The following is a 56,570-nucleotide window of genomic DNA, read 5'->3' on the forward strand; positions in this document are numbered from 1 at the left end:
TCCACCTGCTCGGCCTTCACTCCGCTGGCGGCCAGGGCTGCCCGGATGGCGTGGGCGCCGAGCTCCACCGCCGTGAAGCTGGCGAGCTGGCCGTTGAGGCGGCCCTGCGGAGTGCGGGCGGCGGCGAGGATGACAACATCATTGTTGTCTGCAGAGTTGCTCATGGTTATCTCTTCCGATCTTTGACGATGTACTGCAAGGTTATCGTGACCCCTGTCACGGAGCCATTTGGCGCCTGTTGCGTTGGCAGACCTGCTGCGGCACCTGCTGCCTCGCGGCCGCGGTATCCCCGCGCCGTATACCCGATCCGGGAGTCATGCCCACTGCTTGCAATCCCGGGCGAAGTGGGGTAGACAAGTAGGTTGCTTTGCCGTATCGTAGATATTTGCGTCTTCCCTGTTTACCTTCAGCCTTCATATAGCGGTGGGCTTAGCCTGGCTGCTGCGCCATCAATGTGCCGTCAACAACGGCACCATCATGGTCAGCCGCGGGTCCCGGGTCATATAGCGGAACCGGACTGGTAGCACTGCGGAGTCACTTTCGCAGGGTGCATAGCGGGGGAGATCTGACAACGCCTGAAGGTCTGTGGAAGGATCCCTCTTGGTCGCCTCGAGCACCTCTAATGTAAACAACGCTACCGCTATCAATGCCGACAGCACCGACGGTGCAACCCGCCGGCTCTCATTCGCAAAGATTCACGAACCGCTTGACGTTCCGAATCTGCTTGCCCTGCAAACCGACAGCTTTGACTGGCTGGTCGGTAACGAACGCTGGCAGGCACGCGTAGCCAAGGCCGTCGAAGAAGGCGACCTCAGCGTCGCCACCTCCTCGGGTCTGTCCGACATCTTTGAAGAGATCTCCCCGATCGAGGATTTCCAGGGCACCATGTCCCTGAGCTTCTCCGAGCCGGAGTTCGCTGATCCGAAGTACACCATGGCTGAGTGCAAGGACCGGGACGCAACGTACTCGGCTCCGCTGTACGTCAAGGCCGAATTCATGAACAACAACACGGGCGAAATAAAGCAGCAGACCGTGTTTATGGGTGACTTCCCGCTGATGACCGAGAAGGGCACCTTCGTCGTCAACGGCACCGAGCGTGTCGTTGTCTCCCAGCTGGTCCGCTCCCCGGGCGCCTACTTTGAGCGCACCGCCGACAAGACCAGCGACAAGGACATCTTCACCGCGAAGATCATCCCGTCCCGCGGCGCTTGGTTCGAACTCGAAATCGACAAGCGCGACCAGGTCGGCGTTCGCCTCGACCGCAAGCGCAAGCAGTCCGTCACGGTGCTGCTGAAGGCCCTCGGCTGGACCGAAGGCCAGATCCTCGAAGAGTTCGGCCAGTACGACTCCATGCGCGCAACGCTGGAGAAGGACGCCACCGAAACCCGCGAAGACGCCTTGCTGGACATCTACCGGAAGCTGCGACCGGGCGAGCCGCCCACGGTCGAGGCTGCCCAGTCCCTGCTGGACAACCTGTACTTCAACTCCAAGCGCTACGATCTGGCCAAGGTTGGCCGCTACAAGATCAACCGCAAGCTCGGCATCGACCGCTCCCTTGGCGACAAGGAAGCGTCTGTCCTGCACGTTGAAGACATCGTCGCCATGATCAAGTTCCTGGTTGCCCTGCACGCCGGTGAGAAGACCCTCACGGGCAAGCGCGACGGCCAGGACCACGAGCTGCGCGTTGAGATCGATGACATCGACCACTTCGGCAACCGCCGCATCCGCGCCGTCGGCGAGCTCATCGAGAACCAGGTCCGCACCGGCCTGTCCCGCATGGAGCGCGTTGTCCGCGAGCGTATGACGACCCAGGACGTCGAGGCCATCACGCCGCAGACACTGATCAACATCCGCCCCGTCGTGGCAGCCATCAAGGAGTTCTTCGGAACCTCCCAGCTGTCCCAGTTCATGGACCAGAACAACCCGCTGTCGGGTCTGACCCACAAGCGCCGTCTGTCGGCGCTTGGCCCGGGTGGTCTGTCCCGTGACCGTGCAGGCATGGAAGTCCGAGACGTCCACCCGTCCCACTACGGACGTATGTGCCCCATCGAAACTCCTGAAGGCCCGAACATTGGTCTGATCGGTTCGCTGGCTTCCTACGGACGCATCAACCCGTTCGGCTTCATCGAGACCCCATACCGCCTCGTGGCCGAGGGTGTTGTCTCCGATGAGGTCCAGTACCTCACCGCCGACGACGAGGCAGAGGTCCTGATTGCTCAGGCCAACGCTCCGCTCGACGCGAACAAGAAGTTCGCCGAAGAGACCGTCCTCGTCCGTGCCCGCGGTGGTGGAGGCGAGCCCGTGCTGGTTCCCGCCGCCGACGTCGAGTTCATGGACGTTTCCCCGCGCCAGATGGTGTCCGTGGCTACGGCCCTGATCCCGTTCCTCGAGCATGACGATGCAAACCGCGCACTCATGGGTGCCAACATGCAGCGCCAGGCCGTGCCGCTGGTCCGTTCCGAGGCGCCGTTCGTCGGCACCGGCATGGAGCGCGCCGCTGCAGTCGACGCCGGTGACGTTGTCATCGCGAAGAAGGCAGGTGTGGTCACCGAGGTCTCCGCTGAGCTGGTCATCATGCTCAACGACGACGGTACGGAAACCAACTACCGGATCAACAAGTTCGCCCGCTCCAACCAGGGCAACTGCTACAACCACCGCGTTCTGGTGAGCGAAGGCCAGCGCCTGGAAGTTGGCGGCATCATCGCTGACGGCCCGGCAACGGACCAGGGCGAACTGGCCCTCGGCAAGAACCTGCTCGTGGCATTCATGTCATGGGAAGGCCATAACTTCGAGGATGCCATCATCCTGTCCCAGCGCATTGTGGCTGAGGACGTTCTTTCCTCCATCCACATCGAGGAGCACGAGATCGATGCCCGCGACACCAAGCTTGGTGCCGAGGAAATCACCCGTGACATCCCGAACGTGTCGGAGGAAGTCCTGGCAGGCCTGGACGAGCGCGGCATCATCCACATCGGTGCCGAGGTTGAAGCCGGCGACATCCTGGTCGGAAAGGTCACGCCCAAGGGCGAGACCGAGCTGACCCCGGAAGAGCGCCTGCTGCGCGCCATCTTCGGTGAGAAGTCCCGCGAAGTGCGCGACACGTCCCTGAAGGTTCCGCACGGCGAGTCCGGCACCGTCATCGGCGTCCGCGTCTTCGACCGTGACAACGACGACGAGCTGCCCCCGGGCGTCAACCAGCTGGTCCGCGTCTACGTCGCCGCCAAGCGCAAGATCACCGACGGCGACAAGCTCGCCGGCCGTCACGGCAACAAGGGCGTCATCTCCAAGATCCTCCCGATCGAGGACATGCCCTTCCTTGCCGACGGTACCCCCGTTGATATCGTCCTGAACCCGCTGGGTGTCCCGGGCCGTATGAACGTCGGCCAGGTGCTGGAAACGCACCTCGGCTGGGTTGCCAAGACCGGCTGGAAGATCGAAGGCGAGCCCGAGTGGGTCAAGCAGCTGCCGAACCTGCCGCGCGAGAGTGGCTCGACCACTGTTGCAACGCCGGTCTTCGACGGTGCGCGTGAAGAGGAAATCACTGGTCTCCTCGACTCCACCAACGTCACCCGCGACGGCGTCCGCCTGATCAACTCCTCAGGCAAGACCCGTCTGTTCGACGGCCGCTCCGGCGAGCCGTTCCCGGATCCGATCTCGGTCGGCTACATGTACATCCTGAAGCTCCACCACCTGGTGGACGACAAGATCCACGCGCGCTCCACCGGCCCGTACTCCATGATCACGCAGCAGCCGCTGGGTGGTAAGGCACAGTTCGGTGGCCAGCGCTTCGGTGAAATGGAAGTGTGGGCGCTCGAAGCTTACGGCGCCGCCTACACGCTCCAGGAGCTCCTCACGATCAAGTCGGATGACATCCATGGTCGTGTGAAGGTCTACGAAGCCATCGTCAAGGGCGAGAACATCCCGGAGCCGGGCGTTCCTGAGTCCTTCAAGGTCTTGATCAAGGAAATGCAGTCGCTGTGCCTGAACGTGGAAGTTCTTTCCACGGACGGAACCACAATTGAAATGCGTGACTCTGATGACGCAGTCTTCACGGCTGCGGAAGAACTGGGCATCGATCTGTCTCGTGCAGAGCCCAGTTCCGTAGAAGAGGTCTAGCAGAGCGCCCGGAGAAAAGCAGTCGGCCCCGCCGCGCTGACTTTTCTCTGGGCCTCTCGACCCCTTCCCGTAACCCAAGACTTCAGAATTTAGAGAACAAGAGAGAACAGGGACCATATGTCCAGCGAATCCTCCTTCGGCCTCATGCAGATCGGCCTCGCCACCGCGGAAGACATCCGTGGCTGGTCTTACGGCGAGGTTAAGAAGCCGGAAACCATCAACTACCGCACGCTCAAGCCCGAGAAGGACGGCCTCTTCTGCGAGAAGATCTTCGGCCCGTCCCGCGACTGGGAATGCTACTGCGGCAAGTACAAGCGCGTGCGCTTCAAGGGCATCATCTGCGAGCGGTGTGGCGTTGAGGTCACCCGCGCAAAGGTCCGCCGTGAGCGCATGGGCCACATCGAGCTGGCCGCCCCGGTCACGCACATCTGGTACTTCAAGGGTGTTCCGTCCCGCCTGGGCTACCTCCTTGACCTGGCACCGAAGGACCTCGAAAAGGTCATCTACTTCGCCGCCTACATGATCACGAGCGTCGACGCCGACAGCCGCCACGAAGAACTGCCCAACCTCCAGGTTGAGCACGATATCGAGAAGAAGCAGCTGATCGACAACCGCGACTCGGACATCGCCACGATCGCCCGCGACCTTGAGAACGAGCTTGCCCGTCTCGAAGGCGAAGGCGCCAAGGCTGCCGACAAGAAGAAGGCCCGCGACTCCGCTGACCGCCAGATGGCCAACGTCCGCAAGCGCGCGGATGCTGAGATCGAGCGCCTCGAGCAGGTCTGGGACCGCTTCAAGAACCTCAAGGTCGCTGACCTCGAAGGTGACGAAGGCCTGTACCGCGAACTGCGCGACCGCTACGGCATGTACTTCGAAGGCTCCATGGGTGCCGAGGCCATCAAGAAGCGTCTTGAGAACTTCGACATGCAGGCCGAATCGGACATGCTCCGCGACATCATCGCCAACGGCAAGGGCCAGCGCAAGACCCGCGCCCTGAAGCGGCTCAAGGTGGTCAACGCGTTCCTGACCACCAACAACAGCCCGCTCGGCATGGTGCTGGACGCCGTCCCGGTGATCCCGCCGGAACTGCGCCCGATGGTCCAGCTGGACGGTGGCCGCTTCGCGACCTCCGACCTCAACGACCTCTACCGCCGCGTGATCAACCGCAACAACCGCCTCAAGCGCCTGCTTGATCTCGGTGCTCCGGAGATCATCGTCAACAACGAGAAGCGCATGCTTCAGGAAGCTGTTGACAGCCTCTTCGACAACGGCCGCCGCGGCCGTCCGGTCACCGGACCGGGCAACCGTCCGCTGAAGTCCCTGAGCGACATGCTCAAGGGCAAGCAGGGCCGTTTCCGCCAGAACCTTCTGGGTAAGCGCGTTGACTACTCCGGCCGTTCGGTTATCGTCGTCGGCCCGCAGCTGAAGCTGCACCAGTGTGGCCTGCCGAAGCAGATGGCGCTGGAGCTCTTCAAGCCGTTCGTGATGAAGCGCCTGGTTGACCTCAACCACGCGCAGAACATCAAGTCGGCCAAGCGTATGGTCGAGCGCTACCGCCCGCAGGTCTGGGATGTTCTCGAAGAGATCATCACCGAGCACCCCGTGCTGCTGAACCGTGCACCTACCCTGCACCGTCTCGGCATCCAGGCGTTCGAACCGCAGCTTGTTGAAGGCAAGGCAATCCAGCTTCACCCGCTGGTTTGTGGCGCCTTCAACGCCGACTTCGACGGCGACCAGATGGCAGTTCACCTGCCGCTGAGCCCCGAAGCCCAGGCTGAAGCCCGCATCCTGATGCTGTCCTCGAACAACATCCTGAAGCCGTCTGACGGCCGCCCGGTGACGCTGCCTTCGCAGGATATGATCATCGGCCTCTACCACCTGACCACCAAGCGTGTCGGTTCAGCTGGCGAGGGCCGGATCTTCTCCTCCGTCTCGGAAGCCATCATGGCGTACGACCTGCACGAGCTGCACCTGAACTCCCAGGTCAAGATCCGTCTTGAGGGCTTTGTCCCTTACGCCGGCTGGGAAGCTCCGGAAGGCTGGGAGCCGGGTCAGACCGTGCTCGTCCAGACCTCCCTGGGCCAGGTCCTCTTCAACGAGACCCTGCCCGAGGACTACCCGTGGGTTGAGGATGTTGCTGACAAGGGCGAACTGTCCCGGATCGTCAACGACCTCGCCGAGCGCTACCCGAAGGTGGTCACGGCGGCGACGCTGGACAACCTGAAGGATGCCGGTTTCTACTGGGCCACCCGGTCCGGCGTCACCGTCGCCATCTCCGACATCGAGGTGCCCCAGGACAAGCCGCGGATCCTCGCCGGCTACGAGACCATGGCTGCCAAGATCCAGGGCCAGTACGACAAGGGCCTGATCGACGACGACGAGCGTCGCCAGGAACTGATCGAAATCTGGAACAAGGCTACGAACGAAATCGCCCAGGCGATGCGTGACAGCCTCTCCCCGATGAACACCATCAACCGCATGGTGTCCTCCGGTGCACGTGGTAACTGGATGCAGGTCCGCCAGATTGCGGGTATCCGTGGCCTGGTGGCCAACCCTAAGGGTGAGATCATCCCGCGTCCGATCAAGTCCTCCTACCGCGAGGGCCTGTCGGTGCTGGAATACTTCATCGCCACGCACGGTGCCCGTAAGGGTCTTGCTGACACCGCGCTGCGTACCGCCAACTCGGGTTACCTGACCCGTCGCCTGGTGGACGTGTCGCAGGACGTCATCGTCCGCGAAGAGGACTGCGGCACCGAGCGCGGTCTCATGACCGCCATCGCCGTCGCAGACTCCAACGGCGAGCTGGTCCTGGACGAGAACGTCGAGAACAGCGCGTACGCCCGTACCCTGGCCGTGGATGTCGTTGACGCCAAGGGCAAGGTCCTGGCAGCAGGCGGCACCGACTGCGGCGACGTCGTCATTGCCGAACTGTTCGCGGCCGGCATCACCGAGGTCAAGGTCCGCTCCGTACTCACCTGTGAGTCCAGCGTCGGCACCTGCGCCCTGTGCTACGGCCGTTCGCTGGCCACGGGCAAGACCGTCGACATCGGTGAGGCAGTCGGCATCATCGCCGCACAGTCCATCGGTGAGCCGGGTACCCAGCTGACCATGCGTACGTTCCACACCGGTGGTGCTGTTTCCTCCAGCGGTGGCGACGACATCACCCAGGGTCTGCCCCGTATCCAGGAGCTCTTCGAAGCCCGTACTCCGAAGGGTGTCGCACCGATTGCTGAAGCAGCCGGCCGCATCACCATCGAAGAGTCCGAGCGCCAGATGCGCCTGGTCATCACCCCGGATGACGGATCCGAAGAGATCGCTTACCCGGTCCTGCGCCGTTCACGTCTTCTCATTGAAGACGGCGAGCACGTCAGCGTCGGCCAGAAGCTCATCAACGGCCCGGTCGACCCCAAGCAGGTTCTGCGCATCATGGGCCCCCGTGCCGCGCAGAAGTTCCTGGTGGACGAGGTCCAGGGCGTGTACCGCAGCCAGGGAATCGGTATCCACGACAAGCACGTCGAGGTTATCGTCCGCCAGATGCTGCGCCGCGTCACGGTCATCGAGTCCGGCGAATCGGACCTGCTGCCCGGCGAGCTCGCCGAGCGCAGCCGCTTCGAAGATGCCAACCGCCGTGTTGTGTCCGAGGGCAAGACGCCGGCTTCCGGCCGTCCCGAGCTCATGGGCATCACGAAGGCGTCCCTGGCGACCGAGTCCTGGCTGTCCGCAGCTTCCTTCCAGGAGACCACCCGCGTCCTGACGCAGGCGGCCATGGAAGGCAAGAGCGATCCGCTGCTCGGCCTCAAGGAAAACGTCATCATCGGTAAGCTCATCCCGGCCGGCACGGGTCTCCCGCGCTACACCGAGGTCACCGTGGAGCCCACTGAAGAAGCAAAGGCCAACCTGTTCACCGGCCCCAGCGCGTTCAGTGACTTCTCCTACGATTCCCTGGGCGGCGACGGAGCTCCTGAGTTCCACGCCATCCCGCTGGATGACTACGACCTGGGCAGCGACTTCCGCTAACGGATAGCTCTCCAAAGGGATGGTCCCCCACCGCAAGGTGGGGGACCATCCCCGTTTAACCCCTCGACCGCTCCCACGCCCCAAACGGCGTTGGGCCGGTGGGGAGCAATCGATGGGGGAGGAGGGGCTTGGTTCCGCTCCGATTAAGGGCTGGGACCCGTCCGTGTTAGACTTGAGACTAATTGTTATTGTGGCAGTGGATGAGTGCGCCGGTTGTAGCCAATAGGTTCAACCAGGACGACGTTTCCGGTTTGCAGGGTTTCTGTGCAACGTATGCCACATTTTCGCATGCCTAGGGGCAATTCAGGATGGAAGTCCGCGGATCCCGGCGTGCGGTCCGACTATTAAGGCTTCGCCTCAGCTGCTCTGGAGAGAACTTCAAAGCTCGAGCGGCGGGGCGCAGCGACAAGAGAGCGGCTGCCAACGGCCGCTCCGGATAAAACGGAGAACACGAGAGTGCCTACGATTAACCAGCTGGTCCGCAAGGGCCGCACGCCTAAGGTCAAGAAGACCAAGGCTCCCGCGCTTAACGGCAGCCCGATGCGCCGCGGTGTTTGCACCCGCGTGTACACGACGACCCCGAAGAAGCCGAACTCGGCTCTGCGTAAGGTTGCACGCGTGCGCCTCAACGGTGGCGTTGAAGTCACCGCTTACATCCCCGGTGTAGGCCACAACCTGCAGGAGCACTCCATTGTGCTCGTCCGTGGCGGCCGCGTTAAGGACCTTCCGGGTGTCCGCTACAAGATCGTCCGTGGCGCCCTCGATACCCAGGGTGTCAAGAACCGTAAGCAGGCTCGTAGCCGCTACGGCGCAAAGATGGAGAAGAAGTAATATGCCTCGCAAGGGTCCGGCCCCCAAGCGGCCGCTAGTTCTAGATCCCGTTTACGGCTCCCCGCTGGTCACCCAGCTGATCAACAAGGTGCTCGTTGACGGCAAGAAGTCCACCGCCGAGCGCATCGTCTACGGTGCACTCGAAGGTGCTCGTGCCAAGTCCGGCGGCGACCCGGTTGCAGCCCTCAAGAAGGCCATGGAGAACGTCAAGCCTTCCCTCGAGGTCCGCTCCCGCCGCGTCGGTGGCGCCACCTACCAGGTTCCGGTTGAGGTCAAGCCGGGTCGCTCCACTGCCCTCGCTCTGCGCTGGCTGGTTGGCTACTCCAAGGCCCGCCGCGAGAAGACCATGACCGAGCGCCTCCAGAACGAAATTCTGGATGCCTCCAACGGTCTCGGTGCCGCTGTGAAGCGTCGCGAAGACACCCACAAGATGGCCGAGTCCAACAAGGCCTTCGCACACTACCGCTGGTAATACTTCCCGGACGCCGCCGGCTCAACAGAGCCGGCGGCGAACGTGCAGTCCATCCGAAAGGGAGACACCGTGGCACAGGACGTGCTTACCGACCTTAGCAAGGTCCGCAATATCGGCATCATGGCCCACATTGATGCCGGCAAGACCACTACTACCGAGCGCATCCTGTTCTACACGGGTGTGAACCACAAGATCGGCGAAACGCACGACGGCGCTTCGACGACTGACTGGATGGAACAGGAAAAGGAACGCGGCATCACCATCACGTCTGCCGCCGTGACCTGCTTCTGGGAAAACAACCAGATCAACATCATTGACACCCCCGGCCACGTGGACTTCACGGTTGAGGTTGAGCGCTCCCTGCGCGTCCTCGACGGTGCAGTTGCCGTGTTCGATGGCAAGGAAGGCGTGGAGCCGCAGTCTGAGACTGTTTGGCGCCAGGCCGACAAGTACAACGTCCCGCGCATCTGCTTCGTCAACAAGATGGACAAGCTCGGCGCTGACTTCTACTTCACCGTCGACACCATCATCAGCCGCCTCGGTGCCAAGCCGCTCGTCATGCAGCTGCCGATCGGCGCCGAGAACGACTTCATCGGCGTCGTCGACCTGCTCTACATGCGTGCACTGGTCTGGCCCGGCGACTCCAAGGGTGACGTCACCATGGGTGCCAAGTACGAAATCCAGGAGATCCCGGCTGACCTCAAGGAAAAGGCTGAAGAGTACCGCGCAACGCTCGTTGAGACCGTTGCCGAGTCCTCCGAAGAGCTCATGGAGAAGTACCTCGAAGGCGAAGAAATCTCCGAGGACGAGCTCAAGGCCGGCATCCGCAAGATGACGATCAACTCCGAGCTCTACCCGGTCTTCTGTGGCTCCGCGTTCAAGAACCGCGGCGTTCAGCCGATGCTTGACGCCGTCGTGGACTACCTGCCGAACCCGCTCGACGTCCCCCCGATGATCGGTCACGATCCCCGCGACGAAGAGAAGGAACTGACGCGCAAGCCGTCTTCCGAAGAGCCGTTCTCGGCCCTGGCGTTCAAGATTGCCACGCACCCGTTCTTCGGTCAGCTCACCTTCATCCGCGTGTACTCCGGTCACGTGGAAGCAGGCGCGCAGGTGGTCAACTCCACCAAGGGCAAGAAGGAGCGCATCGGCAAGCTGTTCCAGATGCACGCCAACAAGGAAATGCCGGTTGACGGCGCTACCGCCGGCCACATCTACGCAGCGATCGGTCTGAAGGATACGACCACGGGTGACACCCTGTGCGACTCCAGCAACCAGATCGTCCTCGAGTCCATGAGCTTCCCGGAGCCCGTGATCTCTGTTGCGATCGAGCCGAACACCAAGGGTGACCAGGAGAAGCTCTCCACGGCCATCCAGAAGCTCTCCGCTGAGGACCCGACCTTCCAGGTCTCCCTCAACGAAGACACCGGCCAGACGATCATCGCCGGCATGGGCGAGCTCCACCTGGACATCCTGGTGGACCGCATGCGCCGCGAATTCAAGGTCGAGGCAAACGTGGGCAAGCCCCAGGTTGCGTACCGCGAAACCATCAAGCGTGCTGTAGAGCGTCACGACTACACGCACAAGAAGCAGACCGGTGGTTCCGGCCAGTTCGCAAAGATCCAGATTGCGATCGAGCCGCTGGACACGTCCGATGGCGAGATGTACGAGTTCTCGAACAAGGTCACCGGTGGACGTATTCCGCGCGAATACATCCCGTCGGTTGACGCCGGTATCCAGGATGCGCTGAACGACGGCGTCCTGGCTGGCTACCCGGTTGTCGGCATCAAGGCCACGCTGATTGACGGCGCGTACCACGATGTTGACTCCTCGGAAATGGCGTTCAAGATCGCCGGCCGTATGGCTTTCAAGGAAGCCGCACGCAAGGCGAACCCTGTCCTGCTCGAACCGCTGATGGATGTCGAGGTCCGCACCCCTGAGGAATACATGGGTGAAGTTATCGGTGACCTCAACTCCCGCCGTGGCCAGATGCAGTCCATGGAAGATGCACAGGGCGTCAAGGTCATCCGTGCGCACGTCCCGCTGTCCGGCATGTTCGGCTACATCGGTGACCTGCGTTCCAAGACCCAGGGCCGCGCTGTGTACTCCATGACTTTCCACAGCTACGCCGAGGTCCCGAAGGCGTACGCCGACGAGATCATCCAGAAGAACCGCGGCGAGTAGTCTCCACGACTGTCGCAGCAACAAACTCGGGTGCTTCTCCGACATCGGAGACTCACCTGGTGCAGGTGGCCGGTTCCGGCCTCGCCTTTCGGTCAAGCCTGGACCGGCCATCTGCACCGACAGACTCGAGGGACTAGTATTAGTTCCTGAATCTGCAATTTCATCAATCCAAAGCCCCCCAAGTAGACTTACTGAAGTTTCGCCGCGACAAGCGCGGTCGAAGGGTAAGTCATTTGAAAACGTTCTAGGAGGAACCTGTGGCAAAGGCAAAGTTCGAGCGGACTAAGCCGCACGTTAACATCGGCACCATTGGTCACGTTGACCACGGTAAGACGACGTTGACGGCCGCGATTTCCAAGGTGCTGTACGACAAGTACCCGACACTCAACGAGCAGCGCGACTTCGCGTCCATTGACTCTGCTCCCGAAGAGCGTCAGCGCGGCATTACCATCAACATCTCCCACGTTGAGTACCAGACCGAGAAGCGCCACTACGCACACGTAGACGCCCCGGGTCACGCTGACTACATCAAGAACATGATCACCGGTGCTGCACAGATGGACGGTGCAATCCTCGTGGTTGCCGCCACTGACGGCCCGATGGCTCAGACCCGCGAGCACGTCCTGCTCGCCCGCCAGGTTGGTGTCCCCTACCTGCTGGTCGCACTGAACAAGTCGGACATGGTCGACGACGAAGAGCTCCTCGACCTCGTCGAAATGGAAGTTCGCGAGCTGCTTTCGGCTCAGGGCTTCGATGGCGATGAAGCTCCGGTTGTCCGCGTCTCCGGTCTGAAGGCTCTCGAAGGCGACCCGGTTTGGGTCAAGTCCGTCGAGGACCTCATGGAAGCTGTCGACGAGTCCGTTCCGGACCCCGTACGTGACCGTGACAAGCCGTTCCTGATGCCGATCGAAGATGTCTTCACGATCACCGGCCGTGGCACCGTTGTTACGGGCCGCGCCGAGCGTGGAACCCTCGCCATCAACTCCGAGGTCGAGATCGTCGGCATCCGCCCGGTCCAGAAGACCACGGTTACCGGTATCGAGATGTTCCACAAGCAGCTCGACGAAGCATGGGCCGGCGAGAACTGTGGCCTCCTGCTCCGCGGTCTGAAGCGCGACGATGTCGAGCGTGGCCAGGTTGTCGTCAAGCCGGGTTCCATCACCCCGCACACCGACTTCGAGGCTAACGTCTACATCCTCTCCAAGGACGAAGGCGGGCGTCACAACCCGTTCTACTCCAACTACCGCCCGCAGTTCTACTTCCGCACCACGGACGTAACCGGCGTTATCACCCTGCCGGAAGGCACGGAAATGGTTATGCCTGGCGACAACACTGAGATGACCGTTGCGCTCATCCAGCCCATCGCCATGGAAGAGGGCCTCGGCTTCGCTATCCGCGAAGGCGGCCGCACCGTTGGTTCGGGACGCGTTACCAAGATCCTCAAGTAGTACTTGCTGGTCTTTGTTAGATCTCTGATCGGGTTGGCCGTCTGACGGCCCCCGTGACGTAGGAACAGCCCCGCTGCACTCGCAGCGGGGCTGTTCTTTTTTGTCTGTCCTGCACATCCGCGGGCCTCGGGACCAACGCCCCTTACCTGCCCCCGCCACAGGTTCCACGATGGTGTGATGAACGTGTCGGTCACGACGACCCAGGGGGAACTGCAGGGCAGCTTCGCCAATGGGGTGCACACCTTCCTCGGGGTCCCGTATGCAGCGCCGCCGATCGGCGCCAACCGTCTCCGGCCGCCACAGCCTGCGTTGGGTTGGTCCGGTGTCCGGAACGCCACGAGGCTTGGGCCGGAGCCCCCGCAGGTGGCGCCGCCATCCATGGGCGGTCCGTCCACGGGGGCTTCAGAGGACTGGTCGGAAGTAGTCAATGCCTTTGCGGAAGTGGAGCGCGCCGCTCCGTCCGGGGAGTGCCTGAACCTCAACATCTGGACGCCGGAGCCCGGCGGGGCCAACTTGCCGGTGATGGTGTGGGTCCAGGGCGGAATGTTTGAGATCAGCTCGACGGCGGCCTACGACGGGAGCCGCTTCGCCCGGGACGGGGTGGTCTGCGTCGTCGTCAACTGGCGTCCGGGCGCGGAGGGGTTCCTGTATCTCGGCGACGGAATCGCGAACCTCGGCCTGCTCGACCAAGTGGCTGCGCTGCAGTGGGTGCGGGAGAACATCTCTGCCTTCGGCGGGGACCCCGGCAACGTGACAGTCTTCGGCGAGTCCGCAGGGGCGATGAGCATCGGCATGCTGCTCTCGATGCCCCGCGCCGAAGGCTTGTTCCAGCGGGCGATCCTGCAGAGCGGCGCAGCCCATCAGGTAACGCCGGCCGCGGACGCGCTGCGCATCGCCGGGTACCTGGCCGGAAAGCTGGGGGTGGCAGCTACGCGTGAGGCGATCGCCGGCGTCGGGGTCCAGCGTCTGCTGGCGGCGCAGGCGGAGCTGAAGGGCGAGCTGCTCGCCGACCCGGACCCGGAACGATGGGGCAAGGCCGTGGTGGCGAGCGTTATGCCGTGGCAGCCGGTGATCGACGGCGACGTCCTGCCCGGCCCGCCGATCGAGCGGATCGCCGCCGGATCCGGGAGGCAGGTGGACGTCATCGTCGGCACGAATACCGACGACTGGCGGCTGTTTCTGTTCGTTAGCGGCGCGCTGGCAGGCATTACGGACGAGATGCTGTCCGGTCCGGTCCGCGTCTACGGCTATCAGTCCCTGGCGGCCTACGGGCTGACGGCCGGGCCGGCCCTGGCCGCCTACCGGGCGAGGTACCCCGGGGCGGTTCCCGGTGATCTGCTGGCCGCGGTGCAGACGGACTGGTGGATGCGGATCCCCGCCATACGCCTGGCCGACGCGCACGCGAACTCCACCACCACCTCGGGCACCTACATGTACGAGTTCGCCTGGGCCTCGCCGGGTCTCGGCGCAGTGCACGCGCTCGAGGTTCCGTTCGTCTTCGATACTGCTGCCACGGACGCGCCGCTCTTCGGTCCGCTGCTGGGAAACGACCCACCGCAGCAGCTTGCGCACACGATGCACGCCGCGTGGCTCGCTTTCGCTGCCACAGGAGACCCCGGCTGGCCCAGCTATGACCCCGACCGGAGGGCCACGATGCGATTCGACGCCGACTCCCGGGTTGTGGAGGATCCCCGGCCGTGGGAGCGGGCCCTGTGGAAAACCCTTCGCTGAGCCTCCGCTGGTGCTATATTTCATCTAGTCATTGGAGTTATTGAGGCTGGGCGGGTCCGGACAGCCGGCGACATGAAGGATCCCGCTATGCCGACGACCGTCCCCACCCTCCTGGTCCTTTTGCTGTTGGCAGGCGCATTCCTGGTGGGCATCCGCACGGGGAGTGCGCGGGAACGCCGTCGTAGTGCCGCGGTGAGCAGCGGGGCGTTCGCGGCCGGTTTCCGGGCGGGTCACCTCGAGGGGTGGAGGGACTGCCAGTCCGCCCGTGAGCTCGTGGCGAAGCCCCTCCTTCCCGCTCCTGGAACTCCCCAGCCGCTGCCGGGACCAAGCCTGCCGGCCCCGCCCGGATCCCCAGTCCAGGGGGAGGTCCAGCCGGGAGTCCCGCCCGCAGGCAAGTCTTCAGTCCAGCCGCGGCCCGGTGGTTCCCGCGACTACCACCCGGTACCGACGGCCGGGAACGCACCGCACGAACAGCTCCGGCCCCAGTCCGCGCCCCAGCGGCCCGCACACCCCGCCGTTCCGCAAGAGTCCGCCGCCCACCGGGCCGCCCGCAAGGAGAAACGGGACCGGCAGAACATCAACATCACCCTCTATGTCGCCAGCCTCCTGCTGGTGGCTGCCGGTGCCCTGTTCGTCGGCACATCCCTGCCGGAGGTCCTCCGCTTCGCCGGCGTCCTCGCCATCACGGCGCTGTTCTATGCCGGGGGACTGGTCCTGCACACGAGGGCCCCGCGGCTTAGGCCCGCGGCCGTTGCGTTCGCCGGAACCGGGCTGGCCCTGATCCCGGTGGCCGGCCTGGCCCTGTACAGCTTCCTCCTGCATGACGCCGCGGGCGCCTGGCTGGTCACATCGTTCATCGGGACCGTGGCCTATGTTGCCGCCGCCGTCAGGATGGACAGCAAGATCCTCGCCTACCTGTCGGCGACGTTCGTCGTGTCGACGGCGTGGTCCGGGATTTCGGTCCTCGGCGGGGCACTGGCCTGGTACTTCGCCTCCCTGATCGGCATCGCGGTCCTCTTGGCGCTGCTGGCACTGACGCGTCCGCGCTGGATGCCTGCCGTGTTCCTCAAACCGCTGATGAACCTGCACCCCTTTATGGTTCCCGCCGTCGCGGTGGCCGTCACCATCGTGCCGCTGCTGCTCGGCAAGGGCGAGTACGCGTTCATCATGTTCCTCTGTGGCGCCTACTTCGCGTTGATGGCCGCCGTTTCACAAAGCCGGTTCCGCATCGCCCAGTACTACGGGGCGCGGGTGAGCCTCACTGTGGCGGCCGCGGCCGGAACATGGGCTGCCAGTGAGAGCCTGCCGTGGGCGCTGCTGACCGGCGTCGCGCTGGCAGCCCTCCAGTCCGTGCTTCTGGCGTCGGGGCTGAATGTGGTCCCGCCCGCGCTGCTGGGGTCCGCTGAACGACAGCGGTCGGACGCCCTCGGCACGTTCGGGCTGCAGCTGCTCCTGACCCTGTTGTGGGGCGCGGCGACCCTGTTCCCTGCCGCCGTCGATCCGACCGTCGACGTGCCCGTATGGGTGCCGCTGGTCCTGGCGTTGCTCACCGGCATGGCCCTGGCAGTGGGACTGGGCGGGGTGGCGGAGTGGGCGCCGGTGCCCGCTCTGATGCTGGCTGCCGCGTTCGGCGACCGCGCCGGCAACTGGACCCCGGTCGGGTTGCTGCTGCTGGTCGCACTGTTCTGGGTTGTGCGCTCTTTGCCCCGGATGGAGCCCCTGCGGCCGCATTTCGTTCTCGCCGCCCGCATCGCGGTCACGGTGGCCGTGCCTGCGGTGGTGGCGGCCGTGACCGGCAGCGGTTCCGGCTCCGTGCCGGTGCTCTCCGCATTCCTGCTGGCACTGGTGCTGCAGCAACTCGCCACGGCAGGCCTTGTCCGGACGGGTGTTCCTTCGCTGGCCCCGGACGCGAGCCTGGCAGCATTTTCCCTCGCGGGGCTCCCCGCCCTCGCCGCACTGGCGTTCCAGGACGAGACGCCCGGGGGAACACTGGCCGGTGCCGCTGTGGTGCTCCAGCTCCTCACATCCCTTGGCATCGGCTGGGCCACCGCCGGGGAAGCCGCGGCAGGATCTGCGTGGCGGCCCAGCGTCCGTGAACTGCTGCCCCTGGGCATGGCGGCGGCGCTGGCCGGCCTGGCGTTTACCGCAGTCTCGCTCCGCAGCGGCAACATCAGCCTCGCCCTGACGCTGCTCTACCTCGTGGCAACGGCGCTGCGCCGCGGCCGGCGCCAGCAGCGCTGGGGCTACTGGTGGATGGCCCGGGGGACCGGCACCCTTCTGGCCCTGACCGGCTTCCACCAGCTCCGGCAGGAGAGCGGTCCGATGCTGCTCGGCGGCGAGGACATCACGGGCGCTTCGCTGGCCGTGCTGGTGCTGGGGCTGCAACTGGCTTTCCCCCTGCTGGCCGAGGCCAGGGGTCGGGCACCCCGCGGTGTCATCACCGACGCCGCCGGGGTGCTGGTGCTGCAGGGTGCCGCCCTGGCCGTCCTCACAGCGTCCGCCCTGGACCACCAGACGACCGAGGGCTGGCAGCTGACCGCCGTCGTGGTCGTCATGGCCGTCAGCGCAGCGGCGGCGGGGTTCGTGCTGCGGGCCCGTCCGCGGGCGGGGGTGTTCGCCCCGGTGGTGCTGGCGGTGCTCCTGCTGGCCAGGGCGGGCACCGCGCTCGATGTCGAGCTGGTGCTGGGCATCTTTGCCGGGTACAGCGCCGTGATGGTCGTGACCGCAGCCTCGGGCACCGCCAAGGGCGGCTATTTCGCTGCGGCCCGGGTGCTGACCCTGGCGCTGGTGCTCAGCTATGACGCGACCATCTCCGTCACCACGGTCTCGGTGACCTTCGGGCTGGTTCTCGCGGCACAGCACATGATCCGCTGGCTGATGCGGCACCGCCTGGTAGAGGTTCCGTTCCAGCAGGGAGCGGTGTGGATGACGCTCGCTGCCCAGTCGGTGCTTCCGCTCGGCTACCTGGCGGCGGACCCGGACGACGGCGGCCGCTGGGTCATCCTGCTGCACGTGGCGCTGCTGCTGGTCTCCGCCGTGCTGGCCAGCAGGGTCTTCGCGGCCCGCGGGGCGGCCTACCTGACGGTCTATGCCGCCGCCTTCGCCACGCTGGCTTTGGGGCCGCTGGCGCAGTTCAACAGCGGTTTCTCCGCCGGCGGCTTCCTTGACCGGCCCCTGCTGAGCCGGGACGGCGTCGTCGTGGTGCTGCTCGTGCTGTCGCTGGCTGCCACCGCCGCGGGCGTGCTGTTCCGGCGGAAGGCGCGGGCCGACGTCGAGCGCTGGCTCTGGCTGGCCGCGTGCGGCGCCTTTGTCGGAACCGCCCTCCTGCTGACACCCCCAGCGGCTGACTGGCTGGCCGGGGCAGCGGTCCTGGTGCTCGCAGTGGCCCTTTCTGCGGCGTCACACCTTGAACGCTGGCCAGTGCTCTACGTGCCGGCTGTCGCGGCGGTTCTGGCCGGGGCAACCCTCGAAGCCGCCGAACTGCTGGAAGCCGTGCCGGGCGCCTGGGGCAGTAACCTGCCGTGGCTGGCCGGCTCCGCTCCGGCCGCGGCGGCGCTCTATGCCGTCAGGTGGCTGCGCCGCGGCCCCCTCGGCACCGATCCGCTCCGGCGCTGGTCGCTGGCGGCTGCCGCGGTCCTGGGTCTGGGCCTCGCTGCGCTTTTCGGGCTGCGCTGGGACGCAACATCCTGGGCCGGCGCCGGGCTCGTGGCCATCACCGCCGCAGTGTGCTGCGCCGAAGTTCCGGGGGCAGCCCGCAGGGTGGCGGCGGAACTGGGACTGCTAGCCACGACGGCGGCCGTGCAGCGCGCTGTGTTGTTCACCGGACCCGGCTCCGGCTCCGCCTGGCCCGATTGGTTCTGGACGCTGCAGTGGTACGTGGTTCTCGCCGCGCTGCTGGGCGCGCTGCGCCTGGCGTCCGGAAACCGCCCGGCGGTCCGGGCGCTGTGGTCCGGGGCCGCCGGGCTGCTGACGCTGTCCGGGCTGGGGATCATCTTCGGCGGCGATCCCGGGAAGCAACTCTGGGTCCTGGCGCTCATGGCGGTGCTGCTGATGGCGGGGCTGGCGTTCGGTGAACGGCTGTTTGTCTGGTGGGGCGCGGCGGGAGTGGGCCTGTGCATCATGTGGGCCATGCGCCAGTACACCTTCGCCCTGCTCGCCCTGATCGCCACGGCCCTGATAGCACTGGCGGTCTGGCGGCTGAACCGCAGCAAGCCGGCCGCTGGCCAGCCGGCCCCGTACCGTGAGCCGGTGGACCATGGTTGACCGGAGCCGGGCGCTGATATCGTTGCTTCCAATGAAGGGAGCTCACAATGGGCTGGTTGATTTTCCTGTTGGTGGCCGTTGCCGTCGTCGTCGCTGTCGTCTGGGCCAAGAAGCACTTCCGCCACGAGATTGAACGCGCCAAGCGCATTACACGGGCCAACAAGAACAAATAGCCCGCAGGCTCAGCCTTTTCGGGCCCTGCTGAGCGCCTGATACCAGTAGTACGAATCCTTGGGCGTACGCTCCTGCGTGTCAAAATCCACGTGGACCAGGCCGAAGCGCTGGGAGTACCCGGCGGCCCACTCGAAGTTGTCCATCAGGGTCCAGACGTAGTAACCCAGCAGTTCGACGTCCTCGGCGATGCCCCCAGGGGACGTAGCGTCCAGGGCGTGGCCCAGGTGGGACGCGATGTAGCTGATCCGCTCCGCGTCGGCGATGGGGCCGGACACATGGTCGGGTTCGGGGAAGCTGGCCCCGCTTTCGGTGATGTACAGCGGCGGGAGCGCTCCGCCATACCTGTCCTTCAGCTCGCGGAGCAGCGGGCCCAGATGGTCCGGTGCCACCGGCCAGCCGAAACCCGTCGTCGTGTATTCCGGGAACGCCGCCATATGGAACGGCATCTTCGTCATCGCGTCCGTGTGCCCCGCGGGGCTTTCACCCGAGCCCCGTCCGGTGGCGACTTTCACGGGGTAGTAATAGTTCAGCCCGTAGAAGTCCAGGGGCTGCTGGATGGTCCGCAGATCGGCGTCGGAGATCTTCCCCAGCGAACGGAACCAGGGCCTGGCGATGCGCGGAATCTTCGGGTACCGGCCCAACAGGATCGGGTCCGCGTACACCCGGTTCAGGACCAGGTCGAAGATGTTGGCAAGGAACCTGTCCGTCACCAAGCGGGAAGCGGGACGTACCGGGGAATGCAGGTTGGTGACGCCCACGGCGCCCGAGACGGACTCCGCACGCAGCGCCTGCACGGCGAGCCCGTGGGCGAGGAGCTGGTGGTGGACCGCGGGCAAGGCATCGAAAAGCAGGTCATGGCCCGGGGCATGGACCCCTAGGGCATAGCCGTTAAGGGTCACTGATACCGGTTCGTTGAGCGTGACCCACTGGGCCACGCGGTCGCCGAAGCGCCGGCCGGCCGCCGCGCTGTACTCGGCGAAGCGCTCCGCAGTGGATCGGTTCAACCAGCCGCCGCGGTGCTCCAGCGGCAGCGGCGTGTCCCAGTGGTACAGGGTGGCCATCGGGGAGATGCCGGCCCCGAGCAGCCGGTCGATGAGCCGGTCGTAGAAGTCGAGCCCCTGGCTATTGAACGGTCCGGTGCCGTCCGGCTGGATCCGTGGCCAGGAGAGGGAGAAGCGGTAGGAGTCGATGCCGAGGGCGCGCATCAACTCGACGTCCTCGGGCGCGCGGTTGTAGTGGTCACAGGCGACGGCGGGGGAGTGACCGTCCTGGATGCTGCCCGGCTTCTCGACGAAGGCATCCCAGCCGGAGGGCCCCCGGCCGCCGGCCGCAAGGGAGCCTTCAATCTGGAAGGCGGCCGAGGCAACCCCCAGCTGGAACTCCGGGCTCAGGCGCGCGGCCAGGGCCTGGACTGCTACGGAATCCTGCACAGTCATGCCCCCATCATCCCCACGGCGCCCGCCGAAGGCAATGAGCGGACGCCCTGCCCCGGCGTCACCAGCGCCCCGGGCCGTGACGCAGGCCCGGCTTCCGGGGGGCCCGGCACGGCCGCTGATTCGCTTCTGCCCGTTAATTCCGGCATACTAGATGAGTTGTTCAAGCGCTCTTTCGCGTCCCGATCCGGATAATGCCGGGTGTCAGGGTCCAGGGAAGAGCCCAAACATAACCCACTCCCCAAGGAATTGCGGACGAGTACGCGTGCAAACCGCGACACGCCCGACCGCGGGGGTCGGTTGCGCCGGCAGGTTGAGGAACCCGGATTCATCCGGATTCAGCTTGTGCGGCGGGTGGTAGTTACGACTTCAAATGCTTCGGCAGCCGCACAACAGGTAAGTAAACAGAGCAGCATTTACTGAAAGAGAGTCAGGCGACATGGCGGGACAAAAAATCCGCATCCGGCTGAAGTCATACGACCACGAGGTCATTGACGTTTCAGCACGGAAGATCGTTGAGACGGTCACGCGCGCAGGCGCCACGGTAGTAGGCCCCGTGCCGCTGCCGACGGAGAAGAACGTTTACTGCGTAATCCGCTCTCCGCACAAGTACAAGGACAGCCGCGAGCACTTTGAAATGCGCACGCACAAGCGTCTTATCGACATCATCGATCCCACGCCCAAGGCTGTTGATTCGCTCATGCGTCTCGACCTGCCGGCCGACGTGAACATCGAAATCAAGCTGTAGGGAGGTGCTGAGAGACTATGACCGCAACCCGTAACGTAAAGGGCCTGCTGGGCACGAAGCTCGGCATGACCCAGGTCTGGGACGAGAACAACAAGCTCATCCCCGTCACTGTGGTCCAGGCTGACTCGAACGTCATCACGCAGCTGCGCAATGCAGACACTGATGGCTATGTCGCCGTTCAGATCGGCTACGGCCAGATCGATCCCCGCAAGGTCACCAAGCCGCTGGCTGGTCACTTTGAAAAGGCAGGCGTCACGCCTCGCCGCCACGTCGTAGAACTGCGCACTGCAGATGCTGACTCTTACGAGCTGGGCCAGGAGCTTTCTGTTGAGCTCTTCGAAGCCGGCCAGAAGATTGACGTCGTTGGCACCACCAAGGGTAAGGGCTTCGCCGGTGTTATGAAGCGTCACGGCTTCCACGGCGTTGGAGCTTCCCACGGTGCCCACAAGAACCACCGTAAGCCCGGTTCAATCGGTGGCGCATCCACCCCGAGCCGCGTCTTCAAGGGCATGAAAATGGCCGGCCGCATGGGCGCCGTTCGTCACACCACGCTGAACCTCACGGTCCACGCGGTTGACGTCGAGAAGTCGCTGCTCCTGATCAAGGGCGCCGTCCCCGGCGCCCGCGGCCAGGTCGTACTCGTACGCACCGCCGTGAAGGGAGCCTAGTTCAATGACTAGCACTGTCAAGGTTGACCTGCCTGCAGAGATCTTCGACGTACAGACCAACGTGCCGCTGCTGCACCAGGTCGTCGTTGCACAGCTCGCTGCTGCTCGCCAGGGTACCCACAAGACCAAGACCCGCGCCGAGGTTTCCGGTGCAGGTCGCAAGCCGTTCAAGCAGAAGGGCACCGGCCGCGCCCGTCAGGGTTCAATCCGTGCTCCTCACATGACCGGTGGTGGCGTTGTCCACGGCCCCACGCCGCGTGACTACAGCCAGCGCACCCCCAAGAAGATGATTGCTGCTGCACTGCGCGGCGCTCTCTCTGACCGCGCCCGCAACGGCCGCATCCACGTTGTCTCTGAACTGGTTGCCGGCACCAAGCCGTCCTCCAGCGCTGCACTGGCAACTCTGCGAGGTGTCTCCGAGCGCAAGAACCTGCTCGTCGTCATCGAGCGCGCCAACGATGTTGCTGCACTCTCCGTGCGCAACCTCACGGATGTTCACGTTCTGTACGCAGACCAGCTGAACACCTACGACGTTCTCGTTTCCGATGACGTTGTCTTCACCAAGGCTGCCTACGAAGCATTCGTTGCTGACCGGGCAGTGGCAAAGAACCAGGAGGATGCCAAGTGAGTGCAGCAACCCTCAAGGACCCGCGCGACGTCGTGCTTGCACCCGTCGTCTCGGAAAAGAGCTACGGCCTGATCGATGAGGGCAAGTACACCTTCCTGGTGGACCCCCGCTCGAACAAGACCGAGATCAAGCTGGCCGTGGAGAAAATCTTCTCCGTCAAGGTCGACTCGATCAACACCATCAACCGTGCCGGTAAGCGCAAGCGCACCAAATTCGGATGGGGTACCCGCAAGAACACCAAGCGTGCAATTGTGAGCCTCAAAGAAGGCACTATCGACATCTTCGGCGGTCCGCTCTCGTAGCGGAGACCACTTTAACGAGGAAATAAATTATGGGAATCCGTAAATATAAGCCGACTACCCCGGGCCGTCGCGGCTCGAGCGTAGCGGACTTCACTGAAATCACGCGGTCGACGCCGGAAAAGTCGTTGGTACGTCCCCTCCCGAAAAAGGGTGGCCGTAACAACACCGGTAAGATCACGACCCGTCACAAGGGTGGTGGCCACAAGCGCCAGTACCGTCTGATCGACTTCCGTCGCCACGACAAGGACGGCGTCAACGCCCGCGTTGCCGAAATCGAGTACGATCCGAACCGCACGGCTCGCATCGCCCTCCTGCACTACGTTGATGGCACCAAGCGTTACATCATCGCCCCCAACAAGCTCGGCCAGGGCGACATCGTGGAAGCAGGTGCCGACGCTGACATCAAGCCCGGCAACAACCTGCCGCTGCGCAACATCCCGGTCGGTACCGTAATCCACGCAGTTGAACTGCGCCCGGGTGGCGGCGCCAAGATGGGCCGCTCCGCCGGCGCATCGATCCAGCTCGTTGCAAAGGAAGGCCGTTTCGCCCAGCTGCGTCTGCCTTCCGGCGAAATCCGCAACGTTGACGTGCGCTGCCGCGCCACGATCGGCGAGGTCGGCAACGCCGAGCAGTCGAACATCAACTGGGGCAAGGCCGGCCGTATGCGGTGGAAGGGCGTTCGCCCGACCGTCCGTGGTGTCGCCATGAACCCGGTCGACCACCCCCACGGTGGTGGCGAGGGTAAGACGTCCGGTGGACGTCACCCCGTCAACCCGAACGGTAAGCGCGAAGGCCGCACCCGCCGTCCCAACAAAGAGAGCGACAAGCTTATTGTTCGTCGCCGTCGTACTGGCAAGAACAAGCGATAGGAGCCTGGACACATGCCACGCAGCCTGAAAAAAGGTCCTTTCGTTGACCAGCACCTCTTTGTAAAGGTAGCCAGGGAAAACGAAAAGGGCACCAAGAACGTCATCAAGACCTGGTCCCGCCGTTCGATGATCGTCCCCGACATGCTCGGCCACACGATTGCCGTACACGACGGACGCAAGCACATCCCCGTGTTTGTCACTGAGTCGATGGTCGGGCACAAGCTCGGCGAATTCGCTCCCACGCGGACATTCCGCGGCCATGTCAAGGACGACCGTAAGGGCAAGCGCCGCTAGGCGCCTGCACTTACGTCAAAGACGAGAGAAGGAAAGCAATGGAAGCCAAGGCAATTGCGCGTCACATCCGCGTAACGCCTATGAAGGCCCGGCGCGTCGTCAACCTTGTTCGTGGTAAGCAAGCGAATGAGGCTCTGGCAATTCTGAAGTTTGCCCCGCAGGCAGCTTCGGAGCCGGTATTCAAGGTAGTTCAGTCGGCAATCTCCAACGCCCGGGTCCTCGCGGACCGCGACGGCGTGGCGTTTGACGAAGGTGACCTCATCATCAGCGAAGCGTTTGTTGATGAAGGCCCGACCATGAAGCGGTTCCAGCCGCGAGCCCAGGGTCGTGCATTTCAGATCAAGAAGCGCACGAGCCACATCACCGTGGTAGTCGCTACCCCGGAGAAAGAGGAGGCTCGCTAAGTGGGACAGAAAGTTAACCCGCACGGGTTCCGACTCGGCATCACCACCGATCACGTATCGCACTGGTTTGCTGACAGCACCAAGGCCGGCCAGCGGTACAAGGACTTCGTTCGCGAAGACATCCGTATCCGCCAGCTCATGTCCACGGGCATGGAGCGCGCCGGCATCGCCAAGGTTGAAATCGAGCGCACCCGCGACCGCGTCCGTGTGGATATCCACACGGCACGTCCGGGCATCGTTATCGGCCGCCGCGGCGCAGAAGCAGACCGCATCCGCGGCGAGCTCGAGAAGCTCACCGGCAAGCAGGTTCAGCTGAACATCCTCGAGGTCAAGAACCCCGAGATGGAAGCACAGCTTGTTGCCCAGGGCGTTGCTGAGCAGCTGACTTCCCGCGTGGCGTTCCGCCGTGCGATGAAGAAGGCCATGCAGTCCGCACAGCGTGCAGGTGCCAAGGGCATCCGTATCGCTTGCTCGGGTCGACTGGGCGGCGCAGAAATGTCCCGCTCGGAGTTCTACCGTGAAGGCCGTGTGCCCCTGCACACCCTCCGCGCGAACATCGACTACGGCTTCTACGAGGCCAAGACCACCTTCGGCCGCATCGGCGTGAAGGTCTGGATCTACAAGGGTGACGTCACCGCCAAGGAACTGGCTCAGCAGGCAGCTGCTGCTCCGTCCCGCGGCCGTGGTGCCAGCGACCGCCCGGGCCGCCCGGGTGGCGCTGACCGTGGTGACCGTCGTCGTCGTAACGACCGCCCGGCCGAAGCAGCTCCGGCTGCCGAAGCTCCGGCGGCTGATGCAGCTTCTGCCGCACCGGCACAGGCAGCAGAAGGAGGACAGGCTTAAATGCTTATCCCACGTCGAGTCAAGCACCGTAAGCAGCACCACCCGGGTCGTTCCGGCGCTGCTACGGGCGGCACCAAGGTCTCCTTCGGTGAGTGGGGTATCCAGGCTCTGAGCCCGGCATACGTCACCAACCGTCAGATCGAATCTGCCCGTATCGCGATGACCCGCCACATCAAGCGTGGCGGCAAGGTCTGGATCAACATCTACCCGGACCGTCCGCTGACGAAGAAGCCGGCCGAAACCCGCATGGGTTCCGGTAAGGGTTCTCCGGAATGGTGGGTCTCAAACGTCAAGCCGGGCCGGGTTCTCTTCGAACTCTCCGGTGTCAGTGAAGAGGTAGCTCGCGAGGCCCTGCGCCTGGCAATCCACAAGCTGCCGTTGAAGGCACGCATTGTGCGTCGCGAAGGTGGTGAGTAGAAATGGCAGTAGGATCCAAGGAACTTGCATCCGCACAGCTGGACGGTTTCGACAACGAGCGTCTCGTTGAAGAACTCCGCAAGGCCAAGGAAGAGCTGTTCAACCTGCGTTTCCAGTCCGCCACCGGTCAGCTGGAGAACCACGGTCGTCTGCGCGCGGTAAAGAAGGACATCGCCCGCATCTACACCGTTCTCCGTGAGCGCGAGCTGGGCATTCGTGCCGAGGTTGCCGCCCCGGTTGTGGAAGCCAAGGAAGAAAAGAAGTCCAAGAAGTCCGCAGCCAAGGCTGAGAAGGCTGAAAAGCCGGCCGAGGCTGAGACCGAGGAGGACGCCAAGTGAGTGAAAAGGACGAGAACGTGACGGAAACTGTTTCCGGTGCAGCCACGGCTGACGAGCGCGGTTACCGTAAGACGAAGCGCGGCTACGTCGTCTCGGACAAGATGGAAAAGACCATCGTTGTCCAGGTCGAAGACCGCGTGAAGCACGCCCTCTACGGCAAGGTTATCCGCCGCAACACGAAGATCAAGGCTCACGACGAAGAGAACAGCGCCGGCATCGGCGACCTCGTTCTCCTCGCCGAGACCCGCCCGCTCTCCGCTACCAAGCGGTGGCGTCTGGTGGAGATCCTCGAGAAGGCCAAGTAACACCTGCAGCCTCGCTGTCAGTTCGAGAAGCCCCCGTTCCCTTCTGGGAACGGGGGCTTCTCCGCTGTCCGGGTACTTCGGGTTTTCCGGGCTTGCCAGGGGCCGCGGGCACGTCACGCGCTGCAGGCTTTCAGCAGGCGTACGACGCCGGCGGGCCGGGTTTCCGGGGGAGTGCGGGCCCCGGCGGGCCAAAAGTGTGCCGTGCGTGACGCCGTCGTCTGTGGTATTGGCCGATTCTGACCAGGGGCCCAAACGTGCTATGATTTTGAGTTTGTATGGCGCTATCTGTGCGCCGTCATCAACCTCGTAAACAATCGTGCCACGGCATAGTGCCCCCTAGCGCCCCGATCCGTCGGGTTCCGCCTGGGAAGCAAATGTTTTTGGCACGGGAGTTTAGGCCTGGTCTGGCAAAATCCAGGCAGGTCAAGAGACACCCCGATCAACCGTTCCGCAAGGCTCATTCCGTAGGAAAATTTTCGGTCTGAGAACCAGCGCGACGCAAGGAGTAAATAGTGATTCAGCAGGAGTCGCGACTCAAGGTCGCCGACAACACGGGTGCTAAGGAAATCCTTACCATTCGCGTTCTCGGTGGATCTGGCCGTCGCTACGCAGGCATTGGCGACGTCATCGTCGCTACCGTCAAGGACGCAATTCCGGGCGGCAACGTAAAGAAGGGCGACGTCGTCAAGGCTGTCATCGTCCGTACCAAGAAGGAACGCCGCCGTGCGGATGGTTCCTACATCAAGTTTGACGAGAACGCAGCTGTGATCCTGAAGAACGACGGTGACCCCCGCGGTACCCGTATCTTCGGACCGGTTGGTCGTGAACTTCGCGATAAGAAGTTCATGAAGATCGTTTCTCTGGCTCCGGAGGTGCTTTAGTCCATGGCTAAGATCAAGAAGGGTGACCTGGTTCAGGTCATCACTGGCGCCAAGGCTGAGCGCGGCGGCGACAAGGGCAAGCAGGGCAAGGTTCTGCGCGTGTACCCCGAGACCAACCGCGTGCTGGTCGAAGGTATCAACCGCGTAACCAAGCACACCAAGGTCGGTCAGTCGCAGCGCGGCACCAAGACCGGTGGCATCGAAGTCGTCGAGGCTACGATCCACATCTCCAACGTGGCTCTGGTTGACCCGTCCACCAAGAAGCCAACCCGCGTCGGTTTCCGCACCGAGACCGTTGAGCGCGATGGCGTGAAGCGTGAAGTGCGTGTCCGCGTGGCCAAGAGCTCAGGGAAGGACATCTAATGACTGAGACTCTCGAGACTCCGGCAAGCAAGATCGTTCCTCGTCTGAAGACCAAGTACGCGGATTCCATCAAGAGCACGCTCGTTGAGGAATTCAAGTACGAGAACGTCAACCAGGTTCCCCGTCTGGTCAAGGTCGTTGTGAACATGGGTGTTGGAGATGCCGCCAAGGACTCCAAGCTGATCGACGGCGCTGTCCGCGATCTGACCCTGATCACCGGCCAGAAGCCGCAGGTAACCAAGGCCCGCAAGTCGATCGCACAGTTCAAGCTGCGCGAAGGCATGCCGATCGGTGCACACGCAACTCTGCGTGGGGACCGCATGTGGGAATTCCTGGACCGTCTGGTCACGCTGGCTCTGCCGCGTATCCGCGACTTCCGGGGCCTCAGCGGCAAGCAGTTCGACGGCAACGGCAACTACACCTTCGGTCTGACCGAGCAGGTTATGTTCCACGAGATCGACCAGGATTCCATTGACCGCGTTCGCGGCATGGACATCACCGTCGTGACCACTGCCAAGACCGACGACGAAGGCCGCGCGCTGCTCAAGGCGCTTGGCTTCCCGTTCAAGACCGAAGATTAATCTAGCTACGTAAAAGGTCCGTCCGTGCCGGTTCCGAACTTTGTTCGGAAAGACTGCACGGCGGAAACCGTTATGAGGAAGGGCATGAGCCCACCATGACAATGACAGATCCCGTCGCAGACATGCTTACGCGTCTGCGCAACGCAAACTCGGCATACCACGATTCCGTGTCTATGCCGTACAGCAAGCTCAAGGCACGCGTTGCCGACATCCTGAAGGCCGAAGGTTACATCGCCTCCTGGAAAGAAGAAGACGCTGAGGTTGGCAAGAAGCTGACCCTCGAGCTCAAGTTCGGTCCGAACCGCGAGCGTTCCATCGCTGGCGTTCGTCGTATTTCCAAGCCGGGACTGCGCGTTTACGCAAAGTCCACCAACCTGCCGCACGTGCTCGGTGGCCTGGGTGTCGCAATCCTGTCCACCTCTTCCGGCCTCTTGACTGACAAGCAGGCCGGCAAGAAGGGCGTGGGCGGCGAAGTCCTCGCTTACGTCTGGTAACGGGAAAGGAAGAGAATAATGTCACGTATTGGACGTCTCCCCATCACCGTTCCTGCCGGCGTTGAGGTCAAGGTTGACGGCTCTGTCGTCAACGTCAAGGGTTCCAAAGGCGAGCTGAGCCACACTGTGCCCAGCCCGATCGAGGTTTCCCTGGAAGATGGCACCCTGACTGTCGCCCGCCCGAACGACGAGCGCGCCTCACGTTCGCTGCACGGCCTGACCCGCACCCTGATCGCCAACATGATCCAGGGTGTCACCGCAGGCTACGAGAAGAAGCTTGAAATCGTCGGTACCGGTTACCGCGTTCAGGCAAAGGGTGCTGACCTGGAGTTCGCTCTGGGCTACAGCCACCCGGTTAACATCACGGCACCGAACGGCATCACCTTTGCAGTAGAGACCCCGACCAAGCTCTCTGTTTCAGGTATCTCCAAGCAGCAGGTCGGCGAGGTTGCTGCCAACATTCGCAAGCTGCGGAAGCCGGACCCCTACAAGGGCAAGGGCATCCGTTACGCAGGCGAAGTCATCCGCCGCAAGGTCGGAAAGGCTGGTAAGTAACCATGGCGATCGCAATTAACAAGAAGCGTACGAACAAGAGCAAGTCTGCCCAGCGCAGCCGCCGCCAGCTTCGTATCCGCAAGCGCATCTCCGGCACGGCTGTACGTCCCCGTATGGTCGTCAACCGTTCCGCACGCCACGTATTCGTCCAGGTTGTCGATGACACCAAGGGCCTGACCGTAGCGAGCGGCTCCACTTTGGAAGCCGACCTTCGTGCATTCGACGGTGACAAGACTGCCAAGGCCAAGCGCGTTGGCGAGCTCGTCGCCGAGCGTGCCAAGGCTGCCGGTATCGAAGCAGTTGTCTTCGACCGCGGTGGTAACAAGTACCACGGCCGGATCGCCGCCGTCGCTGACGGCGCACGTGAAGGTGGGCTGGCACTGTGACCGAAAATAACGAAAAGGACATTCAGGTGACTGAAGCTGTAGCTGCTCCGGCAACTGAGACCGCTGCGCCTGCTACCACTGATGACCGCCGTGGTGGCGCTCGTCGTGGCGAGCGTGGCGACCGCGGCCAGGGCCGTGGCGACCGTGGTGGCCGTGGTGGCCGCGATGGTGGTCGCGAAGCCGAAAAGAGCCAGTTCGTAGAGCGCGTCGTAACCATCAACCGTGTTTCCAAGGTCGTCAAGGGTGGTCGTCGCTTCAGCTTCACCGCCCTCGTCGTCGTCGGTGACGGCAACGGTATGGTCGGCGTCGGCTACGGCAAGGCTAAGGAAGTTCCTGCCGCCATCGCGAAGGGCGTTGAAGAGGCCAAGAAGTCCTTCTTCCGCGTTCCCCGCATCGGCAGCACCATCCCGCACCGTGTTCAGGGTGAAGCCGCCGCAGGCGTCGTTATGCTGCGTCCGGCTTCCGCCGGTACCGGTGTTATCGCCGGCGGTCCGGTCCGTGCAGTACTGGAGTGCGTGGGCATCCACGACATCCTCTCCAAGTCGCTCGGTTCCTCCAATGCCATCAACATCGTGCACGCGACCGTTGACGCGCTGAAGCGCCTCGAAGAGCCGGCAGCAGTGGCAGCACGCCGCGGCCTCCCGCTCGACGAGATCGCCCCGCCGGCAATGGTGAAGGCGCTCCTGAACCAGAAGGCAGGTGTCTGAGTCATGGCTAAGAACGTGCTTGTCTCCGACGCAAAGTTGGAGATCACTCAGATTAAGTCCGCCATTGGCGGCAAGCAGAACCAGCGCGACACCCTGCGGTCCCTCGGCCTGAAGCGGATCGGACACACCGTTGTCCGCACCGCCGACGCCGTCACCGTCGGCATGGTCAACACGGTTCCGCACCTGATAAAGGTAGAGGAGGCGAAGTAAATGGCAGAGAAGAACACCGCCGAAAAGGCACAGGGCGCCACTGCTGAGAAGCAGAACGCACTGAAGGTTCACCACCTGCGTCCCGCCCCGGGTGCCAAGACCGCCAAGACCCGTGTTGGTCGTGGTGAAGGTTCCAAGGGTAAGACCGCCGGTCGCGGTACCAAGGGTACGAAGGCCCGCTACCAGATCAAGGCTGGCTTTGCCGGCGGCCAGCTGCCGCTGCACATGCGCCTCCCGAAGCTGCGCGGCTTCAAGAACCCGTTCCGGGTTGAGTTCCAGGTTGTAAACCTGGACAAGCTCAACGAGCTGTTCCCGGAAGGTGGCGCAGTCACCGTGGAGAACCTGGTCGAAAAGGGTGCCGTTCGCAAGAACCAGCCCGTCAAGGTGCTGGGCACCGGCGACATCACCGTCAAGGTTGACGTCACCGTCCACGCATTCTCGGCCAGCGCCGCAGAGAAGATTGCTGCAGCAGGCGGAAGCACCACCGCCCTCTAACGAGGCGGCGGGGCAGTTGCCCGTTGTGGAAACTCCCGGTACCAGGGGCTCAGGCCCCTAGGTGCCGGGAGTTTTTCTTTTTTTCCCGGCCCTGCGATTGTTCGCAGGACGCGAACACCCGTTAGACTCGGTTGTTGGGTTTATTTGACCTATCTCACACGACTTTACTTATTCATCAGGAGGACGCTTGCTTAGCGCATTTGGCCGGGCCTTTCGCACGCCTGATCTGCGACGCAAGTTGTTGTTCACGCTGGGAATCATCACAATCTTCCGCTTGGGTGCCTTCATCCCCTCGCCTGGTGTGAACTACCAGAATGTCCAGCAATGCTTGCAGACCGGTCAGACCTCGGGCGGTATCTACCAGCTCGTCAACCTGTTCAGCGGCGGTGCATTGCTGCAGGTGTCCGTCTTCGCCCTCGGTATCATGCCGTACATCACGGCCAGCATCATCGTCCAGCTGCTCCGGGTGGTCATTCCCCGGTTCCAGGAGCTCTACGAGGAGGGCGCCTCGGGCCAGTCGAAGCTGACGCAGTACACGCGTTACCTCACCATCGCCCTGGGCCTGCTGAACGCCACGACGCTGGTGTCGCTGGCGCGTTCCGGCCAGCTGCTGCCCAACTGCCAGCTGCCGATCATCCCGGATGACAGCATCGTCACCACGATCCTCATCATCATCACGCTGACGGCCGGTACCGGCCTCATCATGTGGATGGGCGAGCTTGTGACCGAAAAGGGTGTCGGCAACGGCATGTCGCTGCTCATCTTCACGTCCATCGTGTCCAGCTTCCCCGGCTCGCTCGGTGCCATCTGGACCTCGCAGGGCCCGGGAACGTTCTTTATGGTCCTGGTCATCGGCCTGCTGACCGTGGCCGCGGTGGTCTTCGTGGAACAGTCACAGCGCCGCATCCCGGTGCAGTACGCCAAGCGGATGATTGGCCGCCGAACCGTTGGCGGCACCAGCACCTACATCCCGATCAAGGTGAACATGGCCGGCGTCGTGCCCGTCATCTTCGCCTCCTCCATGCTGTACCTGCCGGGCCTGATCTCCCAGTTCAACCAGCCCAAGCCCGGCGAGGCCGTAGCGCCGTGGGTTGAGTGGATCAACAACAACCTCACCCGCGGCGACCACCCGATCTATATGGCCCTCTACTTCGCCATGATTGTGTTCTTTACGTACTTCTATGTTGCGATCACTTTCAACCCTGAAGAAGTTTCTGACAACATGAAGAAGTACGGCGGCTTCATTCCGGGTATCCGTGCCGGCAAGCCGACGGCGGACTACCTGCAGTATGTGCTTTCCAGGATCACCCTCCCCGGTGCCATTTACCTGGGATTCGTGGCACTGATTCCGCTCGTTGCCCTGGTCCTGATCAACGCCAACCAGAACTTCCCGTTCGGCGGCACCTCGATCCTGATCATGGTCGGCGTCGGTTTGGAGACCGTCAAGCAGATTGATGCGCAGCTACAGCAGCGTCACTACGAAGGGCTTTTGCGATGACGAGAATGTTGATTATCGGACCTCCCGGCTCCGGCAAGGGAACACAGGCGGAACGTATTTCGGAGCGCCTCGGCGTCGTCGCGATTTCCACCGGCGACATCTTCCGCGCCAACGTCAAGGGTGAGACTCCGCTTGGCATCGAAGCCAAGAAATACATGGATGCCGGCGACTTCGTCCCGGACAGCGTGACCAACAAGATGGTCCGCGACCGCCTCAGCGAGGGCGACGTGGAGAACGGCTTCCTGCTGGACGGCTACCCGCGCACCACCGCGCAGGTGGACTACCTCGACGGGATCCTCGCCGACGGCGACCAGAAGCTCGACGTCGTCCTGCAGCTCACGGCCGACGACGAGGAACTTGTCACCCGCCTGCTGGGCCGGGCCAAGGAAACCGGACGCACCGACGACAACGAAGCCGTCATCCGGCACCGCCTTGACCTGTACCACGGCCAGACGGAGGCCGTTGTCGCCAAGTATGCCGACCGCGGCATCCTGACCCGTGTAGACGGCATCGGCGGCATCGACGAGGTCACCGACCGCGTCATGCAGGCCATCAAAGAGGCCCAGTCGGCCTGATCGGCCACGGACCTTGAGGCCCCTCCCGGAACACCGGGAGGGGCCTCAGCCATTTGGCCGACCGCCCCAGGGCGGTACGGCCCCATCGAAAGGAAGTTGCGGATGGCATTCGGCCAGCCACGCATCGAGTACAAGACCAACGCCCAGATGCGCGCCATGCACGGGGCCGGGCTCGTCCTGAGCCGCGCCCTGGACGCCGCTGTTGCGGCCGCCGCACCGGGGAAAACCACCCAAGACCTCGACGCCGTGTTCGCGGCGGTGCTCAAGGATGCCGGCGCCACCTCCAATTTCCTTGGCTACCACGGCTTCCCCGCCACGATCTGCACCTCGGTCAACGAGGAGGTGGTCCACGGTATCCCCGGGGGCCGCGTCCTGCAGGACGGGGACATCCTCTCGATCGACGGCGGCGCGATCCTGGACGGCTGGCACTCCGACTCGGCCCGCACCCTGATCGTGGGCACCGCCGACCCCGAGGACCAGCGGCTCTCCGATGTCACCGAGGCCGCGATGTGGCACGGGATTGCCGCGCTGGCCACCGGAAAGTTCATCGGCGACATCGGCAACGCCGTGGACGACTACGTCTCCTCCGTGCCCGGCAAGGCGCTGGGCATCCTCGAGGACTACGTGGGCCACGGTATCGGCTCGGAGATGCACATGGCCCCGGATGTACCGAACTACCGCACTAACCACCGCGGGCCCAAAATCCGCCCGGGACTGTGCCTGGCCATCGAACCGATGCTGGTCCGCGGAAGCATCGACACCGCCGTTCTGGAGGACGACTGGACCGTGGTGACCACCGACGGCAAACGGTCCTGCCAGTGGGAGCATTCCGTGGCCGTCCACGAGAAGGGCATCTGGGTGCTCTCCGCACCCGACGGGGGAGCCGCGAAACTGGCCCCGCTCGGCGTCGTGCCCGTCCCGATTCCCTAGGCGCGGGACCCCGGCTGGCGGCGCCGGCGCCCCGCGTTGGCGCCGGCGAGGCGCGCCATTGCCCGTGACACAACGAATCCCTGGCGACGCCGGAATGCGGCAGCGCCAGGGATTCGTCGTATCGGGAGAACTTACCTGCGTCGTCAGCTCTTGAGCTTCGGCTTAACGTCCTTGGTGTAGATGCCTTCCAGGGTCGCCTTCAGCGCGGTCATGGTGGCCTTGACGTCGCCCTGCTGGGTGAGGATTGCCGCGGCCGCCTTGGCCATCTCCTGGTCCGCGCCCGGGAGGAACACACGGGCGTTGTCCTGGACGCGGGTGACGGCGAGCTGGTCCATGGCGGTCTTGATCTGCGGCGTCTTGGCCAGCACGGCAGTCATGTCGGCGGACGTGCGGGTGGGCATGTAGCCCGTGGCCGAGGAGAACTGCGCCGTGTTTTCCGGCTCCGTCATGAACTTCAGGAAGGTGGCGGCGGCGAGCTGGACCTCCTTGCTGACCCCGCTGGGGATGCCCAGGCCGGCGCCGCCGGTGGGGCACACCGGGCTTTCGCTCTTCGGGCCGCCCGGCAGGTAGCCGACGCCCACGTTGAACTTCGCGGACTTCAGGACCCCCAGGAGGGAACCCGTGGAGGAAATCGTGGACGAGGTGATGCCCGCCGCGAAGTCGTCGGCGGCTTCCTTGGATGAGACCCCCGCCCACTTGTCCTTGAAGATGGAGTCCTGCGCCCACTGCAGGGCGGCGACAGACTCGGCGGAATCGCAGTTGAATGCCCACTCGTTGGACCAGCTGCCGCCCCAGCCCCACAGGTTGTTCTGCAGGGTCCAGCCGGCGTAGCCTGCCAGGGCGGGGTAGATGTAGGCGTACTGCGCGCCGGAGCTGGCCTTGAGCTTGGGCGCCCACTCGCCGAACTCCTGCCAGGTCTTCGGGGCACGGTCCGGCAGCCCGGCGGCCTTGAAGTGGTCCTTGTTGTAGTAGAACAGCGGGGTTGACCGGCCGTAGGGCAGTGCCCACTGCTTGTCCGCGTACTGGTAGTCGGCGATGAGGGACTTCTGGAAATCGTCCACCTTGATGTCCAGCTGCTTGATCAGGCTGTTCAGCGGGATGATGTTGCCGTTGGTGTAGTAGCGGAACCACCACACGTCGGAGAGGACCACGAGGCCCGGCAGGCCGGACTTTGCCGCTTGCGACGTCTGGAACTTCTGCGCGATCTCCTCGTAGTTCGCCCCGGCGGTCACGAGGTTGACCTTGATGTCCGGGAACTTCGCGTGGAACTTCTCGATGATGGCTTTTTCCACATCCTGGGACTTGCCGGGGTGGCTGGTCCAGAAATCGATCGATGCGGCCGGCTTGACGCCGCTGAAGTCGATATCGGCGGCACCTGTTGCCGCCGCAGTGCCGCCGGTGGACGGCCCGCCGCAGGCGGCCAGCGCCGCGGCACCTGCCCCGGCGCCGGCCAGTCCCAGGAAATTTCTGCGGTCAAGATTCAATGCCATGGTGGATCCTCTCGGTGGTGCGACTGGATAGCTGTGATGACTGGATTGCGGTGGGTCTTGGGGGCTGGATCACCCGGTGACGCTGCCCTGGGTAAGGCCGGCCACGATGTAGCGCTGGAGCGCCGCGAAGACCAGCAGGATGGGCACGATCACCAGCACGGCGCCGGCCATCAGGATGCCCCAGCCGGAGCCGTTGCCCTCGGAGTTCTGCAGGAGCGTCAGGCCCACGGGCAGTGTCATGGTCTCGGGACGGTCCGTGATGATGAGCGGCCAGATGTAGTCGTTCCATTCGCTCACGACGACGACGAGCGCCACCGTAGCGATCGAGGGCCCGGAGACCGGGACCACGATCCGCCAGAGGCGGCGCCAGTGGCCGGCGCCGTCGATCTCGGCCGATTCCAGGATGGAGGCGGGCAGCGTCAGGAAGTGCTGGCGCAGCAGGAACGTCCCGAACGCCGTGCCAAGACCCGGGAGAATGATGCCCCACAGGGTGTTCTTGCCGCCCATCCCTGCGATCAGGATGTAGTTGGGCAGGATGGACACCTGCGGCGGGACCATCAGGGCCACAAGGATCAGCACGAAGATGACGTTCTTGTACGGGAAGCGGACAAACACCAGCGCGTAGGCGGTCAGGATGGCCAGGAGGACTTTGATGGTGGCCCCCACGCTGGTGACGATCAGGCTGTTCACGAAGAACTGGGCGAACGGCACGGTGGTCATGGCGACGTTGTAGTTTTCGAAGTTCAGGCTCTCCGGCAGGATCTTCAGGTCCATGGTGATGATCTCGCCGGGCTGCTTGAACGAACTCAGCACCATCCACAGCAGCGGCAGGAACACCACCAGCGTGGCGAGGACCAAGGGAAGGTAGCCGCCGGCAATCGTCTGGATCAGGTTGGCGCGGGAGAACGGCCGGTGGCGCTGCACCGGGATCCCGGGATCGGCGTCGGAAGGTGAGGCGGGGCCGGCGTTGGCGGCGGGGTCAGGGCTGACGGGGGAGAGCAGGCTCACGAGTAGTGCACCTTCCGTTCGACGAACCGCAACTGCAGCACGGTGATGATGAGCAGGATGGCGAACAGAATCACGGAGATCGCGGCCGAGTAGCCGGCCCGGTTGAACGCCCCGAAGGCCTGGAGGTAGGCCTCGTAGATCAGCGTGCTGGTGCCGTTGCCCAGCGGGGTCATGATGCGGATCAGGTCGAAGGCCTGCAGCGAGCTCAGCATGGTGGTGATGAGCAGGAAGAACGTGGTGGGGGATAGCAGCGGCAGGGCCATGCTCATGAAGCGCCGGAAGCCGTTGGCTCCGTCCAGCGACGCGGCCTCCATGACATCCTGCGGGAGCGACTGCAGCCCGGCCAGGTAGACGACGGCGCAGTAGCCGAGGTTCTTCCACACGTAAACGATGATGACCATGACCAGGGACAGTTGCGGGTCATTGATCCACTGCGGGCTCTGCTGGCCGATGCCGCGCAGCAGCCAGGCGAGCACCCCGTAGCCGGGATCGAAAATGAAGAGCCAGACGAGCCCGACGCCGACGCCGCTGAGCACGTAGGGGGCGAAGACGGCTGAGCGCGCGAACGTTGTGCCGCGGATCCTGGAGTTCAGGGCCAGTGCCACCAGCAGGCCCAGGACCATGGAGCCGCCGACCGTGACGAGCGTGAAAACCGCGGTGGTGCCGAGGACCTTGGTGGCGTCCGAACTCGTGAAGAAGGTGACGTAGTTTTCGAAGCCCACCACCGTGGCATTGGCCGAGCCCAGGGTCCAGTCCAGGGTGGAGTAATAGATGTTGTTGAAGAGCGGGAGGTAGGTGAACACCGCAATCAGGAGCAGGTTGGGGAGAGCCAACGCCAGGAAAACGAAGAAGTCCCGGCGGGTTCGGGCGGACCAGCGGGCACGCGGCGCCGGGGCCGGTTTGGCCTCGACGACGGCGCGCGGCCGGTCGGTCAATTGTCGCGTCATTCAGGTCTCTAACGGTTCCGTGCCTGCCGGTGGCAGGCGGATGGGCGGGGATACCTAGCTATCACTTCACCACATGGCTGGTGGGCAGAATCCCGCACAAGACCCCATTAGAGCTTTGTTGTCCAAGGCTTCGTTGCCCGTTCACGCTGTGTTGCATGCAGTATTACATAACGCTTGTTTGGACACCGGACATCAGCGCGCGATTCGTCAATTCGTTGGAGGCTCGGCGGGAGGCAGGGACCTTGCGCCAGAGCGCACAATAGAGCCATGACTGCGATTACGGACGTGCCCGGCCTGCGAGTGGGCCATGCCGGCAGGACAGGCGAAGGCTGGCTGAGCGGAGTGACGGTTGTGCTGCCTCCGCCGGGCACCGTTGGTTCCGTCGATGTCCGGGGCGGCGGGCCCGGGACGCATGAGACCGATGCCCTGGACCCAACAACCCTGACCCGGACCGTGGACGCCGTCGTGCTCACCGGGGGAAGCGCCTTCGGCCTCGTCGCGGCCCACGGCGCCCAGCGCTGGTGCGAGGAGAACGGCCGCGGCTTCCCGGTCACCGGCGGCGTGGTCCCCATCGTGCCGGCCGCGGCAATATTCGACCTCGGCCGCGGAGGAGACTTCACCGCCCGCCCGGACGCCGCCATGGGCTACGCGGCCACGAGGGACGCCGCCGCCCGCAACGAAGCCCACGACGTCGAACGCGGCAACGTAGGAGTCGGCACCGGAGCCCTCCTCGGCAGAGGACAGTACAAGGGCGGAATAGGAACAGCCTCGATCACCCTGGAAAACATCTCCCCAGACGGCCCGGTCGTCGTGGGGGCCATAGCGGTAGTCAACGCACTCGGGTTACCGTTTGGCACATCGAGCCAGCGGACGGAACCCGGCAGCGTGCGTCTAAGCGAGGAACGAGCGAGCACGCAGAGGGTTTCGGATTTGCCGCCCGCGCTCAACACGACCCTCGTCGTCGTCGCCACTAATGCCATCCTGGACAAGGCCGAGTGCAAACGCACCGCCTCGGCCGCCCATGCAGGACTGGCCCGGGCGCTGGACCCCAGCCACACCCTGGCGGACGGCGACACTGTTTTTTGCCTCGCCACCGGCGCGCTCGCTCTGGACCGCGGCAGCGAGTCCGCCCGGCAGGTGAGCCTCATTACCCTTCAGAGTGCGGCAGCCGATGTCGTGCGCCTCGCGATCCTCGATGGGATCGCCCGCGCGGAGCCTGTGAGCACGCCGGCGGGCGAATTTGGTGCATACGGGCGCTGAGTACGCTACGATTGCTGGATTTAACATTCGGGCCGTAATGGCGTAGTGTTGTCTGTTGGTTGTCTGCCCTGTTGTGCCCTTTTGTGGCCGGGAGGCATCAGCCAATCAATCAAAAACGTCCGCGGTCATTTCCGGTGCAAGCCGGAGGGCGGCGGCAAACAACAGTTAGCGGAGGGTATGGCCAAGAAGGACGGGGTCATTGAGATCGAGGGCGTTGTGACTGAGGCGCTGCCTAACGCGATGTTTCGTGTTGAGCTCACCAACAAGCACATCGTTCTGGCGCACATCTCTGGAAAGATGCGCCAGCACTACATCAGGATCCTCCCTGAGGACCGGGTAGTGGTGGAGCTGAGCCCGTACGACCTGACACGTGGTCGTATCGTCTACCGCTACAAGTAAACACTGGGCGGCCAGAGCAACAGCCGAAGGCCGGTCCAGCTGACCACTGCAACACGCAAAGGAACGCCATGAAGGTCAAGCCGAGCGTCAAGCAGATCTGCGAAAAGTGCAAAGTGATCCGCCGTAATGGCCGGGTCATGGTGATCTGCGAGAACCCGCGCCACAAGCAGCGCCAGGGCTAATTTCCCTCTTCGGGAAATCCTGGGTTGCTAACCCACGCAAGTAAATAAAAGGCAGCACAAGCTGATCTGGGACATATGGGCCCGTACAGCTAACCCCCGGTCGGAGGCTGGGGCCGCACGGAACGTGCGGGTGTACTGCCTACGACCTCCGGTTTATACAAGGAGCACTGCCTCTATGGCTCGTCTCGCTGGCGTAGACATTCCCCGCGAAAAGCGGTTGGAAATTGCGCTTACTTACATCTACGGCGTGGGCAAGACCCGTGCACACGAAACCCTGGCTGCCACCGGCATCAGCGCGGACGTTCGGGTCAAGGACCTGTCCGACGCCGAGCTCGTCCAGCTGCGTGATTACATTGAAGGCAACTACAAGGTTGAGGGTGACCTTCGCCGCGAAGTAGCAGCAGATATCCGCCGCAAGGTTGAAATCGGCAGCTACGAAGGTATTCGCCACCGCAAGGGCCTGCCAGTGCGCGGACAGCGTACGAAGACGAACGCACGTACCCGCAAGGGTCCGAAGCGCACCGTCGCAGGCAAGAAGAAGACCCGCTAAACCCCTCGGGATTAGCTCGTCTTCCCCCAATAACTTTCTGTAGGAGAAATAATGCCCCCGAAGACTCGTGGCGCGGTTCGCAAGCCGCGTAAGAAGGACAAAAAGAATATCGCGCTGGGCCAGGCGCACATCAAGAGCACCTTTAACAACACCATCGTGTCCATCACGGACCCGAACGGTGCTGTCATCTCCTGGGCTTCGTCCGGTGAGGTTGGCTTCAAGGGCTCACGTAAGTCCACCCCGTTCGCAGCCCAGATGGCCGCCGAAGCCGCCGCCAAGCGTGCGCAGGAGCACGGTATGCGCAAGGTTGACGTATTCGTCAAGGGCCCGGGTTCGGGTCGCGAAACGGCTATCCGTTCACTGCAGGCCGCTGGCCTTGAGGTTGGATCCATCCAGGATGTAACCCCCAGCGCCCACAACGGCTGCCGTCCGCCGAAGCGCCGCCGCGTCTAAGGCTTTCCAACGCACCGGTGCTTGCCCGGACCTTCGCGGGTCCGGGCAAGCCCGGCCGCGTTAAGTCTCAGACCGATCTTTCCACCACCTGTGTTGCGTCATATAGCGGATGCTCGCCGAAAGGAAACCTAAGTGCTCATTGCACAGCGCCCCACCCTCTCCGAAGAGGTCGTCTCCGACAACCGCTCCCGTTTCATCATTGAACCGCTGGAGCCCGGTTTCGGTTACACCCTCGGAAACTCCCTCCGCCGTACCCTGCTCTCCTCCATCCCCGGTGCCTCTGTCACGAGCATCCGGATCGATGGCGTGCTGCACGAGTTCACCACGGTTCCGGGTGTCAAGGAAGATGTCACTGAGATCATCCTGAACATCAAGAACCTGTCGGTTTCCTCCGAGCACGACGAGCCGGTTGTTGCCTACCTGCGCAAGCAGGGCCCGGGAGTCGTCACCGCCGCGGACATTGCTCCGCCGGCCGGCGTCGAATTCCACAACCCGGATCTGCACATTGCCACGCTGAACTCGAAGGGCAAGTTCGAACTCGAACTGACCATCGAGCGCGGCCGCGGCTACGTTTCGGCAGCTCAGAACAAGTCCGGCGACTCCGAGATCGGCCGCATTCCGGTCGACTCGATCTACTCGCCGGTCTTGAAGGTTACTTTCCGCGTGGAAGCTACCCGTGTTGAGCAGCGCACTGACTTCGACAAGCTCATTGTCGACGTCGAGACCAAGCAGGCCATCGCCCCGCGCGATGCCGTTGCTTCGGCAGGTACCACCCTGGTGGAACTGTTCGGTCTGGCCCGCGAGCTGAACACCGCAGCTGAAGGTATCGAGATTGGCCCGTCGCCGACGGATGCTGCCCTGGCAGCAGACATGGCCCTGCCGATCGAGGATCTGGACCTCACCGTCCGTTCCTACAACTGCCTCAAGCGTGAGGGCATCCACACCGTGGGTGAACTCGTGGCCCGCTCCGAGGCCGACCTCATGGACATCCGTAACTTCGGTGCGAAGTCCATCGATGAGGTCAAGGCAAAGCTGGTTGAACTGGGCCTGTCCCTCAAGGACTCGCCTCCCGGATTTGACCTCGCAGCACGCGCCGCAGCAATTGAAGAGGACGACGCCGCTTTCAGCGACGACGAGCTCTAACAAACAGATCTTGGCCCGCGGGCTGATGCACCAAGGTGTGCGCAGCCCAACGGCTTCCATATGAGGAGAAACTATTATGCCTACCCCCGCTAAGGGTCCGCGCCTCGGAGGCGGAGCGGCTCACGAGCGTCTTATGCTCGCGAACCTGTCCGCCGCACTGTTCGAGCACAAGCGGATCACCACCACGGTGACCAAGGCCAAGCGACTGAAGCCGTACGCCGAGCGCCTGGTGACTTTCGCCAAGCGTGGCGACCTGGCTTCCCGCCGCCGTGTACTCGGCTTGATCAGCGACAAGGGCATCGTCCACGAGCTGTTCACCGACATTGCACAGGCAGTGGAGAACCGCAACGGCGGCTACACCCGCATCACCAAGATCGGCAACCGCAAGGGCGACAACGCTCCCATGGCTGTCATCGAACTGGTTCTCGAGCCGGTTTCCGCCAAGCAGGCCGTCGTAGCCGAGGCTACGTCCGCCGCCAAGCGTGACGCTGACAAGAAGGACGCCGAGAAGGAAGAAGCCGCTCCGGTCGCCGAGACCGAAGCTGCCGAGACCGAAGAAGCTCCCGAAGCTGAAGCAGCTGAGACGGAAGCAGCAGCAACCGAAGAGGCTGCGGCCGCTGAGGAAGAAGCCGCTAAGTCCGAGAAGGACGCGAAGTAATTCGCTGATTTCTTCGCATAGACTTAAGTCTATGAACGACCAGAAACCCGCGGCCCCCGTTAGAGGGGGCGGCGGGTTTTTGCGTATCCGGCTTGATCTTGCGTACGACGGCGGACCGTTCAGCGGGTGGGCCGTCCAGCCTGGCCGGCGCACGGTCCAGGGCAAGCTCGAAGAAGCCCTGCAGTTGCTGATCCGCAGGCCCATCCGCGTTACGGTCGCCGGGCGGACCGACGCCGGCGTCCATGCCCGCGGCCAGGTGGTCCATCTGGACCTGAGTGAGGACGAATGGCTCGGCCTGAACCGCGGTGCCGAGCTGGATCCCGCGGTCGCGCTGCTGCGCCGGCTCCGCGGCGCCCTCAGCCGGGGGCTGGGCGATCTCGCCGGGGCCATCGAGGTCCACAAGGTGTCCATTGCTCTCGAGGGCTTCGACGCCCGCTTTTCTGCCCTCTGGCGCCGCTACAGCTACCGGATCGCGGACGGACCTGCCCTCTGGGACCCGCTGGGCCGCACTTCGACGCTGTGGCACAAACAGCAGCTGGACGTTGGGGTGCTGAACGAAGGCGCCTCACAGCTGCTGGGACTGCAGGATTTCCGGTCCTACTGCAAGCCAAGGGAAGGCGCCACCACCATCCGGGAACTCCAGCGCTTCGAATTTGCGCGGGGTGCCGACGGCGTCATCGTGGCCACAGTCCAGGCAGATGCCTTCTGCCACAACATGGTGCGGTCCCTTGTAGGTTCCGCCCTCTTTGTCGGGGAGGGCATCGAATCGCCCGGCTGGCTGCTGGAACGGCTGCTGTCACGGCAGCGGGACGCGAAATCCGTGCTGGCCGCCCCGCATCCCCTGGTGCTGGAGGAAGTGGCCTACCCCTCGGCCAGCGGGCTGCTGGCCCGGGCCGAGCTGACCCGCGCCCTGCGCCAGTAGCCGGACGCCCGGCCGGGGCCCTAGAAGGCCTGAGGTGCCGCTTCCACGGGAAGTTCCACGGTGAACGTGCTCCCGCAACCGGGACGCGACCTGCAGGAGATGCTGCCACCGTGCCGTTCCACGATCGCCTTGGTGATGGCCAGGCCAAGCCCGGCACCCGGAATCGAGCCCCCGCGCACGGCGGGGCTGCGGAAGAACCGGGTGAAGACCCGATCGGCGTCGGCAGCTGTCATCCCCATTCCGTCATCCTGCACGTGCAGCAGCACCCGGCCCCGCTCGTTGCTGGCGGAGACGTGGACGTTGCCGCCGTCGGGGGAGTACTTGATGGCGTTGGATACAAGGTTGTCGAGGGCCTGGCTGATCCGCAGCGGATCAACATGGGCCCAGAGCGGGGCCGGCAGCTCCATGGAAAGTGAGACCCGGGATGCGTGGGCGTGGGCCTGGGCCGAGCCGAGACTGGCTTCGACGAGACTGGCCAGATCGGTCCGGCGCGGATGGACGTGGACCGTGGAGTTGGCCGACATCAGCAGGTCCGAGACGAGGGCAAGCAGCCGTTCCGCGTTGCGTTGCGCAACCTCGATCCGGCGCACGGTGGCGGTGGAGAGGCCCGCAGAATCACCCAGGACCAGGTCGAGGTTGCCGATGATCGAGGTCAACGGGGTGCGGAACTCGTGCGAGACCGTGGAGACGACATCGTCCTTCGCGGCCAGGGCGTCGACGAGCCCGGTGACCTCGTTATAGACGACGACGGCGCCCCGGAAACCGCCGTCGTCGTCCTGCAGGGGACGCGCACCGGTGGACACGACGCGGCTGCCCGGGGCCTCACCGAACCGCACGAGGTAGTCCGCAAAGGACTCTCCCGATGCGGCCCGCCGAACCGGGCGGCGTTCGAGGGGGAGCGGGGTTTCCTGGTCCTGGCCGGTCAGCAACAGCTGCGCTTCGCCGGCACCCTGCGCAGCGCCTGCGGGCGCCGCGGAGCTTTCGAGAGCTGATTGCCAGCTGTTGGTCAACAGGCGGCGGCCCGCGGCGTCGAGAGCAACAATGCCGACGTCGACAGTGTCCAGGATGGTGGTGAGGAGGCGTTCGCGTTCCCGGCTGTCCGCGAGCAATGCCTGCAGCTCCGCTTCCGTGGCATCGCTCCGGCGTTGCGCCTGGCGCAGCCGCAGGCGTGCCAGGCTCAGGGCGAAGGACCCGGCAAGGGCCACAAGTGCAGCGAGCACCACAGCGGCGGTCATGCCGGGGGTGTCGAGGAGATCCGGCCACCATGCGGTGGCTGCCAGCACAGCGGCCCCCAGGACGAGCGCCAGTGAGAGGTGGCAGGCCACCACCGGCGCACGCGGGCCCACGGGTTTGTAGTACCGGTCCGCACTCCGGGCCAGACGCTGTTCACTCACTGAAGCCGCGCTCCTTCCTCACTGCTCCAGTTTTACACCAGTTGTCATACAAACTTGACACAAAGCTGGGTAATCTGGGGTCTGTTACTGCGCCGGAACCGGTTTTTTCCCCCAGCGTAGGTATTCTGACAATGCCGGTGGGGGCCGACGCGATCAGCACTGCCGGCGCGTCCGCGTTTGGAAGTGGAGCAGGAGCAGATGTGAGGGGGGCCATGACTGACCTAGGAGTCGCGGTCGTCGTTGAGGACGACGCCGACGTACGCAACCTTGTCGAAGCCGTGCTGAGCCAGGCGGGATTCGAAGTCCATTCGGCCGCAGACGGGCGCGAGGGGGTGGACGTCATCCGGCGTCTGGAAGCCGACGTGGTCACTTTGGACGTGGGGCTCCCGGACATCGACGGTTTCGAAGTCCTTCGCCGGGTCCGTCAGTTCAGCGATGCCTATGTGGTCATGCTGACGGCCCGAACGGAGGAACTGGACACGCTGACGGCACTGCACACCGGCGCCGACGACTTTATGACCAAGCCGTTCCGGCCGCGCGAACTCCGGGCCAGGGTGGCCGCCATGATGCGGCGGCCCCGGCAGGACACCATCAGTGAAACGCCCCAGCCGGCAGTTGCGGCGGCCCCGGCGCCGCAGGATTCCGTCCTCCGCCACAACGGGCTGGATCTCAATCCGGACAGCCGTACGGTCACCGTCGACGGTGCGGCCGTCAGCCTGACCCGCAGCGAGTTCGACCTATTGAATGCCCTGCTGAAGGGCGCTGGTGCCGTCCGGTCCAAGACTGACCTGGTCCGCGTGGTGCGGGGCGAGTATTACCGCGCGGATGCGTACATCGGCGAATCCGACGAACGGGCCGTCGAGGTGCATATCGGGAACCTGCGGCGGAAGCTGCGCGAGGATCCCCTGCATCCCCGCTGGCTTCAGACGGTCCGCGGTGTGGGGTACCGGCTCGCTCCAGAGCGGAACTAACTCTCCCAGAGAATGTAGCTGTACTGCAGTTCATCCACGGTTTCGCTGCCGCTCTCAGCGATCTCTGCCAGGAGTGAGCCGGCGCGGTCCATGTCGCCGCCGCGCACCGCTTCCTCCAGCTCTCCAGCGAGCCCGGCGAGCTGGACTCCGCCCACCATGGCCGAGGACGTCTTCAGGCTCAGTGCGGCCTCCAGCGAGCCTGCCTTGTCACGGCGGTCCAGCGCCGACGCCAGGCAGCTGTAGCGCTGGTCCCACATCTTGGCATAGTCCCTTGCGAACCCCTTGGCGACCGACGGGCTTTCCAGCTGGGCACCCAGGTCCTGGAGCGCCGCGGGATCCACGAGCGGCGCCACGTCAGGGGCGGCTGGGCCCGCTCCGCCGGGGAAGAGTCCGGGGGAAAATGCTGCGCTGGAGTCGCCGTCGTCGGGGGCACTGAGAAAGGACATGCGATCACGCTACTGCCTGTCAGGGCCCTGACCCTGCACTCCGGGTGATCCTGCGGAAAACTTGTGGCATTCCGGCGAAGCAGGCAGCTACTGGCCGCTGAAGGTCTCGATCGCGTTGATGACGGCGGGTCCGAGAATGGCGATGAAGAGCACCGGGAAGATGAAGAAGAGTAAGGGGAACAAGATGGTGACCGGCAGCTTCATGGCCTTTTCCTCGGCCCGCTGCCGGCGCTTGACCCGCATGACTTTCGCCTGGATCCGGAGCACGCGGCTGATGGCAATGCCATAAGTATCCGCCTGGACCACCGCCTGGACGAAGCTGCGCAGCTCCGGGATGTTGGTCCGCTCGGACAACGCGAGGTACGACTCGCGGCGGCTCCTGCCCACCTGCATGTCCTGGAGTGTCCGGACGAGCTCCTCGGCGAGGGGACCCTTGCCGTTCTCGCCGGCCCGGGCCATGGCTCCCTCGAAACCCAGCCCCGCCTCCACGGAGATGAGCATCTGGTCCAGGGTGTTGGCCAGCTCCAGTTGCATGATCTTTTGGCGCTCCTGGCCCTTGCTGTAGAGCAGGAGGTCGGGGATGAAGTAGCCCAGCAGTACTACAAAGACCCCCACCAGCTTGATGATCGGCGTCGGGCCGCTGGAGCTGATGTAAAACCCGAGCAGGGCACCCAACAGTCCCAGCAGCGGCTTGGCCGCCAGGACCCGGCCCAGCGGCAGCGATGCCGGACGGCCGGCGAGGGACAGGAGCTTGTCGAGTTTGCGCACGTACCCGGTGGGCGTCAGCCGGTAGCCGATCCGTTCCAGCAGTTTGCTCTGGTTCTGCTCCGCAGGCCCGGCAGTGTCGGTGCCGGCCGCGAGCATTGTGCGGACAGCCCGTCGGGTCGAGCGGTCTACGGACAGCAGCGACCACACCAGGTACCCCACCGGGGCGGAGACCAGCAGCACGGAAAGCAGCACCAGTGAGTTCACGCCCGCCTCAGAACTTCAGGTCGATGATTTTGCGCATCCACAACCCGCCGATGGTCATCAGGATGACGGACGAGACGATCATGCCCCAGCCCAGGGGGTGGGTGAACATCACGTTCATGTAGCCAGGGTTGACCAGCATCAGCATGACAACGATGCCGATGGGCATGGCCATCAGGATGTACGCAGAGAACTTGCCCTCGGCGGCGAGGGCCTTGATGTGGCCCTTGATTTCGCTGCGCTCGCGGATGGTTTCGTTCACCTGGTCCAGGACCTCGGCGAGGTTTCCGCCGACTTCGCGGTTGATCTGGATGGCCTGGGCGATCCAGACGAAGTCCTCGTTCCGCATCCGTTCGGCCGTGTCGTTGAGGGAGGACTGGAGGTCACGTCCCAGGCTGGTTTCCGTGACCACCCGGCGCATCTCCTCCGACGTCGGGCTCTGGGATTCGGTGGCGGCGGCATCAATGGCGCGCAGGATGCTGTGCCCGGCGCGCAGGCCGCCGGCCAGCAGCTGAAGCGTGTCGCCGAGCTGCTGGTCGAACGTGTTCCGGCGTTTGCCGGCCAGGAAACCGAGTACGAGGTGCCCCGCCAGCGGGGACAACAGGACGAAGAGAATAGCCAGCACCGGGCCGGCCACAACCAGGCCTGCCACCGCTCCCACCAGGGCCCCGGCCAGCACCAGGACGAAGAAGTCGCCTTGGCTCAGCCGCAGGCCGGCGTTTTCCAGCGCTTCCCGGTTGAACAACCGGACCTTGCGTTGGGCGAAGAAGCGATCGACCAGGTGCACGGCCGAACCGGCGAACCGGGTGAGCTGGGAGTCGGGCCGGTCCTGGACGGGCCGCCGGCGGTCCAGCGGCACGCTGGCCCCGCCCGTGGCGAGCAGCACGTAGCCGAGCAGCAGCACCGCGGTGAACAGCAGCCCGACGCCGACAGGCAATAAAGTCATGGCCGTTCACACCCTTCCGGCGGCGGTCAGCGGGGCCGCAAAGACGCCGGGGGAGACGTAGATGCCCAAATCCTCGAACCGGTCAATAAAGCGGGGACGGATTCCGGTGGGCACCGGTTTGCCCAAAAAACGGCCGTGGGCGTCGACGCCAGCCGAATAGTCGAAGACGAACGCGTCCTGCAGCGTGACGATGTCACCTTCCATGCCCTGGACTTCAGTGACGTGGGTGATCCGGCGGGTGCCGTCGCGGAGGCGTGAGATCTGGACAATCAGGTTGACGGCCGAGGCGATCTGTTCCCGGATCGCCCGCAGTGGCAGGTCCATGCCGGCCATCAGCACGAGGGTTTCCAGACGTGCGACGGCGTCGCGGGGCGAGTTTGAGTGGACCGTGGAAAGGGACCCGTCGTGGCCGGTGTTCATGGCCTGGAGCATGTCCAGCGATTCACCGCCGCGGACCTCGCCCACCACAATCCGGTCCGGCCGCATACGCAACGAGTTGCGCAGCAGCTCCCGGATGGTCACTTCGCCCTTGCCTTCGGTGTTGGGCGGGCGGCTTTCGAGCCGGACCACGTGGCGCTGCTGGATCTGCAGTTCCACGGCGTCCTCGATGGTCACGATCCGCTCGTCGTCGGGCAGGAAGGAGGAAAGCACGTTGAGCAGCGTCGTTTTGCCGGTGCCGGTGCCGCCGGAGACGATGATGTTCAGCTTCGCCTTGACGCAGGCGTTCAAGAGTTCGGCCATTTCCGGTGTCAGCGTGCCGAACTCGATGAGGTTCCGGACGGTCAGCGGCACTTTGCTGAATTTTCGAATGGTCAGCGAGGAACCGCCCACTGCGAGCGGGGGGATGACGGCGTTGACGCGGGAACCGTCCTCGAGGCGGGCGTCCACCAGAGGGGAGGACTCGTCGATGCGGCGGCCCACCTTGGAGACGATCCGCTCAATAACTTTCCGCAGGTGGTCTTCGGAGCTGAAGCGCGACTCGGTCAGTGTCAGCTTGCCGTGCCGCTCGACGTAGATCTGGTCCATGCAGTTGACCATGATTTCCGTGACGGCGGGATCGTCCAGGAGGCGCTGCAGGGGGCCGTAGCCGAGCACATCATCGGCGACGTCCTGGACGAGGCGGGAGCGTTCTTCGGACGACAGCGGGACCTGTTCGGCGTCGATGATCCGGATCAGCTCCTCCCTGGCGGAGGTGCGCAGCTCGTCCTCCTTGACGGCCGTGTCGTTGAACCGGGTTCCCATCCGTTCGAAGAGGGCGGTCGCGGCGCGTTGCTTGAGGGCCGCGAAAACGTCGACGGGCTGCTGGGTCTTGGACCGGTAAGTGTCCGCCGGTTCGGTGAAAGTCGGTGGAGCCTTGATGGCGGGCTTGCGGAGTTCGACGGCGGGGGCAGGGGCCGGCGTCGGCTCAGTCCGGGAAAGCGGCTGGGCCGGCGCCGGATTCGGGGCCGGAGTACCGGCCGGAGCCTGTGTGCCTTCGGCGGTGCGGAGCCGTTCGGAGAGCTTCACTTAGACCACCACCCGGCGGTGCAGCTTCTTCTGCGCAGTGGCGCGCCACGCGGGATCGAACCTGGCCACAAGTTGCCTGAGTCCCTTGATGGCAGGGTCCTTGCGGCCGTCCTGCAGCACCGGGATGCCGCGGTTGGTGGAGAATGCCACGGCTTTGGAGCGGGGGATGCTGACATCCACGGGGGCGCCGATGGTGGCCTCCACGTCCTGGACGCTGAGGCCGGACTTGCCATCGGCCATGTTCAGGACCACGTGGCGGGTTTCCGGCAGCAGGTCCAGGCGGCGGAGGATTCCGAGGCCGGAGCGGAGGCCGCGGATGCTCGGGACGTCCATGGCCGTGACCCAGACGACGTCGGTGCACTGCTCCATGGCGGCCAGGCCGACTTCGGGCAGGCCGGGGGCGGTGTCCACGACGACGTACTGGAACTGTTCCGCGAGTTGTTCCAGCAGCCGGGAGACCTGTTGCGGGGTGATGTCGTCGGCTTCCTCCGGGCTTCGCGGGGCGCAGAGGGCATAGATGTTGCCGGCGTGGACGGTCAGGAACGCCTTGAGCACGAGGGAGTCGTGGCTGGCGGCGGCGGAGACCGCGTCCGTGACGGTGTGCTCCGGGTTCAGGTAGAGGCCGGACGCCACGTCCCCGAACTGCAGATCCAGGTCGACGATGACGACGCCCATCGGGGCGACCTTGCCCAGCCCGATAGCGATGTTGGTGGCGATGGTGGTCTTGCCGACGCCGCCCTTGGGGGAGAAGACGCCGATGACCAGCCCTTTGGGGCCTTCGGACTGCTGGACGGCTGAGGTCCGGCTCCGGCTCGCGTAGGACTGGCAGGCGCGTTCCAACAGCATGCGGATCTGGGCCGGATCCGACTCCGGGCCGAGGATGTCCCGGATGCCGGCACGCATGGCGAGCAGGACGAAGGCCGGATCCGGCTCGCCGACCAGGACCACGCTCAGCTCCGGCAGTTGCACATCGAAGACCGTGGCGAGCCGCAGGGCATCCTCGACCGGGATGTCCGGTCCCAAGATGAGCACCTCGGGGCGTTCCTGGTTGAGATTGGCGAACAGTTCGCCGGGATCGGAGGGGTTGACGAAGGCGAAGGTCTGGAGCCCGCCCGGGAGCCCGCCGGCCAGGGCCTGCCGGACGCGGGAGTCGAAGTCGGTGTTGGGGGTGATGAGGACAAAGCGGCTCACTTGTAGACCTCCGGTTTTGTCATGATTCCAGGCTTGCCGCTGTCCGTGGCGTTGAGCGGCTCCTTGCTCAGCCAGAGGCTGGCGGTATCGGAGAACTCGGATGCGTAGATGATTTTTGTGGCATCCACGTCGTTCACTGCAACGGTGAGCATCAGGGACCCGGTAGGGAGGGACATGTCCTCCGCCGGGGGTGCCGAGCCGTCTGCCGAAGGCTGCGGCGAGGGCGTGGCAACAGGCGCCCGTTGCACGGCGGTCACGAGGACCTTGTGGATGGAGAGCTGGGTTGTCTGCTGTTCAGGCTTGGCGTCGAGGCCACCGCCCTTCAAGTTGATAAAGATGCCGACGCGGTCACCCGGTGCGATCCTGCCGCCGACAACGCGCTGCGGCTCCAGCTGGAATGAGATTTCCTGCAGGCCCTCCGGAACGTCCACGGACCCGCTCGCCTTGAGCTCCTCCGGCGCGATCAACCGTTCCGCGACCAGTTGCTCGCCGGGGAGCAGTTCGACGGCGGTGACCTTTTCGGCCAGGCCGTCGAGGTTCTTCAGCGAAGACTTGGTGACAGCCTTTCCGGGAAGTTCTTCGCTCGCCACGAAGGCTGCCAAAGCTGCCACCGAGGTACCGGCGGGCACGGCTTTCTGCACCACGAGGACGGTGACCGGGTCCAGTCTCTGGACCGCCCTGGTATCGGCGCCCTGCGCGTAGCTGACCACAAGCAACGCCCCAAGGATCGCCAGGACGAGGGCGGCGACGCCGGCCAACAAGCGTGACTTCAAAGACTGCTCCTGTACTTAGGGATCTGCGGTGTGCTGAAACTATTGGGTGAGGCGCACGATGTCGGTGCCGGAGTCCTCCGTGGTCACTCCGTAGGTGTAGCCGTCGGCCAGCGACACATACTCGATAAAACTGCCGATGATGCCTCGGCAGTTGTTGGTGCAGGCGACGGAACTGGGCACGGTGGGACTCGTATGGTGGAAGGATTTCGGCAGATCGTTGTCAGTGCCACTGAACTTCCATCCCTTGACGTTGAATGCGGCAAAGGACGTGAGCTTGTACTTGGCGTTGGCCCCTGTCCCTGTCACTCTGTCGAAAACCGGCAGCAGGGCGATGACGTCTTTACCGGCGGTGATGTCCGCCGCCCATTTCTGCAGGACGCTGTCGCACACGGTGCCTGGGTAGCTGTTGCCGGAACTGCTGCTGGCGTCGCCTGCTTTGATGTCAATGAGGCCGCCGCACACGCCCGGACTGCTCGTCAGCCACCCGAAGCCTCCCGGAACGGGGGCTCCGGAGGGTCCATATAGACAGTCGGGGTTCGCGTCGTCGCCGTGGCTCTGCAGCTGCTGAAGGCCGCCGCCCACGCGGTATCTGACCTGACAAACAGAGAAGGCAAGGGGAAACGGCAGCGGCCCTGCCACTGGTTGGCCCCACCGCACGGTGGCGTTCGCAGTGACCTCGGCATCGTTGAAGCCCATGGCCCGGGCGAAGAACAGCGATACCCGGTTAGGCTCCTTGCCGGCTTCCTGCGCTCCGGCCGTAACTGTGACGGTGCCGGCTGTCTTATCGAGGACGACGGCTTTGATGTGGCTGGCCCCGTCGACGGCGTTGTTGTTGGCGAGGCTGCGGGCTAGGGCGGACGTCGTTGAGCAGTCGCTGTTGTTGACGTCGCGGGCGCACTTCTGGGCGATGGCAAAGGCCGCTGCGTCGGCTCCGTTGCGGAGCTGAGTCCGCTCGGCGTACAGCATGCCGACGTCGACGGCCATGGCCGTGAATCCCAGCAGAGTCACCATAAGAATCGCGATCAGTACACTGACGGCCCCGCGCTCGCCGGCCTCAGGCCCAGGCTTCAGCCGTTGCACAGCATCACCCCTTTGCCTTCCATGGCAAACGGACCCGCGATTCCCGTCATGGTGGACAAGTTGTAGGTGATCTTTAGCGTCATCTGGGCACCGGGGGCGCATGTTGCGGGGCTGAAGGTGATGTTGGCGTCGCTCAGCGCGGGTTGCACTGAAACGGCTGCGTTCTTCGCCGCAGCCCGGGCCGCCGTTGGGTTGTTGCCGATCGCCATGACTCGAACGCCTTCGCGGGCTGCGCTGGAGAGGGAGCTCTGAACGTTGTAGGCCCTGCCGAATTCAGTGATGCCCAGCAGTAGCATCACCAGGACGGGAACGAGGAGGGCGAACTCCACCGCGACGGCACCCCGCTCCTTTGCCTGGGACATGGGGGACCGCCTTCCTTGAGTTGCTGGTTTCTCGGCGCCTGTAAGACAGCCAGGGTTGGGGAAGGCCGGAGCCTTCCCCAACCCTGACTTTCGGATTTAATCGCACGCTACGGGGCGGCGACGCAGCCACCCTTGCCACTGTCGGCCGCGGCCGAATAGACCTTGCCACCCTGAACAGAACATCCCACGTTGTTGAAGGTGTCCTTCAAGGTGCCGCCGAGCAGTGTGACGGCGACGATGATCACGACGGCAATGAGGGAGACCATAATGCCGTATTCGACGGCGGTGGCGCCGCGCTGGTCGCGGCGAAGGCGGGTTGCGAGGTTGGAGAAAAAGGAACGCATGGGTGACTCCTGAGCGAGTTGGGGCTGGCCCTGCACCAGCACTGAGAGGAACTTAGCAACGAGCGACACGCCGACGATTCGACGTGGACGTATCCTGTGCCAAGGCTTCCCAAACTGCACGTTCCCTGTACGTTCCCTGCGCAGATTCTGCGCTGGGTGGTTGCGGAATGGGCCGGCGCGCCAGAGGACCCCCTCGGCTCTGGGGTCCAAGGGGGTCCGGTCTGTGGGGGCTGACTGTATTGAGACTGTCAGCTATTGATTGGCGAAGACCTCCATGATGCTCATTACCGTCGGTCCGAGTACAACAACGAAGAGCGCCGGAAGGATCGAGAAGATGAGAGGGAAGAGCATTTTGACCGGCATTTTCATGGCGTGCTCTTCCGCCCGCTGGCGACGCTTGACGCGCATAACCCTTGCTTGTGACTCGAGCACGTTGGCGATCGCGATGCCGTAACTATCTGCTTGGACGACAGCTCGGACGAAAGACCGCAGATCAGGAACGTCGACGCGCTGGGCCATGGCCAGATAGGCCTCCTTTCGGGAACGGCCGACCTGGATGTCTTGAAGGGTTCTGATCAACTCGTCGGCGAGCGGCCCGACGCCGTTTTTCCCCGCCCGTGCCATTGCTGATTCAAAGCCGAGACCAGCCTGCACTGAAATCAGCATCTGATCCAGGGTGTTCGGGAGTTCGAGTTTGATGGCCTCACGTCGCTTTTGCGCGTAGTTCCGGATCAGAATGTCCGGCACGAAGTAGGTGAAAGCTGTGATGCCCACCATCAGCAGCACCTTCGGGGGCGTAGGTCCTGAGGCAACAACCAGGATGCCCATCACGGCTCCGGCCAAGGCTAGCAACGGCTTGACCATGATGACCCGAGCCAACGGCCAGGCTTTGGGTCGACCGGCACCGGCGAGTTGCTTGTCCAACCAGGCGGCATACCCTTGCGGCATTGCCTTCTTGGACAAAGCTGCGAGGTGTTCGTTGGCGCTGAGAGTGGATCCACCAGAACTCGTAAGCCGACCCAGATTCGACTGGACGTTTTTTAGGCCCGCACGATCTCCCGTGAACGCTAGCCACGTCATGACCGAGATAGGGAGGACGACCGCCAGGATGGCCGCGTAGGCAATGATTTGCACTTGTAACTCCTTCTCAGAACTTGGGCTTAATGAGCCGGCTGAGCCAGAATCCGCCTACTGCCAAGAAGATCAAGGCGGCCGCAATCATGACGTAACCAGGGATCGTAGTGAGAAACACTTTCTGGTAGAGCGGGTTGAACAGCGTCAGGCACGTGAACATCACAACCGGAAGCGCCATGAGGACCAGGGCGGATATCCGTCCTTCAGCGCTGAGGGCCCTGACCTGTCCCCGGAGCTGGTTACGATCCCGGATGGTCTCGCCGACATTGTCCAAGACTTGCGCGAGATCCCCGCCGACTTCCCGGTGGATTTCGATAGCGCGGGAGATCGAGGCGAAGTCTTCATTGGCGGCCCGGCGGGCGACCTCGTTGAGGGACTCACCGAGGTCCCGGCCGATCCTGGTCTCATTGACCACCCGGTTCAGCTCTTCTGCCATGGGAGCGTCGTTCTCCTGGGCAGCAGCGTCGACCGAGCGAAGAAGGCTGTGTCCGGCGCGAAGGCCACCGGCGAACATTTGCAGGGTATCCGGAACCTGTTCGTCAAACTTCTTCCGCCGACGGTCGACCAGCAGATTAATAAACAGAATGAGCGCGACGGGAGTGAGGGCCAGCATGACCACCGCCATGCCCGGACCGCCCAGCAAGAAGCCCAAGACAGCACCGACAAAGATTACGGCGCCGCCCATCAGCATGTAGTCACCGGGCTGCTTCTTAAGGCCGGCCTCTTCGAGCTTCTCCCGGCTGAGGAGCCCCGAGCCATTGCGCCGGACACCCTTGTTGAGGGTCTGAACCGCTTGGTCCGTGAGCTTGGTCAGGTTCGAGGAGTGCACCTCGACGTCGTCTGGCCGGCGGCGGGAGAGCTCCACCTGCCGGGATTTGAAGACGACGGAGACAGCGATTGCGAGTGCCGCGTAGACCAGCAGCAGGCCGGCCACGAAGGCCAGGGGTGACAACTCGGGCAACACGGCTACCGCCCCCTGACGGGCTGTGCGCCGAACACGGTCGGCGAGATCGCGATCCCGAGTTCGACAAATCGGTCCGTGAACCGCGGGCGGACTCCGGTGGGTACGGGCTTGCCGAGGAAACGTCCGTTCTCGTCGAGTCCCGCCGAATAGTCAAAGACGAAGGCATCCTGGAGCGTGACGATGTCTCCTTCCATGCCTTGGACCTCGGTAATGTGGGTGACGCGACGGGTGCCGTCGCGGAGCCTCGAAATGTGGACGATCAGGTTCACCGCCGAGGCGACCTGCTCCCGGACGGCCCGCAGCGGAAGGTCCATGCCGGCCATCAGAACGAGCGTTTCCAGCCTGGCGATGGCGTCCCGGGGCGAGTTTGCGTGCACTGTCGAGATGGAGCCGTCGTGGCCGGTGTTCATGGCCTGCAGCATGTCAAGACACTCGCCGCCGCGGACCTCGCCCACCACGATCCTGTCCGGCCGCATACGCAGCGAGTTGCGCACGAGGTCCCGGATGGAAACCTCGCCCTTGCCCTCGATGTTCTGCGGCCGGCTCTCCAGCCGGACCACGTGGTCCTGTTGAAGCTGGAGTTCGACGGCGTCCTCGATGGTCACAATCCGGTCGGTGGCCGGGATGAACGAGGACAGAACATTCAGCAGGGTTGTCTTGCCGGTGCCGGTGCCGCCGGAAACGATGATGTTCATCCGGGCCAGCACGCAGGCCTGGAGCAGTTCGGCCATCTCGGGGGAGAGGCTGCCCATACTGATCAGGTTTTGCACCGTCAATGGATCCCGGCCGAATTTCCGGATCGTCAATGCGGGACCATTCACGGCGAGGGGCGGGATGATGGCGTTGACGCGGGAGCCGTCGGCGAGGCGGGCGTCGACAAGTGGTGAGGACTCGTCGATGCGCCGTCCTATGCGCGAAACAATCCGTTCGATGACCCGACGCAGCGCTTCGTCCGAAGTGAACTTTGTATCCGTCAGGTGGAGCTGGCCTGCGCGCTCCACGTAGACCTGATCAAAACGGTTGACCATAATCTCTGTGACGGCCGGGTCGTCCAGGAACCGCTGGATCGGTCCGTGGCCAAGGACGTCGTCGGTGATTTCGCGGATGAGGCGTTGCCGTTCCAGTGGCGTGAGGGGGATCTGTTCCTCCTCGAGAACCACTTTCAGTTCGTCCTTCACCGACTGATGCAGTTCTGCCTCCTCGATGGACGAGTCGGTGATCCGGCCGCCGAGCCGCTCAAAGAGCGCCTGGCTGGCACGTTCCTTGAGGGCGTTGAGTGCTTCGCTGGCGACGGACGCTGTTTGCTGGACCTCGACGG

The 56,570-nt window shown here is 64.1% G+C and carries 59 protein-coding genes (2 of these 59 running past the window's edge); 41 read left to right on the top strand and 18 right to left on the bottom strand.

Annotated features, from left to right (window positions below):
* On the bottom strand, positions 1–164 hold the beginning of the coding sequence (locus tag AC1DF4_RS01650) for an acetyl-CoA C-acetyltransferase (protein ID WP_476911265.1). Its footprint begins 1,036 nt before the window's first position; only the first 164 of its 1,200 coding nucleotides appear in the window; the start codon lies at positions 162–164; its stop codon lies off the left edge, out of view.
* Between the two features lie 436 nt (positions 165–600).
* Between AC1DF4_RS01650 and rpoB the strand changes: the two genes are divergently transcribed.
* The 9 genes from rpoB (at position 601) to AC1DF4_RS01695 (ending at position 19,235) form a co-directional block, all read left to right on the top strand.
* A complete protein-coding gene (rpoB, locus tag AC1DF4_RS01655; protein ID WP_224047275.1) occupies positions 601–4,116 on the top strand; it encodes a DNA-directed RNA polymerase subunit beta in 3,516 nt (1,171 codons plus the stop codon).
* A 117-nt stretch (positions 4,117–4,233) separates the two neighbouring features.
* A complete protein-coding gene (locus tag AC1DF4_RS01660; protein WP_441404338.1) occupies positions 4,234–8,133 on the top strand; it encodes a DNA-directed RNA polymerase subunit beta' in 3,900 nt (1,299 codons plus the stop codon).
* A 456-nt stretch (positions 8,134–8,589) separates the two neighbouring features.
* A complete protein-coding gene (gene rpsL, locus AC1DF4_RS01665) occupies positions 8,590–8,964 on the top strand; it encodes a 30S ribosomal protein S12 (RefSeq protein WP_011692814.1) in 375 nt (124 codons plus the stop codon).
* A 1-nt stretch (position 8,965) separates the two neighbouring features.
* Complete coding sequence (gene rpsG, locus AC1DF4_RS01670; protein WP_011692813.1) at positions 8,966–9,436, top strand: 30S ribosomal protein S7; 471 nt, start codon at positions 8,966–8,968, stop codon at positions 9,434–9,436.
* A 69-nt stretch (positions 9,437–9,505) separates the two neighbouring features.
* A complete protein-coding gene (gene fusA, locus AC1DF4_RS01675; RefSeq protein WP_476911266.1) occupies positions 9,506–11,620 on the top strand; it encodes an elongation factor G in 2,115 nt (704 codons plus the stop codon).
* A gap of 257 nt (positions 11,621–11,877) precedes the next feature.
* Positions 11,878–13,068, top strand: coding sequence for an elongation factor Tu (tuf, locus tag AC1DF4_RS01680; RefSeq protein ID WP_056425216.1), 1,191 nt, complete (start codon positions 11,878–11,880; stop codon positions 13,066–13,068).
* A gap of 177 nt (positions 13,069–13,245) precedes the next feature.
* Entirely contained in the window at positions 13,246–14,799 is a 1,554-nt protein-coding gene (locus AC1DF4_RS01685; RefSeq protein WP_476911267.1) for a carboxylesterase/lipase family protein, read from the top strand.
* 87 nt (positions 14,800–14,886) lie between these two features.
* Positions 14,887–19,062: a hypothetical protein gene (locus AC1DF4_RS01690; protein WP_476911268.1), complete on the top strand. Its 4,176-nt coding sequence runs from the start codon at positions 14,887–14,889 to the stop codon at positions 19,060–19,062.
* Between the two features lie 47 nt (positions 19,063–19,109).
* Positions 19,110–19,235: a hypothetical protein gene (locus AC1DF4_RS01695; protein ID WP_476911269.1), complete on the top strand. Its 126-nt coding sequence runs from the start codon at positions 19,110–19,112 to the stop codon at positions 19,233–19,235.
* 9 nt (positions 19,236–19,244) lie between these two features.
* Here the strand turns inward: AC1DF4_RS01695 and AC1DF4_RS01700 are convergent, their stop codons facing one another.
* Positions 19,245–20,672 carry a GH1 family beta-glucosidase gene (locus AC1DF4_RS01700; protein ID WP_476911270.1) on the bottom strand — a complete coding sequence of 476 codons (1,428 nt, stop codon included), beginning with the start codon at positions 20,670–20,672 and terminating at the stop codon, positions 19,245–19,247.
* A gap of 436 nt (positions 20,673–21,108) precedes the next feature.
* Here AC1DF4_RS01700 and rpsJ point away from each other — a divergent pair, with 436 nt between their 5' ends.
* From rpsJ to map, 23 genes are all read left to right on the top strand, one after another.
* Positions 21,109–21,417 carry a 30S ribosomal protein S10 gene (rpsJ, locus tag AC1DF4_RS01705; protein WP_003803825.1) on the top strand — a complete coding sequence of 103 codons (309 nt, stop codon included), beginning with the start codon at positions 21,109–21,111 and terminating at the stop codon, positions 21,415–21,417.
* 17 nt (positions 21,418–21,434) lie between these two features.
* Entirely contained in the window at positions 21,435–22,085 is a 651-nt protein-coding gene (gene rplC / locus AC1DF4_RS01710) for a 50S ribosomal protein L3 (protein ID WP_024366134.1), read from the top strand.
* A 4-nt stretch (positions 22,086–22,089) separates the two neighbouring features.
* Positions 22,090–22,713 (top strand): 50S ribosomal protein L4, encoded by a 624-nt coding sequence (rplD, locus tag AC1DF4_RS01715; protein ID WP_346925353.1) that lies wholly within the window; start codon positions 22,090–22,092, stop codon positions 22,711–22,713.
* Positions 22,710–23,015 (top strand): 50S ribosomal protein L23, encoded by a 306-nt coding sequence (gene rplW, locus AC1DF4_RS01720; RefSeq protein ID WP_056425233.1) that lies wholly within the window; start codon positions 22,710–22,712, stop codon positions 23,013–23,015. The genes rplD and rplW overlap by 4 nt, the downstream gene beginning before the upstream one ends.
* Positions 23,016–23,044: 29 nt before the next feature.
* Positions 23,045–23,884, top strand: a complete 840-nt coding sequence (gene rplB, locus AC1DF4_RS01725) for a 50S ribosomal protein L2 (protein WP_441404345.1) — start codon at positions 23,045–23,047, stop codon at positions 23,882–23,884.
* 12 nt (positions 23,885–23,896) lie between these two features.
* Positions 23,897–24,178: a 30S ribosomal protein S19 gene (rpsS, locus tag AC1DF4_RS01730; protein ID WP_018773666.1), complete on the top strand. Its 282-nt coding sequence runs from the start codon at positions 23,897–23,899 to the stop codon at positions 24,176–24,178.
* Between the two features lie 38 nt (positions 24,179–24,216).
* On the top strand, positions 24,217–24,582 hold the full coding sequence (gene rplV / locus AC1DF4_RS01735) for a 50S ribosomal protein L22 (RefSeq protein WP_003803798.1): 366 nt from the start codon (positions 24,217–24,219) through the stop codon (positions 24,580–24,582).
* The gene (gene rpsC / locus AC1DF4_RS01740; RefSeq protein ID WP_441404346.1) at positions 24,583–25,425 is read left to right on the top strand and encodes a 30S ribosomal protein S3; all 843 of its coding nucleotides are present in this window, start codon (positions 24,583–24,585) and stop codon (positions 25,423–25,425) included.
* Positions 25,426–25,842 carry a 50S ribosomal protein L16 gene (rplP, locus tag AC1DF4_RS01745; protein WP_011692803.1) on the top strand — a complete coding sequence of 139 codons (417 nt, stop codon included), beginning with the start codon at positions 25,426–25,428 and terminating at the stop codon, positions 25,840–25,842. It begins immediately after the preceding gene.
* A gap of 2 nt (positions 25,843–25,844) precedes the next feature.
* Complete coding sequence (rpmC, locus tag AC1DF4_RS01750) at positions 25,845–26,180, top strand: 50S ribosomal protein L29 (RefSeq protein ID WP_136321878.1); 336 nt, start codon at positions 25,845–25,847, stop codon at positions 26,178–26,180.
* Positions 26,177–26,485: a 30S ribosomal protein S17 gene (gene rpsQ, locus AC1DF4_RS01755; RefSeq protein ID WP_224047266.1), complete on the top strand. Its 309-nt coding sequence runs from the start codon at positions 26,177–26,179 to the stop codon at positions 26,483–26,485. The genes rpmC and rpsQ overlap by 4 nt, the downstream gene beginning before the upstream one ends.
* A gap of 512 nt (positions 26,486–26,997) precedes the next feature.
* Positions 26,998–27,366 (top strand): 50S ribosomal protein L14, encoded by a 369-nt coding sequence (gene rplN, locus AC1DF4_RS01760; protein ID WP_003803789.1) that lies wholly within the window; start codon positions 26,998–27,000, stop codon positions 27,364–27,366.
* A gap of 3 nt (positions 27,367–27,369) precedes the next feature.
* On the top strand, positions 27,370–27,729 hold the full coding sequence (rplX, locus tag AC1DF4_RS01765) for a 50S ribosomal protein L24 (protein WP_476911271.1): 360 nt from the start codon (positions 27,370–27,372) through the stop codon (positions 27,727–27,729).
* On the top strand, positions 27,729–28,310 hold the full coding sequence (gene rplE, locus AC1DF4_RS01770) for a 50S ribosomal protein L5 (protein WP_024366124.1): 582 nt from the start codon (positions 27,729–27,731) through the stop codon (positions 28,308–28,310). Before rplX ends, rplE begins: the two co-directional genes overlap by 1 nt.
* Positions 28,311–28,405: 95 nt before the next feature.
* A complete protein-coding gene (gene rpsH, locus AC1DF4_RS01775) occupies positions 28,406–28,804 on the top strand; it encodes a 30S ribosomal protein S8 (RefSeq protein WP_056425243.1) in 399 nt (132 codons plus the stop codon).
* An 18-nt stretch (positions 28,805–28,822) separates the two neighbouring features.
* Positions 28,823–29,359 carry a 50S ribosomal protein L6 gene (gene rplF, locus AC1DF4_RS01780; protein WP_056425247.1) on the top strand — a complete coding sequence of 179 codons (537 nt, stop codon included), beginning with the start codon at positions 28,823–28,825 and terminating at the stop codon, positions 29,357–29,359.
* Between the two features lie 2 nt (positions 29,360–29,361).
* Positions 29,362–29,745 (top strand): 50S ribosomal protein L18, encoded by a 384-nt coding sequence (gene rplR, locus AC1DF4_RS01785; RefSeq protein WP_441404348.1) that lies wholly within the window; start codon positions 29,362–29,364, stop codon positions 29,743–29,745.
* Between the two features lie 26 nt (positions 29,746–29,771).
* Entirely contained in the window at positions 29,772–30,452 is a 681-nt protein-coding gene (gene rpsE, locus AC1DF4_RS01790) for a 30S ribosomal protein S5 (RefSeq protein ID WP_173403037.1), read from the top strand.
* Between the two features lie 3 nt (positions 30,453–30,455).
* Complete coding sequence (gene rpmD, locus AC1DF4_RS01795; protein WP_346925355.1) at positions 30,456–30,662, top strand: 50S ribosomal protein L30; 207 nt, start codon at positions 30,456–30,458, stop codon at positions 30,660–30,662.
* Positions 30,663–31,157, top strand: coding sequence for a 50S ribosomal protein L15 (rplO, locus tag AC1DF4_RS01800; protein ID WP_346925356.1), 495 nt, complete (start codon positions 30,663–30,665; stop codon positions 31,155–31,157).
* Between the two features lie 187 nt (positions 31,158–31,344).
* Entirely contained in the window at positions 31,345–32,655 is a 1,311-nt protein-coding gene (gene secY, locus AC1DF4_RS01805; protein ID WP_476911272.1) for a preprotein translocase subunit SecY, read from the top strand.
* 5 nt (positions 32,656–32,660) lie between these two features.
* Positions 32,661–33,230 (top strand): adenylate kinase, encoded by a 570-nt coding sequence (locus AC1DF4_RS01810; protein ID WP_476911616.1) that lies wholly within the window; start codon positions 32,661–32,663, stop codon positions 33,228–33,230.
* A gap of 102 nt (positions 33,231–33,332) precedes the next feature.
* Positions 33,333–34,160, top strand: coding sequence for a type I methionyl aminopeptidase (map, locus tag AC1DF4_RS01815; RefSeq protein WP_476911273.1), 828 nt, complete (start codon positions 33,333–33,335; stop codon positions 34,158–34,160).
* A 143-nt stretch (positions 34,161–34,303) separates the two neighbouring features.
* Here map and AC1DF4_RS01820 read toward each other — a convergent pair whose 3' ends face one another.
* The 3 genes from AC1DF4_RS01820 to AC1DF4_RS01830 form a co-directional block, all read right to left on the bottom strand.
* Complete coding sequence (locus tag AC1DF4_RS01820; RefSeq protein WP_476911274.1) at positions 34,304–35,650, bottom strand: ABC transporter substrate-binding protein; 1,347 nt, start codon at positions 35,648–35,650, stop codon at positions 34,304–34,306.
* 69 nt (positions 35,651–35,719) lie between these two features.
* Positions 35,720–36,658: a carbohydrate ABC transporter permease gene (locus AC1DF4_RS01825; protein WP_476911275.1), complete on the bottom strand. Its 939-nt coding sequence runs from the start codon at positions 36,656–36,658 to the stop codon at positions 35,720–35,722.
* Entirely contained in the window at positions 36,655–37,605 is a 951-nt protein-coding gene (locus AC1DF4_RS01830; protein ID WP_476911276.1) for a carbohydrate ABC transporter permease, read from the bottom strand. Before AC1DF4_RS01830 ends, AC1DF4_RS01825 begins: the two co-directional genes overlap by 4 nt.
* 267 nt (positions 37,606–37,872) lie before the next feature.
* Between AC1DF4_RS01830 and AC1DF4_RS01835 the strand changes: the two genes are divergently transcribed.
* The 8 genes from AC1DF4_RS01835 to AC1DF4_RS01870 all read left to right on the top strand — a co-directional run bounded on the left by AC1DF4_RS01835 (position 37,873) and on the right by AC1DF4_RS01870 (position 43,172).
* Positions 37,873–38,865: a P1 family peptidase gene (locus AC1DF4_RS01835; protein ID WP_476911277.1), complete on the top strand. Its 993-nt coding sequence runs from the start codon at positions 37,873–37,875 to the stop codon at positions 38,863–38,865.
* A gap of 177 nt (positions 38,866–39,042) precedes the next feature.
* Positions 39,043–39,264, top strand: a complete 222-nt coding sequence (infA, locus tag AC1DF4_RS01840) for a translation initiation factor IF-1 (RefSeq protein ID WP_009358723.1) — start codon at positions 39,043–39,045, stop codon at positions 39,262–39,264.
* A gap of 68 nt (positions 39,265–39,332) precedes the next feature.
* Positions 39,333–39,446 (top strand): 50S ribosomal protein L36, encoded by a 114-nt coding sequence (gene rpmJ, locus AC1DF4_RS01845; RefSeq protein ID WP_009358722.1) that lies wholly within the window; start codon positions 39,333–39,335, stop codon positions 39,444–39,446.
* 175 nt (positions 39,447–39,621) lie between these two features.
* Positions 39,622–39,996 (top strand): 30S ribosomal protein S13, encoded by a 375-nt coding sequence (rpsM, locus tag AC1DF4_RS01850; RefSeq protein WP_024366110.1) that lies wholly within the window; start codon positions 39,622–39,624, stop codon positions 39,994–39,996.
* 51 nt (positions 39,997–40,047) lie between these two features.
* Positions 40,048–40,449, top strand: a complete 402-nt coding sequence (gene rpsK, locus AC1DF4_RS01855; RefSeq protein ID WP_018773682.1) for a 30S ribosomal protein S11 — start codon at positions 40,048–40,050, stop codon at positions 40,447–40,449.
* Between the two features lie 132 nt (positions 40,450–40,581).
* Entirely contained in the window at positions 40,582–41,592 is a 1,011-nt protein-coding gene (locus tag AC1DF4_RS01860) for a DNA-directed RNA polymerase subunit alpha (RefSeq protein WP_024366109.1), read from the top strand.
* Between the two features lie 76 nt (positions 41,593–41,668).
* Positions 41,669–42,250, top strand: coding sequence for a 50S ribosomal protein L17 (gene rplQ / locus AC1DF4_RS01865; protein ID WP_476911278.1), 582 nt, complete (start codon positions 41,669–41,671; stop codon positions 42,248–42,250).
* Positions 42,251–42,281: 31 nt separating this feature from the next.
* Positions 42,282–43,172 carry a tRNA pseudouridine synthase A gene (locus tag AC1DF4_RS01870; protein WP_476911279.1) on the top strand — a complete coding sequence of 297 codons (891 nt, stop codon included), beginning with the start codon at positions 42,282–42,284 and terminating at the stop codon, positions 43,170–43,172.
* Between the two features lie 20 nt (positions 43,173–43,192).
* On the opposite strand, the gene AC1DF4_RS01875 is transcribed toward AC1DF4_RS01870, so the two are convergent.
* The gene (locus AC1DF4_RS01875; protein WP_476911280.1) at positions 43,193–44,566 is read right to left on the bottom strand and encodes a sensor histidine kinase; all 1,374 of its coding nucleotides are present in this window, start codon (positions 44,564–44,566) and stop codon (positions 43,193–43,195) included.
* Positions 44,567–44,778: 212 nt separating this feature from the next.
* Here AC1DF4_RS01875 and AC1DF4_RS01880 point away from each other — a divergent pair, with 212 nt between their 5' ends.
* The gene (locus tag AC1DF4_RS01880) at positions 44,779–45,537 is read left to right on the top strand and encodes a response regulator transcription factor (protein ID WP_476911281.1); all 759 of its coding nucleotides are present in this window, start codon (positions 44,779–44,781) and stop codon (positions 45,535–45,537) included.
* Here AC1DF4_RS01880 and AC1DF4_RS01885 read toward each other — a convergent pair.
* The 12 genes from AC1DF4_RS01885 to AC1DF4_RS01940 form a co-directional block, all read right to left on the bottom strand.
* Positions 45,534–45,983: an Hpt domain-containing protein gene (locus AC1DF4_RS01885; RefSeq protein ID WP_476911282.1), complete on the bottom strand. Its 450-nt coding sequence runs from the start codon at positions 45,981–45,983 to the stop codon at positions 45,534–45,536. The two genes, AC1DF4_RS01880 and AC1DF4_RS01885, sit on opposite strands and share 4 nt — an antisense overlap.
* A gap of 87 nt (positions 45,984–46,070) precedes the next feature.
* Positions 46,071–46,955, bottom strand: coding sequence for a type II secretion system F family protein (locus tag AC1DF4_RS01890; RefSeq protein WP_476911283.1), 885 nt, complete (start codon positions 46,953–46,955; stop codon positions 46,071–46,073).
* A gap of 7 nt (positions 46,956–46,962) precedes the next feature.
* A complete protein-coding gene (locus AC1DF4_RS01895) occupies positions 46,963–47,898 on the bottom strand; it encodes a type II secretion system F family protein (RefSeq protein WP_476911284.1) in 936 nt (311 codons plus the stop codon).
* A gap of 6 nt (positions 47,899–47,904) precedes the next feature.
* Positions 47,905–49,404, bottom strand: a complete 1,500-nt coding sequence (locus AC1DF4_RS01900) for an ATPase, T2SS/T4P/T4SS family (protein ID WP_476911285.1) — start codon at positions 49,402–49,404, stop codon at positions 47,905–47,907.
* Positions 49,405–50,595: a CpaE/TadZ family protein gene (locus AC1DF4_RS01905; RefSeq protein WP_476911286.1), complete on the bottom strand. Its 1,191-nt coding sequence runs from the start codon at positions 50,593–50,595 to the stop codon at positions 49,405–49,407.
* Positions 50,592–51,368 carry a Flp pilus assembly protein CpaB gene (cpaB, locus tag AC1DF4_RS01910; RefSeq protein WP_476911287.1) on the bottom strand — a complete coding sequence of 259 codons (777 nt, stop codon included), beginning with the start codon at positions 51,366–51,368 and terminating at the stop codon, positions 50,592–50,594. Before cpaB ends, AC1DF4_RS01905 begins: the two co-directional genes overlap by 4 nt.
* 39 nt (positions 51,369–51,407) lie before the next feature.
* Positions 51,408–52,448 (bottom strand): pilus assembly protein TadG-related protein, encoded by a 1,041-nt coding sequence (locus AC1DF4_RS01915; RefSeq protein WP_476911288.1) that lies wholly within the window; start codon positions 52,446–52,448, stop codon positions 51,408–51,410.
* Positions 52,436–52,810 (bottom strand): TadE/TadG family type IV pilus assembly protein, encoded by a 375-nt coding sequence (locus AC1DF4_RS01920; protein ID WP_476911289.1) that lies wholly within the window; start codon positions 52,808–52,810, stop codon positions 52,436–52,438. Before AC1DF4_RS01920 ends, AC1DF4_RS01915 begins: the two co-directional genes overlap by 13 nt.
* A 107-nt stretch (positions 52,811–52,917) precedes the next feature.
* Positions 52,918–53,154: a Flp family type IVb pilin gene (locus AC1DF4_RS01925; RefSeq protein ID WP_476911290.1), complete on the bottom strand. Its 237-nt coding sequence runs from the start codon at positions 53,152–53,154 to the stop codon at positions 52,918–52,920.
* Between the two features lie 252 nt (positions 53,155–53,406).
* On the bottom strand, positions 53,407–54,288 hold the full coding sequence (locus AC1DF4_RS01930) for a type II secretion system F family protein (RefSeq protein ID WP_476911291.1): 882 nt from the start codon (positions 54,286–54,288) through the stop codon (positions 53,407–53,409).
* Between the two features lie 13 nt (positions 54,289–54,301).
* Positions 54,302–55,252 (bottom strand): type II secretion system F family protein, encoded by a 951-nt coding sequence (locus AC1DF4_RS01935; RefSeq protein ID WP_476911292.1) that lies wholly within the window; start codon positions 55,250–55,252, stop codon positions 54,302–54,304.
* Between the two features lie 2 nt (positions 55,253–55,254).
* Positions 55,255–56,570, bottom strand: the 3' portion of a protein-coding gene (locus AC1DF4_RS01940) for a CpaF family protein (RefSeq protein WP_476911293.1). It continues 163 nt past the right edge of the window; only the last 1,316 of its 1,479 coding nucleotides appear in the window; its start codon lies beyond the right edge, outside the window — the gene reads right to left on this strand; it ends in the stop codon at positions 55,255–55,257.

It is taken from the genome of Arthrobacter sp. 05N429, assembly GCF_056397045.1.

What these genes read in the sequence shown, in the direction of transcription:
- AC1DF4_RS01660 (WP_441404338.1), top strand. Translation starts at nt 4,234, where the DNA reads ATGTCCAGCGAATCCTCCTTCGGCCTCATGCAGATCGGCCTCGCCACC.
- rpsG (WP_011692813.1), top strand. Translation starts at nt 8,966, where the DNA reads ATGCCTCGCAAGGGTCCGGCCCCCAAGCGGCCGCTAGTTCTAGATCCC.
- AC1DF4_RS01685 (WP_476911267.1), top strand. Translation starts at nt 13,246, where the DNA reads ATGAACGTGTCGGTCACGACGACCCAGGGGGAACTGCAGGGCAGCTTC.
- AC1DF4_RS01690 (WP_476911268.1), top strand. Translation starts at nt 14,887, where the DNA reads ATGCCGACGACCGTCCCCACCCTCCTGGTCCTTTTGCTGTTGGCAGGC.
- AC1DF4_RS01695 (WP_476911269.1), top strand. Translation starts at nt 19,110, where the DNA reads ATGGGCTGGTTGATTTTCCTGTTGGTGGCCGTTGCCGTCGTCGTCGCT.
- AC1DF4_RS01700 (WP_476911270.1), bottom strand. Translation starts at nt 20,672, where the DNA reads ATGACTGTGCAGGATTCCGTAGCAGTCCAGGCCCTGGCCGCGCGCCTG.
- rpsJ (WP_003803825.1), top strand. Translation starts at nt 21,109, where the DNA reads ATGGCGGGACAAAAAATCCGCATCCGGCTGAAGTCATACGACCACGAG.
- rplC (WP_024366134.1), top strand. Translation starts at nt 21,435, where the DNA reads ATGACCGCAACCCGTAACGTAAAGGGCCTGCTGGGCACGAAGCTCGGC.
- rplD (WP_346925353.1), top strand. Translation starts at nt 22,090, where the DNA reads ATGACTAGCACTGTCAAGGTTGACCTGCCTGCAGAGATCTTCGACGTA.
- rplB (WP_441404345.1), top strand. Translation starts at nt 23,045, where the DNA reads ATGGGAATCCGTAAATATAAGCCGACTACCCCGGGCCGTCGCGGCTCG.
- rpsS (WP_018773666.1), top strand. Translation starts at nt 23,897, where the DNA reads ATGCCACGCAGCCTGAAAAAAGGTCCTTTCGTTGACCAGCACCTCTTT.
- rplV (WP_003803798.1), top strand. Translation starts at nt 24,217, where the DNA reads ATGGAAGCCAAGGCAATTGCGCGTCACATCCGCGTAACGCCTATGAAG.
- rplP (WP_011692803.1), top strand. Translation starts at nt 25,426, where the DNA reads ATGCTTATCCCACGTCGAGTCAAGCACCGTAAGCAGCACCACCCGGGT.
- rpmC (WP_136321878.1), top strand. Translation starts at nt 25,845, where the DNA reads ATGGCAGTAGGATCCAAGGAACTTGCATCCGCACAGCTGGACGGTTTC.
- rplX (WP_476911271.1), top strand. Translation starts at nt 27,370, where the DNA reads ATGGCTAAGATCAAGAAGGGTGACCTGGTTCAGGTCATCACTGGCGCC.
- rplE (WP_024366124.1), top strand. Translation starts at nt 27,729, where the DNA reads ATGACTGAGACTCTCGAGACTCCGGCAAGCAAGATCGTTCCTCGTCTG.
- rpsH (WP_056425243.1), top strand. Translation starts at nt 28,406, where the DNA reads ATGACAATGACAGATCCCGTCGCAGACATGCTTACGCGTCTGCGCAAC.
- rplF (WP_056425247.1), top strand. Translation starts at nt 28,823, where the DNA reads ATGTCACGTATTGGACGTCTCCCCATCACCGTTCCTGCCGGCGTTGAG.
- rplR (WP_441404348.1), top strand. Translation starts at nt 29,362, where the DNA reads ATGGCGATCGCAATTAACAAGAAGCGTACGAACAAGAGCAAGTCTGCC.
- rpmD (WP_346925355.1), top strand. Translation starts at nt 30,456, where the DNA reads ATGGCTAAGAACGTGCTTGTCTCCGACGCAAAGTTGGAGATCACTCAG.
- rplO (WP_346925356.1), top strand. Translation starts at nt 30,663, where the DNA reads ATGGCAGAGAAGAACACCGCCGAAAAGGCACAGGGCGCCACTGCTGAG.
- AC1DF4_RS01810 (WP_476911616.1), top strand. Translation starts at nt 32,661, where the DNA reads ATGTTGATTATCGGACCTCCCGGCTCCGGCAAGGGAACACAGGCGGAA.
- map (WP_476911273.1), top strand. Translation starts at nt 33,333, where the DNA reads ATGGCATTCGGCCAGCCACGCATCGAGTACAAGACCAACGCCCAGATG.
- AC1DF4_RS01820 (WP_476911274.1), bottom strand. Translation starts at nt 35,650, where the DNA reads ATGGCATTGAATCTTGACCGCAGAAATTTCCTGGGACTGGCCGGCGCC.
- AC1DF4_RS01830 (WP_476911276.1), bottom strand. Translation starts at nt 37,605, where the DNA reads ATGACGCGACAATTGACCGACCGGCCGCGCGCCGTCGTCGAGGCCAAA.
- AC1DF4_RS01835 (WP_476911277.1), top strand. Translation starts at nt 37,873, where the DNA reads ATGACTGCGATTACGGACGTGCCCGGCCTGCGAGTGGGCCATGCCGGC.
- infA (WP_009358723.1), top strand. Translation starts at nt 39,043, where the DNA reads ATGGCCAAGAAGGACGGGGTCATTGAGATCGAGGGCGTTGTGACTGAG.
- rpmJ (WP_009358722.1), top strand. Translation starts at nt 39,333, where the DNA reads ATGAAGGTCAAGCCGAGCGTCAAGCAGATCTGCGAAAAGTGCAAAGTG.
- rpsM (WP_024366110.1), top strand. Translation starts at nt 39,622, where the DNA reads ATGGCTCGTCTCGCTGGCGTAGACATTCCCCGCGAAAAGCGGTTGGAA.
- rpsK (WP_018773682.1), top strand. Translation starts at nt 40,048, where the DNA reads ATGCCCCCGAAGACTCGTGGCGCGGTTCGCAAGCCGCGTAAGAAGGAC.
- rplQ (WP_476911278.1), top strand. Translation starts at nt 41,669, where the DNA reads ATGCCTACCCCCGCTAAGGGTCCGCGCCTCGGAGGCGGAGCGGCTCAC.
- AC1DF4_RS01870 (WP_476911279.1), top strand. Translation starts at nt 42,282, where the DNA reads ATGAACGACCAGAAACCCGCGGCCCCCGTTAGAGGGGGCGGCGGGTTT.
- AC1DF4_RS01880 (WP_476911281.1), top strand. Translation starts at nt 44,779, where the DNA reads ATGACTGACCTAGGAGTCGCGGTCGTCGTTGAGGACGACGCCGACGTA.
- AC1DF4_RS01885 (WP_476911282.1), bottom strand. Translation starts at nt 45,983, where the DNA reads ATGTCCTTTCTCAGTGCCCCCGACGACGGCGACTCCAGCGCAGCATTT.
- AC1DF4_RS01895 (WP_476911284.1), bottom strand. Translation starts at nt 47,898, where the DNA reads ATGACTTTATTGCCTGTCGGCGTCGGGCTGCTGTTCACCGCGGTGCTG.
- AC1DF4_RS01920 (WP_476911289.1), bottom strand. Translation starts at nt 52,810, where the DNA reads ATGTCCCAGGCAAAGGAGCGGGGTGCCGTCGCGGTGGAGTTCGCCCTC.
- AC1DF4_RS01925 (WP_476911290.1), bottom strand. Translation starts at nt 53,154, where the DNA reads ATGCGTTCCTTTTTCTCCAACCTCGCAACCCGCCTTCGCCGCGACCAG.